This window comes from Bradyrhizobium sp. Mp19, from assembly GCF_029952935.1.
Lineage (GTDB): Bacteria > Pseudomonadota > Alphaproteobacteria > Rhizobiales > Xanthobacteraceae > Bradyrhizobium > Bradyrhizobium elkanii.
In genome coordinates, this window is the sequence record NZ_JASAUT010000027.1 from 1 (window position 1) to 56,183 (window position 56,183).

Genomic DNA, 56,183 nt, shown 5'->3' on the forward strand with positions numbered 1-56,183 from the left:
CTAGTGTGCTTTATGAATGCGAAGTTCGTGAAGGTGGTTGCCGCGAAATCGCACGAACTTCGCATTCAGCACACTAGGTCGCGCCCTTCTCGTACGACGAGATCTCGATCAGGCTGCCGTCGGGGTCGCGGCAATAGACCGAGCGCAGCGTGCCGCGCGCGCCTTGCTTGGCCACCGGGCCTTCCTCGATCCTGACGCCATTGGCCTTCAGATGCGCGACCACTTCCGCGGGCGTGCTCGAGGTGAGGAAGCAGAGATCGTCGCTGCCGGCCGCCTCGTGATCGGCGGTGAACCAGTCCACCTTGTCGGCATCGCGCGGCCGCACATTGATCTTCTGGTTGCCGAACACCAGCGAGGTGCGCGGTGTCTTGCCCTTGCCGGGGTCGAACACCTTCACCTCCATGCCGAGGATCCTGCTGTACCAGGCAACCGAGCGCACGACATCGGTGACGTTGATCACGAGATGGTCGAGCCCATTCACCTTGACGGACATGATCGATCCTCTTCGGTCCAGAGTGCTTTCGAGCGATGTGGTCGCCGGTTCTGGTGCGATCAGAGCCGAAGCTTAGTCTTTCGTCGCGGTCGACGGCGCACGTGTCGCACTGGCCGCTTCAGGCATTGTTTGTTAAAACCGCGCCGCACGCAACGCAACAGAAACGGGCAGGGCGCCAAACCCTGCTGGATTGGGAGAAACTTCATGATTTCACGCCGTACCGCGCTGGGCCTGATCGGGTCGGGGATTTCGACATTCGCGATCGGCCGCGCTTCCGCTGCCGACTATCCGGCGCGGCCGGTGCGCTGGATCGTGGGTTATCCGCCGGGCGGCGCCACCGACATCATCGCGCGCCTGGTCGGGCAGCGGCTGTCGGAGAGGCTCGGGCAGCAATTCGTGATCGAGAACAAGCCGGGCGCCGGCAACAATATCGGCACCGAGGCGGCGATCAACGCCGAGCCGGACGGCTACACCGTGCTGCTGGTCAATCCGGCCAATTACATCAACGCCTCGCTCTACGCCAATCTGAAGTTCAACTTCGTGCGCGATGTCGCGCCGGTTGCTTCATTCAATCGCGTGCCGAACGTGATGACCGTCAACAAGGACGTGCCGGCCAAGACCGTCGCCGAGTTCATCGAATATGTGAAGGCCAATCCCGGCAAGGTGAACATGGCCTCTTCCGGCAATGGCACCTCGGTGCATCTCTCCGGCGAGATGTTCATGGCGATGACCGGCTGCAAGATGCAGCACGTGCCGTATCGCGGCGCCGCGCCCGCGATCACCGACATGCTCGGCGGCCAGGTGCAGGTGATCTTCGACAACATGCCCTCGATCATCCAGCACATTCGCTCCGGCGCGTTGCGCGCGCTGGCAGTGACGTCAACGGAGCGATCCTCGCAACTGCCCGATGTTCCGTCGGTCGCCGAAACTGTGAAGGGCTACGAGGCGAGCGCGCTGTTTGGCATGGGCGCGCCGAAGAACATGCCGAAGGAAGTTATCGCCAAGCTCAACACCGAGATCAACGCCGTGCTCGCCGAACCCGACATGAAGAAGCGCCTGGTCGAGCTCGGCGGCGATCCGCTGATCCAGACGCCGGAAGCCTTCGGCAACGACATCAAGGCCGAGACCGACAAGTGGAAGAAGGTGGTCGAGTTCGCCGGCCTCAAGGTCGAGTAGGCTTCGCAAGAGGTGCGATGCTGGATCGCGCGGGACTAATGTGGCCCGCGCGGTACAGCCGGTCCCTGGCCGAAGCCAAATTCGTCGGCCTTGACGCGGAATAAAATGACGTTCAGGAACCTTACAAAAGATGCCGTATCTTGCTAACTGCGGCATCCGAGGAGCCGGATCATGCGCGCATCGGGATTGGCAATGCTTGTTCTGGGAACGGTGACGCTCGCCGGCGCGGCGAGTATCACGCCCGCTTCCGCCGATCCTTATGACTACCCATGGTGTGCGCAGGGCCCGAGCCTGGGCTATCCCGGCGAATGCGCCTATCGAACCTACGAGCAATGTCTCGCGAGCGTGTCCGGCCGCTATCTCTATTGCGGCGAGAATCCGCGCTTCCTGTTCAGCGAACCGCCGCCGCCACCGCCGGGCCGCTATCAGCGCCGGCACCGGACCGTTTATCCCGACTAGCGTTGCGGCATTACCGCAAGGCGGTCTGTCGCCACCGTTCCTGACGTTCCTCCCCGCGCCGGGCCATCCTGACGCGATCGTGAAGTCGCGCGCTTGACGTCGCGCCGTTTGCGCCTATACTAAACCACATGGTTAAGTATCAGGACGAAACGCTGGACCGCACCTTTGCCGCGCTATCCGATCCCACCCGCCGCGCGCTGCTGGCGCGGCTCGGCGAGCAGGACAGCCTGTCGGTGAGCGAGCTGGCGCAGCCGTTCGCGATGTCGTTACCCGCGATCATGAAGCATCTCGACGTGCTCACCGATGCGGGTCTCGTCGCGCGCGAAAAGACCGGCCGCACGGTGGCGTGCCGGCTCACCGCGCGGCCGATGGAGCAGGCGATGAACTGGCTCAATCGCTATGCGCAATTCTGGTCCGACAACCTCGACCGCCTTGCCGCTTTTGTGGAGGAAGATCCATGGCAAACAAATCCGCAGTCGCCGCCGACGCCGGCCTCGCCGCGCGCCCAAGCCTCACCCTCACGCGGCGGCTCCGCGCGCGGCCGGAAAAAGTCTACGCCGCGTGGACCGAACCGGAAAATCTAGCGCAGTGGTTCGGACCGGGTGGAGTCAAGCCGGCCACGACACGCGCGGAGCTCGATGTCCGCGTCGGTGGACGCTATCGCATCGGATTCATCGGCACGAACGGCGAGTATCACGAGGTCGGCGGCGTCTATCGTGAGGTGGTGCCGAACGAGAAGCTGGTGTTCAGCTGGGCCTGGCATTCGACGCCCGAACGCGAATCCGAGGTGACGATATCGATCAAGCCCGATGCCGGCGGTACGCTGCTCACCTTCCATCACGCGCAGTTCGTCGATGAGACCGCCCGCGACAACCACCAGCGCGGCTGGACCGCATTCCTCGGCAATCTGGAAAGCTTTGTCGACGCCTGATCTGCAAAGGAGCATCCCATGCAACAGCACAAGATCGTCTCGCGCGAGGAATGGATCGCAGCCCGCAAGGCGCTGATGATCGGCGAGAAGGAACTGACCCAGGCCCGCGAAGCGCTCAGCCGGCAGCGCCGCGAATTGCCCTGGGTGAAGGTCGACAAGGACTATGTGTTCGACGGGCCGGGCGGCAAAATGACGCTCGGCGATCTCTTCAGGGGCAGGCCGCAACTCGTGGTGCAGCATGTGATGTTCGCGCCGGAGTGGGACGCAGCGTGCAAGAGCTGCTCGTTCTGGGTCGACGGCTTCGAGCGCATGGTTCCGCATCTGGCCGCGCGCGACACCACGATGATCGCGATCTCGCGGGCGCCGCTCGCCAAGCTCGACGCATTCAAGGCACGGATGGGCTGGACCTTCGACTGGGTTTCCTCGGGAGAGAGCGACTTCAACTACGATTACGGCGTCTCGTTCACGCAAGCGCAGATCGATGCGGGGACCGCGAAGTACAATTATGGAACGACCCCGCTCTACGGTCCCGAACTGCCCGGCATCAGCGTGTTCTGTCGCGACGAGCAGGGAAGCGTGTTCCACACCTACTCTACCTTCGCGCGCGGCCTCGACATGATGAATGCCGCCTATCACTATCTCGACCTGACGCCGCTCGGCCGCCACGAGGAAGGATTGCCCTATCCGATGGATTGGGTGCGGCTACGTGACCAGTACCAACCGGCGCCGGTTCAGGCATCCTGCTGTCACTCCTGATCGTCATTGCGAGCGCAGCGAAGCAATCCATCGCGCCGCAAGTGTCGAGATGGATTGCTTCATAGCTTCGCTCCTCGCAATGACGGGGAACCAAACAGCAGGAAGTCATCCGCATGCCTTACGTCGATGGATTCATCGTCGCCGTGCCGAAGAAGAAACTCAAAGCCTATGCGCAGCTCTCGAAGAAGGCCGGCAAGGTCTGGCGCGAGTATGGCGCGCTGGATTATCGCGAATGGGTTGCCGACGACGTCAAGCCGGGCAAGCTGACCTCATTTCCGCAGAGCGTGAAACTGAAGGCCGGCGAAACCGTCGTGTTCGCCTGGATCACCTACAAGTCGCGCGCCCAGCGCGACAGGATCAACGCCAAGGTGATGGCCGATCCGCGCCTGGCGTCTATGGGCACGGGCGATGTGCCGTTCGACGCCAAGCGGATGATCTATGGCGGCTTTGCCAGCCTCGTGAAGGTCTGACGCGGCGCGGTTTCGCCGCAATCCGCACAGTAACCGGCTGTTAAACATCACGCTCGGCAAGCGACGCGATGCCGCTTGCGTTTACTTGGTGATCCCGTATACTTTGCAATACAAAGTTCGGGCGAATCATGCGTGACCTCGACAAGGCGTTGGCCGATATCCTCGCGATCCGCAGCCAGATTGCGGCCGGAACGGCGTTTCGCGGCTACGGTCCGGCGACCGTCGCCGCCACCAGCGGCATCGCGCTCATCACGGCGCTCGCGCAATATCTTTGGCTCGCCGATCCCACCGCTCATCCGATCGCATTCCTCGCAGGCTGGGCGGCGGCCGCGTTGGTCTCCGCCGTGCTGATCTGGATCGAGATGCAGGCGCGCTCGCGCCGGCATCATTCCGGCCTTGCGGACGCGATGGTCCAGCAGGCGATCGAGCAGTTCGTCCCGGCTGTGATCGCCGGCGTGCTGCTCGCTGTCCTGCAATGGAAGTTCGCGCCCGAGACGCTGTGGATGCTGCCCGGTCTGTGGCAGGTGCTGGTCAGCCTCGGCGTATTCGCCTCGGTCCGCCTGCTGCCGCGCACGATCGCGCTCGGCGGCGCCTGGTATTTCCTGTCGGGCTTCACGGTGCTGCTGATCGCAAGCCAGAGCCACGCGCTGTCGCCCTGGACCATGGGACTGCCATTCGCGATCGGCCAGTTGCTGCTCGCAGCGCTGCTTTATTTCGCTTCCGGAGGCCACGATGCCGAAGACTGACCTGACCACCGCGCCGTTCGCCTATGATGGCCTCGACCGCGTCATCCACGAGAAGGCGCGGCTCGGCCTGCTGACCTCGCTGATGGCGCATCCGAAGGGGCTCGCCTTTGCCGATCTCAAGCAGTTCTGCGGCCTGACCGACGGCAACCTCAGCCGGCACCTGCAGGTGCTGCAGGAGGCCGGTCTCGTCGACGTCATCAAGGGCTATGAAGGCAATCGTCCGCACACCACCTGCCGCCTGACCAAGAGCGGTCGCCGCCGCTTCCTCGACTATCTCGCCGTGCTCGAGCAGCTGGTGCGTGACGCGGCCAAGGCCGCCGGCACGGCCGAGAGGGCTGCCGGCACGGCAGAAAAGGCCGCCGGCAAGGACGACCGCGCAGCTAGCCGCCTCGGTATCCAGCCGGTTTGAATCATCCCATTTTTGTCCGGAGACTTTGTGATGCAAAGTAACGTCGCGCTCAAGCCGGAAGCCGCCATCAGGCTCCATGTCGGCATCATCATGGATGGCAATGGCCGCTGGGCGACGCGGCGTGGCCTGTCGCGCCTGCGCGGACACGAGGCCGGCGTCGAGGCGATCCGCCGCATCGTCGAGGCCGCGCCGGACCAGGGCGTCGGCACGCTGACGCTCTACGCCTTCTCGAGCGACAATTGGCGCCGTCCGAAGGCCGAGGTCGCGGCGCTGATGGGGCTGCTGCGGTTCTATCTCGCCAACGAGATCGCCGCGCTCGTGCGCAACGGCGTTCGCCTCACCGTGATCGGCCGCCGCGACCGGCTGCCCGACGGCATCGCCGCCGCGATCACGCGCGCGGAGGCCGAGACCGCCCGCGGCACCACGCTGCATCTGCGCATCGCGATCGATTATTCGGCGCGCGACGCCATCCTGAACGCCGCCGCACGCGCGGCCGGCGCCGGCGAGCTGAGCCGCGAAACTTTCGCCGATCTCATCACCGGCGAGGCGGGCCTGCGCGACGTCGACCTGATCATCCGCACCTCGGGCGAGAAGCGGCTGTCGGACTTCCTGCTTTGGGAGGGCGCTTATGCCGAGCTGCATTTCACCGAGCGGATGTGGCCCGAATTCGATGCCGACGATCTCGCCGACGCACTCGGCTCCTTCCATCGCCGCGAGCGCCGCTTCGGCGGACTGACCGCGATTGCGCCGGCGGAGGTGCCGAACCTCTAGCGCGTCAAGCCGCGCCAACTGCTCTCTTCCTAAAGCCCGGCCGGGGGGTTGGGCTCTTTCTCTCACAAGATGCGGGGACGAACGATCACGCCAACCAAAGCGGGAGCGATCATCCATGCGCATTCTTCTCATCAACGTGCCACATCCGGCGATCGGCAGCCGGATCCCCGACGACCATCTGCCGCCACTTGGCCTGTTGTCGATCGGCGGCCCCCTGATCGATGACGGCCACGACGTCGGTCTTATCGATGCCGAGTTCGGGCCGATGCCGATCCAAGCCATCGTGGCGGAGGCATCGAGATTTGCACCGGATGCGGTGCTGTTCGGCCATTCCGGCTCGACGTCGGGCCATCCTGTTATCACCGAGGTGGCGCAGGCGATCGTCAAGGCCGTGCCCGGTGTGCGGATCGTCTATGGCGGCGTGTTTCCGACCTATCACTGGCGCGACATCCTGCGCGAGGAGCGCCATGTCACCGCGATCGTGCGCGGCGAGGGCGAAGAAACCGCGCGGCGTTTGATGCGGGCGCTGGAGGCCGGCGAGGATCTCCGCATCATCAACGGCATCGCATTCCGCGACGATTATGGGCCGAGCGTGACGCCGCCTGCGCCTGTTATCCGTGATCTCGATGCCTATCGCATCGGCTGGGAACTGATCGATCACGCGCGCTACAGCTATTGGGGCGGCCTGCGCGCCGTCGTCGTGCAATTCTCGCGCGGCTGTCCGCATCTCTGCAATTACTGCGGCCAGCGCGGCTTTTGGACGCGATGGCGGCACCGCGATCCCGTGCGGTTTGCGAAGGAGCTGGCGCGGCTCCATCGCGAGCACGGCGTCAAAGTGATCAATTTCGCCGACGAGAACCCGACCGTCTCGAAGAAAGCATGGCGGACTTTTCTGGAGACCTTGATCGCGGAGGATGTCGATCTGATCCTGGTCGGCTCGACCCGCGCCGACGACATCGTGCGCGATGCCGACATCCTGCATCTCTACAAGAAAGCGGGGTGGCAGCGCTTTCTGCTCGGCATGGAGAACACCGACGAGAAGACGCTGGAGCTGATCCGCAAGGGCGCGACCACCACGATCGATCGCGAGGCCATCCGTTTGATGCGCCGGCACGGTATCCTGTCGATGGCGACCTGGGTGGTCGGCTTCGAGGAGGAGACCGATCGCGATCACTGGCGCGGCCTCAGGCAGCTGTTGTCCTATGATCCCGACCAGATCCAGATGCTGTACGTCACGCCGCATCGCTGGACGCCGTATTTCCGTCTCGCGGCGGAGCGGCGAGTCATCCAGACCGATCGGAGGCTCTGGGACTACAAGCACCAGGTGCTGGCGACCCGGCACATGCCGCCATGGCGCGTGCTGCTCTGGTTCAAGTTCACCGAGATGGTGCTGCAATGCCGCCCGAAGGCGCTGCTCCGCGTGCTGCTTCACCGCGACGCCGGACTTCGTCACGCGATGCGCTGGTACACGCAAATGGGCCGCCGGGTCTGGCCGCACGAAATTCTCGGCTTCCTGCGCGACAAAAGACTGAAGCACGGGCCGACGGTGCAGGAATTTTGGGGCGCGCCGCAGGATATGGAGGAGGAATCGATGTCGTCGCACCGGCCCGAGCGCCGCGTCGGCACATCACACGCAGCGTAAGTCGATACCGTCTTGTCGGGTTCTGGATAACTGGCGCTGATGACTGGACGCCTGAGTCATCAGCGCGATAATTTCCAGGTCGGCTGCGCAGAACAAAAAGAACCGTGGCGGTCGAGGCGTCGAGTTGAGCATACAGGTTGCGATCTTAAAAATATTGGCCAGTCATTTCGGCGGCAGAGCCACCCTCAATTCACTCAAGCACGACCTCGCAATCCTCTCATCGAGCGGCGACGATTGGCATGCGCGGATCAAACGTCTGGCGTCGCGGGTCCCCGAACTCGACATCTTTAGCCATGGCTATGTGCTCCGTGACGTCGAAGGCTGGGAGATCACATCGGCCGGTCGCGAGTTCCTGCGTGCACTGGAAGCGGTCACGCAAGACAATCTGCCGTCCGCGCCATCGGCCGATACCGTAATCCGCGCCGAGGGCAGGCTGATCGTGGTCGGTCACCGCTTCAAGAATCGGGTGCGGGCACCGAGTGATCCCGAACAGAGCACATTGGCGCGCCGCCGGCCGATCCGCGAGCCGCATTGAACCTCACTGCGCTGCCCGCGACCTACCTTCGGGACGTGGCTCCGGAGGTCGCAAATGACTGCTTTGGCTCAATCGATCGCACGCGCGTTTCCGGCCAATTCGCTTCGGAGCAGCATCGCCCGGCATGTCCTGCTGCTTGCCTCCGCGGTCCTGTTCGTCGCGGCGCTCAGGGCAAGCTACGGCCTCGATCTCAGCGCCGGCTTCTTCTGAAGCACGATCCGGAAAAGTGCGAAGCGGTTTTCCGAAGAGATCTTGCTCAAAAAAGACCGCGCGACAAATTCTCCCGCGGCAGGTCATACTGGGTTAACCGGACCGAGGTAGCTAGGCGCACGCTTTCCTTGCATCTCGAACCCAGGCCGGTTTTCCATGGATAAGCCGATGCGCTGCCAGTGCGGCAGGACGCGAACCATTGTGCTCGACAAGCATTTCCGCACTGCGCTGATATGCCCAAAATGCGATGAGGTTCAGCTGGCCAGCCCGGCGAGGCCAGAAGAACGGGTGTTGACCGCACGCTGAAGCGCGATGAGATCGGGTTGAATCATCATCGCGTCTAGCTCGTTGTTTAAGCATGATCTTTCCGGAAAGCCGCTTCGCACTGTTCCGGATCATGCTCTGCGCGGTCGTTTTCGGCGCCGAAACCCGCTAGGTTCCGTCTGACGAAACGGACCAAAGCGAAACCCGATGCCGCAGCCTGCCTATACCGCCGCCATCACCCTTGCCGACATACGCCGTGCCGCGGATGTGATCCGGGATGCGGTCATGGTCACGGCCTGCAATGAGAGCCGCACGCTGGGCGAGATCTGCGGCTGCCGCCTGTTCCTCAAATTCGAAAACCTGCAATTCACGGCGACCTTCAAGGAGCGCGGCGCGCTGAATCGCCTGCAGGCGCTGTCGCCCGAGGAACGCAAGCGCGGCGTGATCGCGATGTCGGCCGGCAATCACGCCCAGGGCGTGGCCTATCACGCCAAGCGGCTCGGCCTCCCCGCCACCATCGTGATGCCGATCGGCACGCCAATGGTGAAGATCGAGAACACCAGGCGGCACGGCGCCGAGGTCATCATCACCGGGCAGACGCTGGAAGAATGCTTCGCGTTCGTCGGCTCGCATGCCGCGCAGAAGGGCCTGATCCTGATCCATCCCTATGACGATCCGCTGATCATCGCCGGTCAGGGCACGATCGGACTTGAAATGCTCGCGGCGGTGCCGGAGCTCGATATCCTGGTGGTGCCGATCGGCGGCGGCGGGCTGATCTCGGGCATCGCCACCGCCGCGAAGGCGCTGAAGCCGTCGATCCAGGTCGTCGGCGTGCAGGCCCAGCTCTATCCGTCAATGTACAATACGGTCAAAGGCGAGCAGCTGCCGATGCGCGGCGACACGCTCGCCGAGGGCATTGCGGTCAAGGCGCCCGGGCAGATCACCACGAAAATCGTCCGCCAGCTCGTCGACGACATCATCCTGGTCAGCGAGGACCAGATCGAGCGCGCGGTCGCGACCCTGATCTCGATCGAGAAGACGGTGGTCGAGGGTGCCGGCGCCGCCGGCCTCGCCGCCGTGCTCGCGGCACCGGCGCGCTTTGCCGGCCGCAATGTCGGCCTGGTGCTGACAGGCGGCAATATCGACACCAGGCTGATCGCCTCGGTCCTGACCCGCGAGCTCGCCCGCGAGGGACGGCTGACGCAGCTGGCGCTCGACATCGTCGACCGGCCCGGACAGCTCGCGGCGGTGTCGATCCTGCTTGCCGATGCCGGCGCCAATATCATCGAGGTCTCGCATCAGCGCACCTTCTCCGATCTTCCGGCGAAGGCGACGCTGCTCGAACTCGTGATCGAAACCCGCGACCGCGCGCATCTGGAGGAGGTGCTGGCAAGGCTCGGCGCCGCCGGATTTGCGGTGCGGGAGAGTTAGCTGTCAGACTGCTTGACCGTCATCCTGAGGTACGAGCGGAGCGAGCCTCGAAGGATGAATCGGCCACCAGCCGGGCCGTCGATCCTTCGAGACGCGCGCAAGTGCGCGCTCCTCAGGATGACGGATTTCAATGGGCGAACTAACCTTCGTCATCACCCGCCGCCAGCTCGGCGAGCTTCGCGATGGTGTTGATGTTGCGCGCGGTGCCCTTGGCGGCGGCGGCGGGGATCTTCAGCTTCGAGCGGCCCATGCCGCTGCCATAGGCGACATAGATCTCGCGCTTGCCGAGCCGCACCTCTTCGTCCTGCCGGCCCTTGATGTCCTTCAAGGCGTCCTTCGGCGGTGGCTCGTCGAGGAAGATCGCGACAGTATAGTTCGGCGGCGCTTTCGGAAACGGATTGGCCTTCAGCACCGCGGCGATCTCGTCCGCGCTGCGGACGACGACGCCGACCGGCTTGCCGGCATAGGCCTGCAGCCGCCGCTCCAGCGCGGCCTTGACCTTGGCCGCGCCGAGCTTCGAGGAGAACACGACATTGCCGCTGGCGATGTAGGTCTGCGCGTCGGCAAATCCTTCGTCGACGCACATCGCCTTCAACTCGGTCATCGGCAGCTTGCCGGTGCCGCCGACATTGACCGCTCGCAGCAGGGCGACGTAACGCGGCATCGACTAGCCGTCGGCTTTCTTCTTCGCGGGCTTCGTGGCCGGCGGCGGCTCTTCCATCGCCTTCTTCATGGCGCGGGCATAGGCGTCGGCGGCGTTCTCGGCCGAATTCTGCAACCGCTTGGCAGTCGCGGTTGCGTTCAGCATCGTGCTCTTGGCCAGGAAGCGGAAGCGCGCCTTGGCCTCCTTGTCCTTGGCCTTGGCCGCGCGCGCGACCCAGACGGCCTGACGTTTCTTGGCAGCCGCCATCACGGCCTTGGTCTGCGCTCTTGCGGTTTGCCGGATGACGGCGTCGAGGTCGGCTTCGGCCATTCAGATGCACTCATTGACTGGACATGCGCCGGAGCGGGCGCGGAGGGAGGGGAGCTACCCCTAGCGTAACCGGTGCGGTTTGAACATGCGATCGTTTTGCGAATTCCCGGAGGATCGCATCGACCTCTGTACCGAGGCCGTGCGCCGCGTGCGCTAGTCTCCTGACGAACCCGGCGGCACCTTCGCGCCGGCCAGCAGTCCGGCCAGCTCCACCTGCCGGCCGAGTCCGGTCTTGGCCAGCACCGCCTTGAGCTGGTTGCGCACCGTTTCGCGGGAGATGCCGAATGCGCCGGCGATTGCCTCGACGGTGCGTCCTTCGCCAATGCCGCGCGCAACGCGCGCCTCCGCCGGCGTCAGGTCGAACAGGCCCTGCAGCACTTCCGCGGTCGGCACCTCGGCCGGCACCACCGGCGTCACGATCACGATCGCCGCCGCGCGGTCGAACAGGTCACGCGCCGCGCCGTGGATCGGGATCAGATGCACGATCAGCGGCGGCCGATCCTCCTGCGCCGCGATCGGCACCGAGCGCACCTCCACGCCGATCAGTCCCTGATCAAGCGCGGCCAGCGCCTGGGCGAACAGCGTGTCGGCAGTGGTCGCCGCCAGCGTCAGGCGCTCGGCGCGATCCTGCATCACGTCGGGCACCAGGCGGTCGAACAGCGTGTTGGCCGCCATCAGGCGGCCGCCGCGCCGCAGTACTGCCGCGGGCAGGCCGAGCATCGCCAGCGATTCGGTTGCCGCCCTGGCGCGCTCCATCCCGAGCCGCGCCGACAGCAGCGCGGCGCGCGCCAGATGCGGCCGCAGCGCGTCGAGCTGCTCGATTGCTTCCCGCTCGATCGGTCCGTGCTGGTATTCGCGCTCGACGCTGTAGATCAGCACGTCGCCGCTCGGCACCGGGATCGCCGTACCGGCGCCCCATCCGAGCCCGCGCGGGCGGAAGAATTCGCGGATCTGGAAGTCCTGCTGCACCTCCTCGGGCGTATCGAACACGTCGATGTCGCGCAGGAAGCCGGCATGGTTGGCCGCGAGCAGGCGCGGCAATCGCCCGTTGCGCTCGTGCCAGCCGCCTTCGACATAGGCCACCGTGTCGTCGTGCATGTCGGGGGACGCGACCCAGCGGACGTCGTGTGGGGCCGCTGTCAGCAGCACGATACCGCGCGCACGCGCGATCGCACCGACCTGATGCAGGACATTCGGCCACAATTCGGGGACGACCGCGGCCTCATAGGCCAGTTCAATCAGATGCTCGTGCAGGTCGTTCGCCATCGGTCATCCCAAAAACCGTTGTTGCCCAATAGATAAACCCATCGACCCCGGAAATATTGCGTAGAGTAATTCGGCCCAACCCACGAGTCCGGGTTATTCCGGTGCGCGTTCGCGCGCATCAGGGGGAATTACGACGTTTTCGCCGCTCTTCTTCGCGATTTTCGGGCGGGCGCGTGGGGCCTCGCTCGGTCGGCTGCGACCCGGCGCGCGGCCGCCGGCGCCCGGACGACGAATTCGAAGGCCGATGCCAGGTCGGCGGGTCAAGCCCAAGGCTTGATAGAGGCTTGATGAAGACTCGATAATCAAGGCCTGACGATCATCGCCGTGTGTGGCGAAATCGAAGCTGCGTGACAGGCAGAAATATTCCGAAGCATCCCGAAACCTGATTGGCGTGGATCGACGCTGCGCCAGGCCTGCCGGCGTCACACATTTGCAACGCTGCACGCGATCGTTCGAGCATGAACATCCTTTAATTTGTGTCCGCGCGATCCGTAGCGCCAGCTACGGCATGATCCGGAAAAGTGCGAAGCCGTTCTCCGAAAAAGATCATGCCTAGGGAGCGGCCTCAAGCGCGATGACGATTCAAACCTGGCCTCATCGCGCTTTGGGCAACCACCTCTGACATTCATGCGAGCCATCGTCGGCTCGGGGAGAGCCGATGATCAGCCGCAGGGCGCTTTCCGGATTGTTGATGACGCTGGTCGGCCCCTCGTCGCGGGCCGGCAACGACGGGCTGGCGCTGGGCCATTGCCAGGGATCATGCGCGAATGTCGACTTGCCAACCCTCGGCTACGATCAGTTCTGCCGGTCGCTGTTCGATATTGCGGCAAGCGGCAGGCTGCATGCGGTCGCAACCGGTTCGGAGATTCGCGGAGAGATGCGATCTCTGTTCCGGGCGCGGCGGCTCTATCGGCCGTCGCACGACGAGATCCGGGTTCTCTGGCGTGCGCCCGCGGATGGATTCTCGGTCGTGAAGATCGAGTTCGATCTGGAATGCGGCGTGCCGGTGCGCGGATGTCTTGGAATTCCCGACGGAGAATTCAAGGGATTGATCCTGCTCGGCCACGGCATGGCGAGCACGCCGGAGCGCTGCTTCGACGATGCCGACAAGGACTACATGAACGCGCTCGGCAAACGGCTATGTCGCGACGGCTATGTCGTCTGGTGTCCTTACATCGTCCAGATCGGAAATCAGGAGAGCCAGAACAACATCGCCGCAATGCTGGCATCCCACGGTGTCTCCGCCCACAACGTGTCATGCGCATCGCTCGACGCCGGCGAAATCGTCTGCCGGAAGCTCACCGGCGCGTCGGGTTTGAACGTCGGCGTATACGGGGTGTCCTGGGGCGCTTTTCTCGCGCTCCATCTGGAAGCCGCGACGGGGCGGATGCGGCCGACCGTCGTCTCCGGATATATGCGCGACGAGAAGAGGTTTCTGACGTCGCCCGTCATCAGCAAGAATCTCGGCGTCGAACTTGCGGCTTACATTCATTTCAGCAACGGCCGCGCCAAGTACACCGGCGCGGAACTGGCGTACCTGCTCTGCCCGTGCCCGCTGTTCGTCGAGATCGGGAGCCGTGACGGTGCAAACGCCATGGAACTTGGGCGCGATGAAAAGTTTTCGCAAATGCAGTCGATCTACGCATCGTCAGGCCATCCACATTTGATCGACATGGACGTCTTCGATGGCGCGCACGAGGTCAGCGGCAAGCGCGCGCGGCCATGGCTATCCGAACATCTGGCGTCGCCTGCCTATCAAGACACCGCTCGCTTGAAGAACGCCATCGCGCTGTGAGCGGCAGCCTGACCGCGACCGTACCGAGGGTGCGCTCGCGTGGATCACATTGACGGGAGCTTTCGGCGCCGGCGGCATGCACTGAGCCGGCCCGTGCGGCCGCAATGGCTGTGTCATGGTGGCATTGCAGCGCTCTTGAAAGCTGGCTGTCGTCGGGATCGGCGCAACGATCGCGGTCGAGTTGCAGGATTGTCGGATTGGCCGCGTTATGATCTGCTGCAACGCACCTGCCCATCCTGACCTTCGGGTCTGAGGGAACTCGACGTCATATCCGTCTCGTAGCGTCTGTTGGTAGCCGAAGGGTTGGACTGCATGAGTGATACGGAACGCATGCGCGGTCGTTTGGCAGGGCTTCTCGTATCGGCGGGATTGGTAGCGGCGGGAGTATCAGCGGCCCATGCCCAGGCGGGGCCGCCCGGGCCTCCTGCCGTGGGCGTGTTCGAGGCGGTGAAGCGGCCGGTCACCGAAACCAGTGAATTTCTGGGACGCATCGAGGCCCCCAACCGAGTCAACGTGGTGGCGCGCGTCACGGCATTCCTGGACAAGCGGAACTTTGTCGAAGGCTCCGAGGTCAAGGCCGGTGATCTCCTGTATCAACTCGAGCGCGGCCCGTTCGAGGCTGATCTTGCATCGAAGAAGGCACAGGTCGCCCAATTGCAGGCGACGCTGGTCAACGCCAAGCTGACCACCGACCGCGCCAAGGCCCTGATGGGCGGCCCGGCCGGCCAGCAATCCAACGTTGATGCGGCGGTCGCCAACCAGCAGAGCCTCGAGGCGCAGGTGCAGGCCGCGCAGGCGCAGGTCGACCTGTCGCAGATCAATCTCGACTACACCATGATCCACTCGCCGATCGACGGCAGGATCGGACGCACCGCGGTCACCGAGGGCAACGTCGTGACGCCGAGCTCGGGAACCCTGACGACCATCGTCAGTCAGGACCCGATGTATGTCACCTTTCCCGTGCCGGTGCGCGAGGCGCTCGATCTGCGCGACCGCTATGCGACGCGCGGCGGCTTCAAGGCCGTCGTCATCCGCCTTCGGTTGACGGACGGCCGGCTCTACGAGAAGACGGGTGAGCTGAACTTCGTCAACAACACGATCGCGCAGAATACCGACACCATCTCCCTGCGTGGCGTCATCCCCAACCCGTCAACCTACACCTCCGTCGCAGCCGGCGGCTCGGTCCGCGAGCTGACCGACAATGAGTTCGTGACCGTTCTCCTCGAAGGGGTGCAGCCGGTCGAGGTGCTGGCGATCCCGCGTTCGGCGGTGCTGTCGGACCAGCAGGGTGAATATGTCTATGTCGTCGGCGCGGAGAACAAGGCCGAGCAAAGGCGGATCCAACTTGGGCAATCGACCGCAACGATTGCGGCGGTGACGAGCGGCATCTCGCTCGGCGACAAGGTGGTCGTCGAGGGATTGCAGAAGGTCAAGCCGGGCGAGGTGGTGGCGCCGGGGCCTGTTAGCGCGCTGATCCAGTCGAGCATGAAGGTTTCGGCGGACGGCGGCGCCAGCAGCACGCCGAAATCGACGGGCAATAACCCATGATTTCCGCTGTCTTCGTCGATCGTCCGCGGCTTGCGATCGTCATCGCGTTCGTGATCACGATCGCGGGCGCGCTGGCGCTGATGCAGATTCCGGTCGCCCAGTTCCCGGACATCGTGCCGCCGCAGGTCACGGTCTCCGCTGTGTTCCCCGGCGCATCGGCTGAAGTGGTGGAATCGAGCGTCGCCCAGCCGCTGGAAGCGCAGGTCGTGGGCGTCGACAAGATGCTCTACATGAAGTCGACCAGCGGCAATGACGGCAGCTACACGCTGACGGTCTCCTTCGCGCTCGGCACCGATCCCGATATCAACACCGTCAACGTCAACAACCGCGTGCAGAGCGCGCTCGCGCAATTGCCGACCGAGGTGCAGGCGCAGGGCCTGACCGTGCAGAAGAAATCTTCGGCGGTGCTGCAATTCATCGTGCTGTACAGCAAGAGCGGCGAGCAGGACCCGCTGTTCATCACCAACTACGCCATCATCAACGTGCTGGATGCGATCTCGCGCACGCCGGGCGTCGGACAGGCCTCGCTGTTCGCGAAGCTGAACTACTCGATGCGGATCTGGTTCGACACCCAGCGCCTGACCAGCCTCAATCTGGCGCCGTCGGACGTGATCGCCGCGATCCGGGCGCAAAGCGTGCAGGCGCCGGTCGGCCGCATCGGCGCGCGTCCGATCAGCAACGACCAGCAGTTCCAGTTCAATGTGCAGACGCAGGGTCGCCTGACGACATCCAAGCAGTTCGGCGACATCGTGCTGCGGGCCAATCCGGATGGATCGGTGCTGCGGATCAGGGACGTTGCTCGCGTCGAGATCGGCGCGCAGAACATGGATTCGGAGTCGCGGATCGACGGCAATCCCGGCGTGCCGATGGGCATCTATCTTGCGCCCGGTGCCAATGCCGTGACCACGGCCAAGGCGGTGCAGGCCACGCTTGCGCGGCTGTCGGAGCGGTTTCCGCCGGGGCTGACCTATCTCGTGCAGTACGACTCCACCACCTTCGTGTCCGATACGATCAAGGAAGTGATGAAGACGCTCGGCGAGGCCTTCGTGCTCGTCGTGATCGTGGTGTTCTTGTTCCTCGGCAATCTGCGCGCCACGGTGATCCCGGCGGTCGCGGTTCCGGTCAGCCTGATCGGCGCCTTCGCGGTGCTGCTGGCGCTCGGCTATTCCGCCAACACGGTGTCGCTGCTGGCGATGGTGCTTGCGATCGGCATCGTGGTCGACGACGCCATCGTCGTGGTCGAGAACGTTGAGCGCGTCATGGAGGAGGAGCCGGAGCTGTCGCCGGCCGACGCCACCAAGAAGGCGATGGCGCAGATCACCGCGCCGATCATCGCGATCTCGCTGGTGCTGCTCTCGGTGTTCGTGCCGATCGCGTTCATCCCGGGCATTTCCGGCACGCTGTTCCGCCAGTTCGCGGTGACGATCAGCGCCGCGATGGTGATCTCGGCGCTGAATGCGCTGACGTTGTCGCCGGCGCTGTGCGCCGTGTTCCTGCGCCACGGCGGACCGCGCCGCGGCATCATGGGGCGGGTGCTCGGCAGCATCGACTGGGTGCGCGACCGCTACGCCGGCGTGGTGCAACGGCTGGTTCGCGTGGCGGTGCTGTCGCTGGTCGCGGTGCTGGTGTTTGCCGGTGCGGTGTTCGGCGTGTCGAAGATCACGCCGACCGGCTTCCTGCCCGAGGAGGACCAGGGCGCCTTCTTCATCGCGGTGCAATTGCCCGACGGCGCGTCGGTGGCGCGCACCAGCGAGGTCACCAAGCAGGTCGAGGCGCTCTTGAAGAAGAATCCGGCGGTCGATCATGTGCTGTCGATCATCGGTTTCTCGCTGCTCGACGGTGCCAGCGAGCCGAATTCGGCCTTCATGGTGGCGCGCATGAAGGCGTTCGCCGATCGCAAGGCCGTCACCGACTCGGTGCAGGCCGCGATCGGGCAGACCTTCGTCGGGGGATCGCAGATACGCCAGGCCTCGGTGCTACCGTTCAACCTGCCGCCGATCATCGGGCTTTCGACCTCTGGCGGCTTCGAATATCAGCTCGAGGCGCTTGAAGGGCAGGATCCGGCTTCGCTCAGCAGCGTGATGGGCGGGCTGATCGGCGCGGCGAACCGAAATCCAAATCTGGCCCGCGTGTTCTCGACCTTCACTGCGACCAACCCGTCGGTCTATCTCGATATCGATCGCGCCAAGGCGCAGGCGCTCGGCCTCAACATGGCGGACGTCTTCACCGCGCTCCAGGCCACGCTCGGCGGCATCTACGTCAACAACTTCAACCTGTTTGGCCGCACCTGGCAGGTCAATGTGCAGGGCGACGCGGCCAACCGCCGCGACATCCCCGACATATGGCAGATCTATGTGCGCAACAGCGGCGGCGAGATGGTGCCGATCCGCTCGATCGCGTCCTTGCGGATCGTGACCGGTCCGCAGGTGATCACGCGCTACAACAATTATCGTTCGGTCACCGTGAACGGCAGCCCGGCGGCGGGCGTGTCCTCGGGCACCGCGATCGCGACGATGGCCGACCTCTCCAAATCGACGCTGCCTTCCGGCTATTCCTATGAATGGACCGGCACCGCCTATCAGGAGCAGGCCGCCTCCGGCCAGACCGGCATCATCCTCGGGCTCGCGGTGCTGTTCGCCTATCTGTTCCTGGTGGCGCTGTATGAGAGCTGGACGATCCCGATTCCCGTGCTGCTGTCGGTCACGGTCGGCGTGTTCGGTTCCTATCTTGCGATCAAGCTTGCGGGTCTGAATCTCGATCTCTACGGCCAGATCGGCCTCGTGGTGCTGATCGCGCTCGCCGCCAAGAACGGCATCCTGATCGTCGAGTTCGCCAAGGAGCAGCGCGAGGCCGGCAGGCCGATCGCGGAAGCCGCGACGATGGGCGCGCAAATGCGCTTCCGCGCGGTCATGATGACCTCGATCGCCTTCATCCTCGGCCTGGTGCCGCTGGTGGTCGCGACCGGCGCTGCGGAAATCAGCCGCCGTGCGGTCGGCACCGCGGTGTTCGGTGGCATGCTCGCCGCAAGCTCGGTCGGCATCTTCCTGGTGCCGATGCTCTTTGTCACCTTCCAGGGCTGGCGCGAGGGTGTAAAGAACCGCTTTGGCAGACGGAGCAAAGCCGAGCAGCCTGCCTCGCATTAGATTCCGCCTAATCCCTTCGCGCATTAGCGGGGCGCGTGGGGCGGGGCTATGCTGCTGGCCTCATCGATGGAGTTCCGGATTGAGCGTTGCCTTCACCAAGGAAGAAAGTGCCGAGACGGCGGCCGAAACGCTGTTGCCGGACCGTCCCATTTCGCCGCATCCCAACCTGGTGACCGAAGCCGGACGCAAGGCGCTGGAGCGTGAGCTCCAGGCGGCGCGCGAGGCCTTTGAGGCCGCGCAACAGCTGGACGACGTCAACGAACGGCGGCGGCAGTCGGCGGTTCCGCTACGCGACGTGCGCTATCTCACGGAGCGGCTCCGCACCGCGCAGGTCGTGCCTGATCCTGCTTCCACCGAAACCGTTGCCTTCGGCAGCACGGTGACGTTCAGCCGCGCCGATGGGCGGGTGCAGACCTATCGCATTGTCGGCGAGGACGAAGCCGATCCCAAGGCAGGCTCGATTTCCTTTGTCTCGCCGGTGGCGAGGTCGCTGATGGGCAAGGCCGTGGGCGACGTCGCAGGCGCCGGCGATCAGGAGTTGGAGATCGTCGCGATCGCCTAGCGCGTAATGAGATTGGATTGCGGCCGCAAAGGCGGCCTGCTCCCTATCCCGCTTGCGGGGGAGGGCCGGGGTGGGGGTTCTCTCCACGAGTCACATTGTGGAAAGAGCCCCACCCGCATCGCATTTTCAATGCGATGCGACCTCCCCCGCAAGCGGGAGAGGTGCAGGCAGTCTGCGGCATCATCGATTCAACCTGACTCCGTCGCGCTCGCGCAAATGCGACGTGAGTGGATACGGCTGCCTGCGAAGTCCGATCACGCCGCCGGCAGGGCAAGCCGCTCGATGGTTTGAATATGCCGCGCCAGCAGGCTGCAGGCCTGTTCGATGTTGCGCGCGCGCAGCGCCTGCAGGATCACGCGGTGATCCTGGCTCGGCCGCGGCCGCCAGCCGGCGTTGCGCGCCATCGCGAACACCAGTCGTGAATTCGCAAGCTGCAGGCCGTCGAGGCTGGCAAGCAGTCGCGGCATCGCGCACGGCGCCACCAGCGCATGATGAAAGGCGCGATTGGCCATCTCGAAATCCTGCACCGTCTCGGCATTGTCGCCTTCGATCATGGCGAGCTCGATCCGTGCCAGATGCGCCGATGTGAGCCTGGGAGCGGCGTTGCGCAACGCGACCACTTCGAGCGCGGCGCGCATCTCGGCGATTTCCTTCACCGACCTGGTGTCGAGCGGCGCGACCCGCACCCCGCGTCGCGGCACCGCAACAACGAGATGCTGCGCCTCCAATTGCCTGAACGCCTCGCGCACCGGGACGTGGCTCGAATGGAATTCGCGCGCGACATGGTCCTGCCGCAGCGGCGCGTCCGGCAGCAACTCGCCGCTGATGATGCGCTCGCCGATCGCCTCGGCGATGCGTCCCGCGGTGGTCGTGTTCTCACCTTCGTTCGTCATAGATTATCTATCGTAAAAACGGGTGCGCGTTCGTCCAGGCTCGGCTAGCATCGTTCTAAGTCCAAAGATCATAGATAATATATCAGATTATCTATGATCCATAGCAAACGAGAAGGCAAGCTCTATGGTTGATGTCGTGGAGATCGAACGGACCGACAGCCGCACCAGCGCAGCGCCCGGCAAGACCTGGGAGCGTGCCGAGGCTGAAGCACTTTATAACCTGCCGTTCGCGGACCTGATGTTTCAGGCGCAAGGCGTGCATCGCGCCAACTTCAATCCGAACCACGTCGAAACCGCGAGCCTGCTCAGCATCAAGACCGGCGGCTGCCCGGAAGACTGCGGCTACTGCTCGCAGAGCGCGCATTACGACACCGGCCTGAAAGCCACCCGCCTGATGCCTCGGGAGGAAGTGGTCGCGGTCGCGCAGCGCGCCAAGGACGCCGGCGCAACCCGCTTCTGCATGGCCGCGGCCTGGCGCAGCCCGAAGGACCGCGATCTCGATCAGGTCTGCGACATGGTCAGCGCGGTGAAGGGCCTCGGCATGGAAACCTGCGTCACGCTCGGCATGCTGACGCCAAACCAGGCCGAGCGTCTCTCCGACGCCGGGCTCGATTTCTACAACCACAACGTCGACACCTCGCCCGAGTTCTACGACAAGATCATCACCACCCGCACCCTGCAGGACCGCATCGATACGCTCGCGCATGTGCGCGATGCCGGCATCAAGGTCTGCTGCGGCGGCATTATCGGCATGGGTGAACAGGTCGATGATCGGCTCGGCATGCTGATGCTGCTTGCCAATCTCCCCAGCCATCCGGAGAGCGTGCCGATCAATCTGTGGAACGAGGTCAAGGGCGTGCCGGTCAACGACACCGCGGAACGGCCCGATCCGATCGCGTTGGTGCGTCTGGTCGCCACCGCGCGGATCATGATGCCGAAGAGCGTGGTGCGGCTGTCGGCCGGACGACAATACATGACCGACGAGCTGCAGGCGATGTGCTTCCTCGCCGGCGCGAATTCGATCTTCATCGGCGATGTGCTGCTGACCACCAGGAACCCGCAGCGCGATCGCGACGCCAATCTGCTGGACCGGCTCGGCATCAACTCCGCCCTCGCCTGAGCGTACCTCCGGCACGGGCGGCGGGATTCGCCGCGCGACCAACGACAAATCCGAGAGAGAAGCATGAGCGCAATCCATGCGGCCAAGGTCGCTGATTACGCCGCGGCCTTGCACGCCCTGAGCAAGGACGATCGGCTGCGCGGTCTCAAGCCGCGCGCGGGCACCGATTTCGTCTCGAACGACTATCTGGCGCTCGCGAGCGCGCCGCGCATCAAGCAGGCGGTCGCGGCCGCGCTCGAGGCCGGCACACCGATCGGCGCCGGTGGGTCGCGGCTGCTGCGCGGCAATTGCGAGGAGCACGAACGGCTGGAGGCCGAAGCCGCCGCGTTCTTCAAAGCCGAGACCGCATTGTTCTTCGGTGGCGGCTACGTCGCCAATTTCGCCGTGCTGACCACGCTGCCGCAGCGCGGCGACCTCCTGGTGCTCGATTCTCTCGTGCACGCCAGCATCCATGAAGGCGCGCGGGCCGGCCGGGCCGAATTCCGGATCAGCGCGCACAATGATCCCGGGTCGGTCGAAGCCACCATTCGCGGCTGGCGCGCCGAGGGCGGAACGGGCCGGGTCTGGATCGTGGTCGAAAGCGTCTACAGCATGGATGGCGACGTCGCGCCGCTCGACGACCTCGTCGCCATCGCCGACCGGCACGACGCGTTCCTGATGGTGGACGAGGCGCACGGCACCGGCGTCTATGGCGAGCAGGGGCGCGGGCTGACGGCGTCCTATGAGGGGCGCGAGAACCTCCTGATCGTTCATACCTGCGGCAAGGCGCTGGGCGCCGCCGGCGCGCTGGTCACGGCCTCGACGGTGCTGCGCGACTTCATGGTCAATCGCTGCCGCCCGTTCATCTTCGCCACCGCGCCGTCGCCGCTTGTGACCGTTGCCGTGCGTGAGGCGCTGCTGATCCTGCAGCAGGAGCCCGAGCATCAGCAGCGCCTGGCAAAACTGGTCGCGTTCACGCATCGCGAGCTCGACCTGCGCGGTTGGCGCAGCCCGTCGCGCTCGCAGATCGTGCCCTATATCGTCGGCGACAATGCGCGCGCGATGCAGCTGGCGTCTGCGCTGCAGGCGCGCGGCTTTGACATCAGAGGCATCAGGCCGCCGACCGTGCCGGCGGGCACCGCGCGGTTGCGGATTGCGCTGACGCTCAATGTCGGAGAGGACGACGTGCGCGCGCTGCTCGATGCGCTGGTCGAGGAGACGAAGGGCTGGTCGCGATGACGAGCCGGATCGTGGTGACCGGCACCGATACCGGGATCGGGAAGACGGTGTTCTCCGCGGGCCTCGCCGGTTTCGTCGGCGCGCGCTACTGGAAGCCGGTTCAGGCCGGCATCGAGGAGGAAACCGATGCGCAACTGGTCGCACGGCTTGGCGGGCTCCCGGCGGATCGCATCGTGCCGGAGCGTTATCGGCTTCGAACGCCTGCTTCGCCGCATCAGTCCGCCGCACTCGACGGTGTGCGCATCGATCCTGCCGCGCTCGACGTGCCTGACGTCGGGGACCGGTCGCTAGTGATCGAGGGCGCCGGCGGGCTGATGGTGCCGCTCGACGGTAGCATGCTTTATATCGACGTTTTCACGCGATGGCGCCTTCCGGTCGTGCTCTGCGCCCGCACTGCGCTCGGCACCATTAATCACTCGCTATTGTCGGTCGAGGCATTGCGCAAGCGCGGGATCCACATTCTCGGGATCGCATTCATCGGCGAGAGCAATCCCGAGAGCGAGCGCGCGATTTGCGAGATCGGGCAGGTGCGCCGGTTGGGCCGGTTGCCCTGGCTTGCTCCGCTTGCGGCAGACACGCTGCAGGCAGCGTTCAAGGCGTCGTTCCGGCGGGAAGATTTCAATCCATGACATCCGCTCGGAAGTCGCCGATCTGGCACCCGTTCACCCAGCACGCGCTGCACGGCGAGATGACGAGAATCGTGCGTGGCGAGGGGGCCTATCTCTACACCGCGGATGATCGCCGCATCATCGATGCGATCGCATCCTGGTGGGTCGTGACCCACGGCCACTGCCATCCGCACATCGTGCGCGCGATCCAGGACCAGGCGGAGCAGCTCAACCAGATCATCTTCGCGGGCCATACCCACGATCCGGCCGAACAGGTCGCAGCGCAACTCCTGAAGCTGGCGCCTGATGGGCTCGATTACGTGTTCTTCTCCGACTCTGGGTCGACCAGCGTGGAGGTGGCGCTGAAGATGGCGCTCGGCTACTGGCACAATATCGGCGCGACGCGCACCCGCATCATCGTGATGGAGCATTCCTACCATGGCGACACGATCGGGACGATGTCGGTCGGCGCGCGCGGCGTCTTCAACAGGGCTTACGAGCCGCTGCTGTTCGACGTCGCGTCGATCCCGTTTCCGGCGCCCGGCCGTGAACAGGCGACGCTCGACGCGCTCGAAGCCGCGTGCAGGACGGAATCCGCGGCAGCGTTCATTGTCGAACCGCTGATCCTGGGCGCGGGCGGGATGCTGATGTATCCGCCCTGGGTGCTGAAGGAAATGAAACGCATCTGCGCAGCCTCAAACGTGCTCTTCATCGCCGACGAGGTCATGACCGGCTGGGGCCGCACCGGCACATTGTTCGCGTGCGAGCAGGCCGACGTCACGCCGGATATCGCCTGCTATTCGAAGGGCCTCACCGGCGGTTCGCTGCCGCTCGCGGTGACGCTCTGCCGGGCAGATATCTACGACGCGCATTATTCCAGCGATCGTTCCCGCACCTTCTTCCATTCCAGTTCCTACACGGCGAACCCGATCGCCTGCGCCGCCGCAAAAGCAAACCTCGAACTCTGGCAACACGGCGCGGGCGCGCGCGTCGCCGCGGTGGCTGCGATGCAGGAGCGCCTGATCGCACCGTTCCGCGCCGACGCGCGCTTCGAGAACGTCCGTCGCACCGGGACCATCACCGCGCTTGATCTGAAGGCAGTCGATGCGGGCTATCTCGCCGGCATCGGCCCAAAACTTCAGGCCTTCTTTGAACGGCGCGATCTGCTGTTGCGGCCGCTCGGCAACACGATCTACGTCATGCCGCCCTACTGCGTCACGGACGCGGATCTCGAGGAGATCTACGACGGGATCAGGTGTGCGGCCGACGAACTGGCTTGAGGACGCGTTTCGCGCCCGAAAGTCCAGGATTGATGAATGCATCGCGTGCCGTTGTGCCTGCAATGGGGTCTCATACGACATCGGCGTGCCCTTGCAGGCACGCCGATGAACTCGATCATGAGTGTTGTTGTGGCGCCGGATGCGGCCTCGCAGCGGGATGTGGCCGTGGTGCCGGATGAGGCCGCGGCGCCGGTCGTGACACCTGCGGCGGCGCGGGCCGATGCACAACCGCTTGCGCGACGCGCGGTGCCGGCGGATGCGCAGCCGCGCGTGCCTGCGGCGGTGCATGCTGCACGAGCTGCGGTCTTGACGCCGGCGGAGCGGCGTGCGGCGCCGGTGCAGGATGTGCGCCTGCGCCGGGCAAAGCATGCGCAGTCGGCGGGGCGTGTGCCGGCGGCAAAGCGTTCCCGGTCGGTAGAGCGTGTCCGGCCGGCGAAGCATTTGCTGTCGGCAGGGCGTGTCCTGGCGTCGGAGCATTCCCCGTCGGGAGAGCATGTCCCGTTGGCAAGGCGTGCTCGGCCGTGGGCTGCGCATGTCGGGGCGGCGGCGCCGCAATCGGCTTGCCTGGGTGCGCGGCGATCACGCCGGCACCGCTGAACCGTGCTGCGTGCGCGGTCGCGGCGACCGCCGGATGACCATGGTTGTTGGCGAGCGTCAGCGCCGGATTCTTCATCGCTGCTTCCGCGTGTCGCGTCTGCTCGCCGGTCGCAGCCACGTGGTGCTCGCCCTGGGCAGCAAGCTGCTGCGGCGTCGGCTTCACCGCGGTCCCGCCGGTGCCGCCGTTGTAGCTGACGTTGGTCGTGTTGTTGACGACGGTCTTGTTGTAGACGTTGGTGACCGAGACGTTCGAGATGTTGTTGACGGAGCTGTTGTAGAAGAAGCTGCCGCCGCGCCAGTAGCCGCCCTCATAGCCGACGCCGGTGTAGCCGAAGCCATAAGTGATGCCGCCGTAGAAGCCGACGGTCGCGCCCCAATATCCGGCGTGGAAGGCGTAGGCGCCGTCGCTCCAGCCCCAATAGCCGGGTGTCCACAGCAATTCAGGCGCCGGCGGACGCACCCATGTGCCGGGCACCCAGTAGTAACCGGTGTCGTCGTTCCATGCCCAATAGCCCGGAGTCCAGATGTAGCCGGGCTCGGGGATCGGCGGCTGGACATAGACCGGCAATGGCGGCGGCGCCGCATTGACGGTGATGCCGATGGCAAGCTGCGCGCGCGCTGGCGTGGGCGGTGAGAGACAGCAGAGGCTGAGAGCCAAGGCGAAAGGCAGTCCGGCGATGCGGCGCATGGCAGATACTCCAATCTTCTTCCCCCAGCGTTGGAGTCGAATAGTGGCGGCGACATGAACCCGTTGTGAATGTTTGTGCTGACACCGTGATTTCGAGATCGCGCGACGGCGGGATCGTTAACGACGGCGAATGCAAGTCAGCTCGGTGTCAGGATGGAACGCGATCGTGCGGTCTCGTCAGCTTCATCACTGCGCCAAATAGTCGAATTTTCGATTTGAATTGGACGACGACCCCCTGCGCGTCATCAATCGGTGCCCGGAGCATCCGGCTGCCAAAGGCCGGGCAGGGAGGTTTGGCATGGCGCGATCCGCCGACATCGACATCAACGCGGGCGCGCGCCTCGACAGGCTGCCGATCTGCGGATTCCACTGGCGCATCCTGGCCCTGATCGGCGCCGGCATGTTCCTCGATGCGTTCGATATCTATCTGGCCGGCGGCGTGCTGGGCGCCGTGCTCAAGGAAGGCTGGTCGACGCTCGAACTCAACGCCGCGTTCGTCTCCGCGACCTTCGTTGGGATGACGATCGGCGCGTGGTGCTCCGGCATCCTCGGCGATCGGTTCGGTCGCCGCTTCTCCTACCAGATGAACCTCGCGATTTTTGGCCTCGCGTCGATCGCCGCGGCCTTTGCGCCGAACATGATCGTCCTGATCGGCCTGCGTTTCATCATCGGCATTGGCCTCGGCGCGGAGATCGTGGTCGGCTATGCGACCTTGACGGAGTTCGTGCCGGCGTCTTCGCGGGGGCGCTGGATCGGGCTGCTCGCCGTGATCACCAATTTCTCGCTGTTCGTATCCTCCATGGTCGGCCTGTGGGTGATCCCGACGCTTGGATGGCGCTACATGTTCGGCCTTGTCGGTTGCCTTGCGATGGTCGTCTGGTTTCTGCGCAAGTCGATGCCGGAATCACCGCGCTGGCTCGCCGCCAACGGACGTGCCGATGAAGCCGAGAAGATCCTGTCGGCGATCGAAGCCGAGGCCGCACGCAAGGCGGTACTTCCTGCCGTCGCTGCCCGCGCGCCGGCGCAGGAATCTCCCGGCGCGGTCTGGCGTCTGTTCCAGCCGCCCTATCTCGCGCGCACGCTGCTCGGCAGCCTGTTGCACATCGTCGTCGGCTTCAGCCTGTACGGGTTCATCGGCTGGCTGCCGACCTTCATGGTCAAGGGCGGCCATAGCGTGGTTTCCTCGCTGGGCTACACCACGGTGATGGCGCTGGGCGGCCCGGTCGGATCGCTGATCGGGCTCGTGCTGGCGGACCGGCTCGGACGCAGGCTCTCGATCGTCTGTTCGTCGATTGCGGCAGCGGTGCTCGGTATCGCCTATCCATATATGCCGGATGGTGCTGCGCTCGCAGCCGTGGGCTTCCTGCTGATCACGGCGATCTACGTGATGCTGGCGACCGGGTTCGCGATGCACGTCCCGGAACTGTTTCCGACGCGGTATCGGCTTCGCGGCACGGCGATCTGCGCCACGTCCGGACGCATCGCGACCGCGCTGGTTCAATATGTCGTGGTTGCGATCTTCGCCTGGCAGGGGCTGACCGGCGTGCTGACGACCCTGGCCGGCATCCTCGTCTTCCAGGCCGTGGTCTTCCTCGTGTTCGGTTTCGAGACCAAGGGACGATCTCTGGAGGACGCGTCGGCGGTCACGGACGCCGAGGCGGGAGAGCGGTCGTCGATGGCGCGGAGGCCGGCGGACCTCGGCGCCTAGCCCAGATCTGAGCAGGCCGCCCTGATCCGGTCGCGGAGCCAGCCATTGGCATTGCTCTGATCGTATCTGCGGTGCCAGTACAACATCCAGTCGAACGGCGCGGACTCGAACGGCAGTTCCTCCATCCTCAGATCGGCGTCCATCAGCACGGTTGCGAGGTGTCCCGGCATCACCGCGAGCAGATCGGTCTTCTTCAAGACGTGAGGCACGACCAGCCAATGCGGGACGTTCAGGGCGATGCGTCTTCGATGGCCGCGTTCGGCGAGCACGTCGTCGACGAAGCGAAGATCGGTCGGGCTCATCGAGACCTTCATGTGCTCCTGCGCGATGAAGCGCTCGAAGGTCAGCCGTGCGCGCTTGATCTGGTGCCCGCGTCGCATCAGGCAGACCATGCGGTCGCGCAGCAACGTCTCGGAACGGATCGATGCGGAGTGCTCGAGCCCCATGCTCACCGCGACGTCGATCTCGTCCCGCTCCAGCGCATCGATCGTCAGGGCAGGCGGCAGATGGATCGTGTTGTAGGAGATCCGCCCCTCCGGCGGCCGTGCTGCGGCGAGTCGCGGCAGCAGCAGGCACGCGAGAATGTCCGACATCCTGATCGTGAAGGTGCGTTCCGTCCGGTTTGGATCGAAGCCGGCGTCGCTCGCCATCACGCGCTCGACCTGGCGCAGGACCTGGCGCAATGGCTCCGCCAGTTCGGTGGCGCGGGGCGTCGGCTTCATCCCGGTCGTGGTCCGCACCAGGAGTTCGTCCTTGAACATCCCGCGCAACCGGTTGAGCGCATTGCTCATCGCCGGTTGACTGAGGCCGACGCGATCCGCCGCCTTGGTGACGTGACGCTCGGTCAGCAGTGCGTCCAGCGCGACGAGCAGGTTGAGGTCGATGGATCGAAGGTTCATCGATCATTCATATCGTGAATGACGAAAGATCACAAATCCATTTCATCCATGATGACGCAGGGCGTATCAATCGATCCGACCAAGGAGACATCAATGAGCTTTGAGACGATCAAGCACGACGTGAAGATCTGCATGTTCGACCAGTACGGCACGGTCGTCGACATGCAGGGCGGCCTGACCAGGATCGCGGCGCCGTTCCTCGAGAAGAAGGGCTGGAAGGGCGACCCGAATTCCTTCGTCACGTGGTGGCGTCGCACGCATTTCGAGAACTCGATGATCGATGCGCTGCTGCATCGCGAGCACACGCCCTATCGCGAGATCGGGCACCGCGCGGTTGCCCACGTCATGGACCGCGCGAAGATCGACTATACGATGGACGATGTGCGCACCCTCGTGGGCGAGATCGAGAAGCTGGTGCCGTTTCCGGAGGTGCCGGACGCGCTCGCGCGGCTGCAACGCAAGTACAAGCTCGTGGTGCTCTCGAACGGCGATCCGGACATGCTCGAGACCGCGAAGCAGTACCACAAGGTCCCGTTCGATCGCGTGATCTCGGTGACTGAGGCCAATTCGTTCAAGCCGCATGTCGCGACCTATACGAAAGCGGCCGAGATCATGGGCGTGAAGCCGGCGCAGGTGCTGTTCGTGGCCAATCATGCCTTCGATTGCATTGGCGCCAAGTCCGCCGGCATGCGGACGGCCTTCATCGACCGGCGCAGCCGCCCGTTCGGGATCACGCCGCACCAGCCCGATATCCTGGTGCCGTCGATGAAGGACCTCGCCGATGCGATCGTCTGATCGCGAGCCGCTGTCGGGCATCAGGGTCCTGGACCTCTGCCGGGTGGTCTCCGGCCCGTTTGCCACGATGCAGCTCGGCGATCTCGGCGCCGACATCGTCAAGATCGAGGATCCCAGGCACGGCGACGAAAGCCGCCGCTACGGCCCGCCCTTCATCGGCGGCGAGAGTGCGTATTTCCTGTCGGTGAACCGCAACAAGCGAAGTTGCGCCATCGATCTGAAGTCGCCGGCCGGGCGCGAAGCGGTGCTCGATCTTGCATCCGTCGCAGATGTCGTCATCGAGAACTTCCGTCCCGGTACGCTGGACAAATGGGGGCTCGGCTTCGACGCGCTGAGGGCCCACAAGGGCGACATCATCCTGTGCAGCATCTCGGGGTTCGGGCGCACCGGTGCCGACGCCGCGCGCCCCGGCTACGATCTGATCCTGCAGGGCGAATCCGGCGTGATGGACATCACCGGCGATCCGGATGGGCCGCCGACCAAGGTCGGCACGTCGATCGCCGACCTCGTCACGGGCCTCTATGCGTCGCATTCGGTGCTGGCTGCCCTGATGCGGAAGAGCCGCACCGGCGAGGGCGGCCAGGTCGACGTCTCCATGCTCGACGCCATGGCATCGCTGCTGACGTTCAACGCCGGCATGTACTTCGCCTCGGGAGAAAGCCCGAGGCGCCGCGGCAATGTCCATCCGACCATCAGCCCGTATGAACCGTTCGAAACCAGCGATGGCTGGATCAATGTCGGGGTCGCGAACGACAAGTTCTGGGCGGCCTTCTGCGACGTCATCGGCCGTCCGGAGCTGCGCGAGGACGTCCGCTTCGTAACCGCTCCGAAGCGCGCGGCGAGCCGCAACGAGCTCGTCGCGATCCTTTCGCCGATCTTCGCCCGGAGGAGCCGCGCCGACTGGCTGCAGGCGCTCGGCGCGGCGGGCATTCCGTGCGGCGCGATCAAGTCGGTCGGCGAGGTCTGCGAAACGCCGCAACTCACGCAGCGCGGAATGGTCCAGACCATCAACCATCCGGCCGCGGGAGATGTGAAGTTCATCGCGAGGCCGACGCGATTCGGCGATGTCCCGCCGCCACCTTCCACGCCGCCGCCGATGCTCGGCGAACACACGAGCGAAGTGTTTGCGGAATGGCTCGGCTGGAGCGACGATCAGCTCGGGAGATTTGCCGACGCGGGCGCGTTCGGCGACCTCGGACGGACATTCGTGCGACCGCCCGTGTGAGTATCGTTATCCAGGCATCGTCATGAGAGCTATCGCCGGGCAGATGCCGCGTCGCGCCGTCGGTGACGAGCGGCAGGCGTCCGGATCGTTCTTCCTGTCTCTTCGGGCTTGAGATCGCCTACCGGGACGAGACGTGCATCGGACCGCAATCTGGCACTTTGCGCTTGCTGCCAGCGCTCCCTCGGACGGGGCACTGGCATTGCCAGGATCGATATCCGGTTTCATACTCCGGCATAGGCCGGAGCCGGCCAGCTAACCTGTCGGCGCGGCCGACCCGGAGAATGCAAGAGACGATACCGGGTTACTGAGCGGCGGAGAGACGGCGATGTCGTTTCGTCTCGCATTTACCTTTGTGTCGATAGCAGCGCTGCTGTTTGATCCGACTGACGCCGTGTCGCAGGACATGCTGCGGAATGTCGACCTCAACAGTCCGGAAATGACGGCGTCGGAGATGACGCGCGCCGAGGTCGACGCGCTCCTCAAGTCGGTCCCTCAAGGGGACGGACGCACTGCGGATTTGGATGGAAAGCGACTGTCGCACCTCGATCTCTCGGGCCTCGACTTCACCGGCGGCAACCTTCATCTCGTAAAGCTCAACCGGGCCAATCTGAAAGGCGCCCGCTTCGATCGGGCCGTCTTGAACCAGGCCTGGCTGATCGACGCGGACTTGACGGGGGCATCCCTCGTCAAGGCATCGCTGCTCGGCACGCAGATGCAACGCGCCAGGCTTGGCGGCGCCGATTTGAGCGGCGCCCGGATAACCGCCGATCTTTCCGGCGCCAGCCTGATCGGGGCCAGGCTTGCGGGCGCCGATCTGAGCGCCGACATGCGCAACCAATCGATGGGCCTGATGCGTGGCGTGCTCAAATCCGCCGATCTGCGGAATGCGGATCTCAGCGGCGCCAATCTCTCGCGCGCTGATCTCGAATTCGCGCAACTGCAGAACGCCAATCTGGCGAACTGCAGCCTCTACAGAGCTGACCTTGCGGGAGCCGATCTGTCCGACGCCAATGTCGCCGGCGCAGATTTCACCGAGACCGACCTTGCGTCGGCCCTCTTGCCGGGCGCGGCCGCGCTGGCCGAGGCCCGCAATCTGGACAAGGCCCGGAACTTGAACCTGGCGCGGCGCCCCCGTTAGGGATCGAATTGCAGTGTCCTGCGACAAGACCTATGTTCTGTCTTGAGAACCACGCAGCCGCTCATCGTGCGGCGGGCAGGACCACGGTGGATGGTTGCATGTGGCACCGGAGGTGACGCCATGACCATTTCTCCCAAACTGCACAACTATCTCGCTGCAGAAAACATCGAGTACGACGAAATCCCGCACGTACTGACGATGTCGTCCGCCCTTACCGCCCAGGCTTGTCACGTCTCGGGCGATCGCTTGGCCAAGGCCATCGTGCTGCGCCGCAACGACGGGTACCTGCTCGCCGTGCTGCCGGCATCGCATCACCTCAGGCTGGCGGATCTCAGGGCGAGATTCGGTGACGATATCGCTATGGCCGCCGAAAGCGAGATCGATCGGCTGTTCACGGACTGTGCGCACGGAGCGGTTCCCGCCGCCGGCAGCTGCTACGGGCTCGACGTTATCGTTGATGACAGCATCCGGATGCAGCCCGAGATCTATATCGAAGCTGGCGATCATGAGACGTTGCTTCATCTCGGTCGTGCGCAATTCGCACGCCTGACCGCCGGTTCTCTGCATGGCAGCTTCAGTGCGCACGACTGAGGCGACATGACAGCGGGACCATCTGTCGGTGCGCCCCGACCGGAGCATGATCCGGGAGGGTGCGAAGTGTCTCTCTCCCGAGACAAGGGAGGAACGCGTTTGAGCGGAGATCATGCTCAAGCAAGGGGCTCATGCGCGATGACGATCCGACCCGGTTTCATCGCGTCTTAAGGCGCGGCACGCATGCGGTCGCGTCAACTCTGTTGTATATTTGCGAACGAGGGGGCTGCTGCCTTGGACGGGAGGTCCTCCATGAAAGTCAAGGACGTGATGCACAAGGGCGTCGATTGGGTAAGCCCCGACACGCCAATTACCGAAATCGCGAAATTGATGCAAGGCCACGACATCGGCTGCATTCCGATCGGGCAAGACGATCGTCTGATCGGGATGGTGACGGATCGCGACCTCGTCTGCAAAGGTCTTGCGAGCAAGGACTTCAACTCTGCGCGTACCACGGCGCGGGATGTGATGACCGAAGGCATCCACTGCTGCCGCGAAGACGACGATCTGGCGAAAGCGGTGCACCACATGGAAACGCTGAAGGTCCGCAGGCTGCCTGTGATCAACAAGAGTAAACGGATGGTCGGCATGGTCAGCCTGGGGGATATAGGCCAGTTTGCCGGTGCCGATCTCGTGTCCGAATGCATGAAGAGCGTGTCTGCTCATCATTGAAGCGAGGCCGGTCTGCGGGAATCCGGCAGACCGGTCAGTATCATGATCAACTGGGAAGGCAAGCGGTGCCGGCTGTCTCACAGGCATCGGCCCGAAGCTGGACGGCGATCGGCACAGTTCGATCTCCATCCGATCTGTCGAGGGGCAGATCGCACGACGATCCGCCCGCCGTCGCGATATCGCCTGGTCAATCAACCCAGGTGATGAACCTTCTGCAAGCCGTAGACCGGGGTCGGGATGCCCTCCATCCGCGCCTTCAGTTGCAGCGCCAGATATTGGGAGTAATGCCGCGACTGGTGCAGGTTGCCGCCGTGGAACCAAAGCGCTTGCTGCTGAGTCGGCTTCCACATGTTGCGCTGCTCACCCTCCCACGGGCCGGGGTCCTTTGTGGTCTCGGATCCAAGACCCCAGACCTTTCCGACCTTGTCGGCGACGTCCTTCGAGATCAGGTCGGCGGCCCAACCGTTCATTGAGCCATAGCCGGTGGCATAGACGACGAGATCGGCGGGGAGTTCGCTGCCGTCCACGAACCTGACGCCGGTTTCGGTCAGTTCCCGCACCGCCGCGCCCTTGCCGCTCTTGAGCTTGATCGAACCATCGATCACGAGATCGCAGGCGCCGACGTCGATGTAATAGCCCGAGCCGCGGCGCAGGTACTTCATGAACAGGCCGGAGCCGTCGTCGCCCCAATCATGCATGAAGCCGACTTTCTCCAGCGCGGCGTAGAAATCCTTGTCGCGCTCGCGCATCTGTTCATAGAGCGGGATCTGGAATTCGTGCATGATCTTGTAGGGTAGCGAGGCGAAGATCAGGTCGGCCTTGCGTGTGGTCACTCCGCTCGCGACCGCCTGCTCCGAATAGAGCGCGCCGAGCCCGATATCCATCAGCGTGTCGGACTTCACGATGTGCGTGGATGAGCGCTGCACCATGGTGACGTCGGCACCACCTTCCCACAGCGCCGCGCAAATGTCGTGGGCGGAGTTGTTCGAGCCGATCACCACCACCTTCTTGCCGCGATATTTCTCCGGCCCCGGGTGGGTCGAGGAATGCTGCTGCTCACCCTTGAAGATGTCCTGCCCCTTGTAGGTGGGCCAGTTCGCCTTGCCCGACATGCCGGTCGCGAGCACGAGTTGCTTCGGCTTGAGCGTGATCTCCTTGCCGTCGCGCTCGACCACGACAGTCCATTCCCCGGCCTTCTCGTCATACCTGGCCGACTTCGCCGCGGTCGAGCTCCAGTAGTTGAGCTCCATCACCTTCGTGTACATCTCCAGCCAGTCGCCGATCTTGTCCTTCGGCGCGAACACCGGCCAGTTCTTCGGGAAGTCGATATAGGGCAGATGGTCGTACCAGACCGGATCGTGCAGGCAGAGCGACTTGTATCGCTTGCGCCAGGAATCGCCGGCGCGTTCGTTCTTCTCGATGATGATGGTCGGCACATTCAGTTGCCGCAGCCGCGCGCCAAGCGCGATGCCGCCCTGCCCACCGCCGATGATCAGCGCATAGGGTTGTTTTGCATGACCCAGTTCGGTGATTTCCTGGTCACGTTCCTCGCGCCAGCTCTTACGGTCCTTGCCATGGCCGTGCTTGGCGCCGAGCGGACGGGTGAAGCCGGATTTCTCCTCATGTCCCTTGAGCTCGGCCATGGTGGTGAGCAAGGTCCAGATGCGTCCATCCTTCATGCGCAGGTGACCATAGCCGCGCGCGACATCGGTCTCGAACTCGATCCAGCTCTCGATGATGCCCCCGGCCTCGCTCGCAGCTTCGCCATCGGCAATGCGCCATCCCGACGGTTTGCTGTCCGCAAGCCGCGCCTTCAGCATGTCGCGGATCTGATCCTTGCCTTCCATGGTTTTGATGTTCCAGGTGAAGGTGACCAGATCGCGCCAGTAGCAATCGGTCTGGAACAGCGCGATCGCGCGTTCGATGTCACCCGACGACAACGCGGCGTTGAACTCGTCGAGCAGCGCGGTGATCTTTCCGTCCGGGGCCTTCGTGAGCATGTTTCATTCTCCCATATGCCGGCGTCGATCGCCTTTGCGTCGTGGTTCCGGCGCGTTCGTTAGCGAGGTCGAATCTTGCCTCGATCATCATGTCAGCAAGCCTCATGCCATCGCGGCGCATCTCGAAAAACGCTCGGCATTTCCTCGCGTTAACTGCCGGCGCCGGGCCGCCTCACTTGTTGCGCCATGCAACAGGTGTTGCACGCAACAAACTTGATCGGCGGCACAATCCGAGTGACACTCGAAGCAACAACGTGCGGGGAAACATCCAGGAGCATCAGCCGTGACGACGGAGCGGGCTGCGCACATCGACGAGCTGGTTCGCGTTGCGGTCGGCCAGACCAGCGCGCGTGATGCAATCATCCATCAGTCGTGGGTACGATGCGTCTCCGAACACAAGCTCGATCCGTTGGTCCTGCGCGACGCTCGTATCGTGACATCCGGGCGGCTGCGCGAGCATCGCGACGCCATGGACGAGTTCCTCCACACGGCGCGCTTCGGCGTCGAGATGCTGTATCGCCAGATCGCCGGACTCGGCTACGTGCTGCTACTCACCGATGCCAGGGGCATCACGGTGGATTTCATCGGCGACCCGACATTCAACAACACGCTTCGCAAGGCCGGCCTCTATCTCGGCGCCGACTGGAACGAGCCGCATGCCGGCACTTGCGCCGTCGGCACCTGCATCGCGACCGAAGAAGCCCTGACGGTGCATCAATCCGACCATTTCGACGCCACCCATATTCCGCTGACCTGCACGGCCGCGCCGGTCTTCGATCCCAGCGGCAAGCTCGCTGCGGTCCTGGATATCTCCGCGCTGCGCTCGCCGGAACCGAAGGCCAGCCAGTTCCTGGCGCTGCAACTGGTCAAGTCGTTCGCTCACAAGATCGAGAATGCGAACCTGCTGAACCGTTTCCGGCAGGAATGGATCATCAAGCTGTCCGGCTCCGCGGAATTCGCCGATGTCGATCCGGATTATGTGATGGCCGTCGACAGCAGCGGCCGCATCATCGGCTTCAACAATCGCGCAAGGCAGCTGCTCGCCCGCGAACTGGCCAAGCGTCCGGACCTTCGCCTGCGGGCCGACGGCTTCGGCGTGTCCGACATCTTCGAATGCACCATCGACGATCTGCCGCGCTTCGCCCATTCGCGCCCCACCGGCCAGCGCACGCTGCGGCTTGTTAACAGCGGCGCGACGCTGTTCGCACAGACCCTGCCGCCCCCGAACAAGCTGGTGGTGCCGGCCTCCTTCCGCAGCGAGTCGGCGCTTCCGGCGCCGTTGCGCCACCTGTTCCGCGGCGATCCCGCCATGCATCATGTGGTGACGCGCGCCGCCAAGCTCATCAATACCCAGATGGGCTTGCTCATCACCGGCGAAACTGGCACCGGCAAGGAGCACCTGACGAAGGCGCTGCATTCGGTCAGTGCGCGGGCAGGCAGACCTTTCGTCGCGGTCAACTGTGCCGCGCTGCCGGAAAGCCTGATCGAGAGCGAGCTGTTTGGCCACGAGGCGGGCGCCTTCACCGGTGCGGCGGCCAAGGGCAAGAAGGGTCTCGTGCTCGAGGCCGATGGCGGCACCCTGTTCCTCGACGAGATCGGCGACATGCCGATCTCGTCGCAGACGCGCCTGTTGCGCGTGCTCGCCGAACGCGAGGTGACGCCGGTCGGCCGCACCCGGCCGGTCCCGCTCAATGTCCGCGTCATCGCTGCCACCCATCGCGACCTCGTCGCGCTGGTGAAGGCGGGGCAGTTCCGCGAGGATCTCTATTTCCGCCTCAACGGCGCGGTGCTTGCGCTGCCTCCGCTGCGTCAGCGCACCGATATCGAGTGGCTGATCGATCAATCCCTGCATCGGCTTTCGACGGAGCACAAGGCCAACTATGCGCTGACGGCAAGCGCGCGCAGTGCGCTGCTCAAGTACCAATGGCCTGGCAATATCCGCGAGTTGATCAACGCGCTCGATCATGGCTGCGCGCTGTCGACCGACGGCACGATCGATCTTGCCGATCTGCCGGACCGGATCGCTCAGCCCTTGCGTGAGGACAGCTCCGGAAAGCCGGTACGAGGCGGAACGGCAACGTCACGGCAAGCCGATGCGCTACTGACGGCCTTGCGCAACAATCGCTGGAACGTCTCGCGGGTGGCACGCGAACGCGGCGTGGATCGCTCGACCATCCATCGCCAGATTCTCCGCTTCGGCATCACGATGCCGAAAGACCTGACCTGACCGCAGGCGCTGCCCGCCGTCGCTGACCGCCCTGGTCAGATACGATGTCCCTGCCGAACGGTGGCTGGCTGAATGGTGGAAAATCGGCGCACTATTCAGAACAAAACCACGAACCCATACATAATTGAAATTGCACGTGATTTTTCCTGCCCCGAGGCGTTCGACCGCCGTCGCCGCCGACTTCGGCCCAGCCGCTGTCGCAAGCGAAAATTCGGCACGCCTCACGACAGCGTGCGCCGTTCGCTGCGGGATCGTAGTATTGTCGTCGGCAGCCGTCGAAGCTAGGATTTCGCGTAGCATTCGATCGCGACGCACGAAGAGATGCACTCCAGAATCAAGCGGATGGTCGCGGCTGCGATCGGACGGCACGGCAAATGGAGGACATTATGGCGTGGCGTGACGACAAGGCCCGGGCAGCCCTGATCCGCGATGCAGCGGGCAGCGTGCCAGCGGGCAAGAGCCCCCGGGCCTTTGCCGAGCCCTTGTTCGGCTACACCAATATCGAGGATCTCGCCAATTACGATGCCGCCTCGCTTGCCCAACTGGCGGAGCAAGCTTGGGAGCACGTGCAGCGACGCACGGCCGGCAGCGCCGATATCCGCGTCGTCAATCCGACGTTGCCGAACGGGCGCGAGATTTCCGTGCTCGAAATTCTCAACGACAACATGCCTTTCCTGTTCGATTCCACCATGGCGGAGCTCGCCGAGCAAGGCCTCGAGGTCACCCTGGTCGCTCACCCGATCATCGCCGTGGAGCGCGATGAAGGGGGCAAGCTGCTGCGATTCTACGGGGAAGCACTGCCGGAGGGAGCAAAGGGCGCGCGCGAAAGCCTGATTCATCTCCATATCACCCGCCTGGATGCGGATTCCGATCGCCAGAAGCTGATCGACGGCCTGACCAGGACGTTGAACAATGTCCGCGCCTGCGTTGCCGACTGGCGCGTCATGCGTGACAGTGTCGAGGAAGCGATCAAGACGTTCTCTTCCAATCCGCCGCCGCTGCCGATCGACGAACTCGCCGAAGCCAATCAGTTCCTGCAATGGCTCTGCGCGGACAATTTCACTTTCCTCGGCGTGCGCAAATATCGCTTCTCGCCCGACAGCGACGCGTCGGACGACATTACAACCGGCGAAGGCCTCGGCATCCTGCGCGATCCGGACGTGAAGGTCCTGCGCCGAGGCAGCGAAATGGTGGTGATGACGCCGGAAATCCGCGAATTCATGCACGAGCCGACCCTGCTGATCGTCATCAAGGCCAATGTCTCCAGCCGCGTCCATCGCCGCACCCGGATGGATTATGTGGGCATCAAACTCTACTCGCCCGACGGCCGGCTCGAAGGCGAGTTGCGCGTCGTCGGCCTTTTCACCTCGGGCGCCTATACTCGCTCGGTACGGCAGATCCCTTATGTCCGCCACAAGGTTTCGCGGGTGCTGCAGCGCGCGGGCTTCGACCCGAACGGCCATTCCGGCAAGGCGCTGATGCATATTCTCGAAGATTATCCGCGCGACGAGCTGTTCCAGATCGACGTCGACACGCTCTACAACTTCGTCATCGAGATCCTGATCCTCTACGAGCGTCCGCGCGTCCGGGCGCTGCCGCGGGTCGACAAGTTCGATCGCTTCGTCTCCATCCTTACCTTCATTCCGCGCGACAAATACGACACCGACGTCCGCACGCGCGTCGGAGCCTTTTTGGCGCAGGCCTACAAAGGGAAGCTCTCCGCTTCCTACGTATCATTCCCTGAAGGGGCGCTTGCGCGCGTCCACTTCATCATCGGACGCTATGAAGGCAAAACGCCCGTCGTCGACCGCGCCCTGCTCGAAGCCGGGATCAGCGCCATTGCCGCGACCTGGGCCGACAAGCTGAAGGCCGCGCTCACCGCGTCGACCGACGGCATGCGGGCGCGCATGCTCACCAACCGATATGCCCAGGCCTTCAGCGGCGGCTATACCGAGGTGTTCAGCGCGGAACAGGCGATCGCCGATATCACGACCGTCGAAAAGCTGACGCCGGCCCGCCCGGTAACGATTTCGGTTTACCGCATCGAAGGCGACGATCCGAGGCGCTTCGGCCTTAAGGTGTTTTCGGATGCCGTGCCGCTGTCGTTATCCTACCGCGTGCCGGTGATCGAAAATCACGGCCTGCGCGTGGTCAACGAACGCACCTATCAGATCGTGCCCGGTACCAGGCCTGCGCCGGTCTGGCTGCACGACATGACGATCGAGACCAGCGACGGCCAGCCCATCGAGATCAACCCGGAATTCAGCCATCGCCTGGAAGCCTCGATCATGGCGGTGGTGACCGATCGCGCCGAATCCGACGGATATAACGGCCTGATCCTGCGCACCGCCCTAAGTTGGCGGGAAGTCTCGACCATTCGGGCGCTGTCGCGTTATCTCCACCAGATCCGCGCTCCGTTCACCCAGGATTACATGTGGGAGACCGTGCGCAAGAACGCCGCGATCACGGCCAGCCTGGTCGCGATGTTCCAGACCCGCCTCGATCCGCGCCTCGCCTTGACGGACGCCGAGCGCGCGGCGCGCGAGGCGGCTTTGCTTGCCGAGATCGAGGAACAGCTCAAATCCGTCGCCTCGCTCGATGAAGACCGCATCCTGCGCCGCTTCACCAATCTGGTGCAGGCTACCGTTCGCACCAATCTGTGGCAGATCGGCGAGGATGGACATCCGCGTCCGGTGATCTCCTTCAAGTTCGAGGCGCGCAGGATCGACGACTTGCCCGCTCCACGACCGCTCTACGAGATCTTCGTCTATTCCCCTCGCGTCGAAGGTATTCACCTGCGGTTCGGCAAGGTTGCGCGCGGTGGCTTGCGCTGGTCCGACCGGCCGCAGGATTTCCGCACCGAGATCCTCGGCCTGGTGAAAGCGCAGCAGGTCAAGAACGCCGTGATCGTACCGGTCGGTGCCAAGGGCGGCTTCGTGCCCAAGCGCCTGCCGCCGCCTTCCAAGCGCGACGCCTGGCTCGCGGAGGGTACCGAAAGCTATCGCATCTTCGTTCGCTCGCTGCTCGAACTCACCGACAATCTCGACGGCGACATCGTCGTGCCGCCCGAATCCACCGTGCGCCACGACGGCGACGACCCCTACCTCGTCGTTGCCGCCGACAAGGGCACCGCCACCTTCTCCGACGTCGCCAACGCGATTTCGGCCGAGAAGAATCATTGGCTCGGCGATGCCTTCGCATCCGGCGGCAGCCAGGGTTACGACCACAAGAAGATGGGGATCACGGCGCGCGGCGCCTGGGCGGCGGTCAAGCGCCACTTCCGCGAGCTCGGCACCGACATTCAGACCATGCCGTTCACCGCGGTCGGCGTCGGCGACATGTCGGGCGACGTTTTCGGCAATGGCATGCTGCTCTCGCCGGCGACAAGGCTTGTGGCGGCTTTCGATCATCGCGACATCTTCATCGATCCTTCGCCCGATCCATCGACCAGCTTCGCCGAGCGCAAGCGCCTGTTCGATCTGCCGCGATCGAGCTGGCAGGACTACGACAAGTCGCTGATCTCGCAGGGCGGCGGCGTGTTCTCGCGCTCGCTCAAGGCGATCCCGCTTGCGCCGGAAGTGCGCACGCTGCTCGATCTCGACAAGCCGCAAGCCACGCCTTTCGAGGTGATGACGGCGATCCTGAAGGCTCGCGCGGACCTGTTGTGGTTTGGCGGCATCGGCACCTATGTCCGCTCCTCCGGGGAAAGCGACGATCAGGTCGGGGACCGCGCCAACGATCCGATCCGCATCGCGGGTGGCGACGTGCGCGCCCGGGTGATCGGCGAAGGGGCCAACCTCGGCGTTACCCAGCGCGGCCGCATCGAAGCGGCGCAGAAGGGCGTCAAGCTCAACACCGACGCCATCGACAATTCGGCCGGCGTGAACACGTCCGACGTCGAGGTCAACATCAAGATCGCGCTGGCGCGCCCCGAGCGCGAGGGGCGCCTCAGTCCCACTGACCGCAACAGCCTGCTTGCCGCGATGACCGACGAGGTCGGCGCGCTGGTGCTGCGCAACAACTATCTGCAGACGCTGGCGCTCTCGCTGGCCGAGCGCAAGGGTGTGGCCGAGACCGGATTCCTCACCCGCCTGATGCAGTCGCTCGAACGGCGCGGCTTGCTCAGCCGCGCTGTGGAGTTCCTGCCCGACGACGCCGCGCTCACCGAGCGCACACGGCGCGGCCAGTCCCTCGCGCGGCCCGAGCTTGCCGTGCTGCTCGCCTACGCCAAGCTGACCCTCTACGATGACCTGCTCGTCACCAGCGTGCCCGATGACCCCTATCTTGCGCGCGAACTATCCCAGTATTTTCCGCGCGAGGTTCAGGACAAATTCCCGACCGCGGCCGGATTGCATCGCCTGCGGCGGGAGATCATCGCGACCAGTCTCGCCAATGCGGTGATCAATCGCGGCGGCCCGGCCTGCGTCGTGCGCCTGATCGACGAGACCGACGCCGATATCCCGACCATCGTCATGGCCTATGTGGCGGTCGATGAATGCTTCGGCCTGAAGTGGCTCAATGACGCCATCGACGCGCTCGACGCCTGCATCGACGGGCAGCTGCAGCTGTCCCTCTACGCTTCAGTGCAGGACCTCCTGCTCTCCCGCATGGTCTGGTACGTGCGCAATGTCGATTTCAAGGACGGGCTGGAGGCCGTCGTCGCGCGCTTCGGCCCGGCGATCCGCCAGATCGTCGCCGGGCTCGACACTGCCTTGCCGCCGGACTTGCAAGCCGCGCGCGTCAAGCGGCGGCAGGAACTCGCCGATGCCGGTGTCCCGGCCGGCCTCGCCGGCGAACTCGCCGATCTCGACGCTTTGGTCTCGGCTCCCGACATCGTGACGGTTGCCGAGCGCACTGCGCGCCCCCTCGGCGATGCCGCCGCGACCTTCTACGCCGCCGAGGCGAATTTCCGTCTCGACCGCATCGTCGCCGCCGCACGCAGTGTGCCGGCCAACGATTATTTCGAACGCATGGCCATCGATCGCGCCGTCGAGCAGATCGCCGGCGCCGAAAGGAGACTGGCCGCCGATATGCTGGCAACCGGCCAGTCTGGCCAGCAGGCCGTCGAGACCTGGCTCGCGGCTCACCCCGAGGCGACGCGTATCCGCCGCTCGGTCGAGGAGATCGCTGCCAGCGGCCTGACCCTCGCCAAGCTGACGGTGGCGGCGAACCTGCTGGGGGACCTGGTCAAGGCCTGAGGGCGTGCGAGGCCGCGATGTGAGAAGCGCAATGCTGGCGCAGGTAGTTAGCCGGCAGACGGAGGAATCCAATGATCCACGCCACCTGCCATACCGCCGACAATGTTCGCTGCATCGAGTTCGATGCCACACCGTGGTTCAGCGAGGCTGACGCACCGAGCATTATCGATTTGGCCCATCGAGGATGGACCAGCACTGCGATTGCAGATTCCCTCGAGCACAGACAAGGATACGAACGCCTGCACGACCTCGTTGAGTACGCGGCGAAGCGACTGCAACTGGAATCTCTGGAGGACCCAACCTGGGAAACCTTCGAGTGTGTCGTCGATGGACCCGAGGCCGTCGCCTGGCTCGAGAAAAACCGGCCCAACGTTGTGGCAAGAATCCCTTAAAGCCGCGGGAAGCGCGGCAAAGGCCACAATTGATCGGCGGCAAACGAAGCGGAAATGGCGCACCCGACACGATTCGAACGTGTGACCTTTGCCTTCGGAGCAAGATAACGTACTCATCCGAAAAGTACGATAGGGCGCGCTATTATGCGCTATCCAGCTGAAGCGTCTGGATATTCTCAACAACAGAAGCGACGTTCCTATCCGAAACCCCGCGCCGATTTTCTCCCGCCTGCTTACGCGTTGCTTACTTGGGAGATCGCGCCCGGAACGAAGGAACGTTATGGTCAAGATCACAAAGAGGGTTGTCGAAGCGGCGGTTCAGGCAGACCGCCTACGCGCTCGACCGTGATTCACGAAAAGCTGTTGGTAAACGAGCGCGCAATTGCAACAGCTGGATTGGCGAAGGACGTTGAGGCGGTGAACCAGTACGCGGCCGTGACGAGCCAGGGACCCGCGCTCCGTTGAAAGCGAATGCCAGCAAGAATGGTTGCTACCAGCCCAAAAGCTGCGACCTCGAGTTCGGCGCGGTATACGAGCGGCCGAAACGCTTAGCCGCCACCAATCCCGCGCGCGACAGGATCGCCAGATGTGATGACATGGTGTTTTGCGGGACCGACAGGGCCTTGGCGATATCGCCAGCCGCCAGTTCTTCCGGTTCGTTCTTCACCAGCAGGCGAAAAGCATCGAGCCGGGTCGGCTGGGCCAATGCGGCCAGTGCCAAGATGGCTTGCTCTGATTCCATATATCGAGAATTATTGATATATCAGAAAACCGTTTAGGCGATCATTAGTCGTCTTTATTTCGATAATACTAGAAATACGGTTGACATTCTGAAGCTGTTGCGACAGATTATGGACATGAAACTGGATGACGCAGCCATGCACCTTGAAGCTTTGGGCAATCCGACCCGGCTCAAGATCTATCGTGCCCTTGTTCGCGCTGGGCAGGCTGGTCTGGCCGTCGGCCGACTGCAGGATAAACTAAAAATCGCGCCATCAACCCTGTCGCACCACGTCAAGACGCTCGTGACCGCCGGCCTCATCACCCAGGTACGGGAGGCAACGACTCTGACGTGTCACGCCAACTATGACGTGATGCAGGGGCTGGTCGACTTTCTAGTTGCTGAATGCTGCGCCGATGCGACCGAATGCAAGGATACAAGCACTGCGGCCTGACCTTTTCAGGTCGAAAATTTCGATATTTCTAGTTTGATAGGAGAAACAAAATGGAACAGTCGAAGTCGGTTGCGATCATTGGCGCAGGTCCTGTCGGACTTGCCGCCGCTGCTCATGTTCTTGAACGCGGAATGACGCCGGCCGTTTTGGAAGCAGGTCCGGAAATTGGTCATGCGATGCGGCAGTGGAGCCACGTGCAGTTGTTCTCGCCGTGGGAATACAACGTCGACAAAGCGGCTGAGCGCTTGCTGGCGCCAACCGGTTGGAATTCGCCGGATCCAAAGCAATATCCGACCGGCGGTGAGTTGCTGTCGCAGTATCTCGAACCGCTGGCTCACCGCACGGTGCTCAAGGATCACATTCATACATCAAGCCGCGTGATCGACATCAGTCGCGTTGGTTTCGACAAGCTCAAGACCAAAGGCCGCGGCGACGCGCCTTTCGAGCTTCGCTACCAAAACGGGCAGGGCCCGAAAAGCATTCGCGCCGATGCGGTGATCGATACGTCAGGTACTTGGTTCTCGCCGAACCCTGGTGGCGCAAACGGTCTTCCGGCCCTCGGCGAGCGGGAGAACGCTACCAAGATCGCGTACGGGATGCCCGACGTGCTCGGCAAGGATCGCGCCCGGTATGCTGGAAAGGCCATCGCCGTGCTCGGGGCTGGGCATTCTGCGGTTGGCACGCTAATCGAACTCACGAATCTGAAATCTCAGGCTGCGAGCACCGAAGTCATTTGGGTCTTGCGCGGTGGCAATCCTGCCAAAGCTTTTGGCGGGGGCGTCAATGACAAACTCGTGGCGCGTGGCGAACTGGGAATGGCTCTGGCAGGGCTGGTAACCTCTGGGCAAATCCGAGTGGAAGCCAGCTTCCCTGTGACTCGCATCGACCGTGACGGCGAGCGCCTGAAGCTTGCCACTGCCGGATGCTGCGACCGGAGCATTGTGGCTGACGAACTAATCGTCGCGACGGGGTTCCGTTCCGACCTCGAATTCTTGCGGGAACTTCGGATTCAGCTCGATCCGGCCATCGAATGCCCGATCGCGCTGGCGCCGCTGATCGACCCCAATGAACATAGCTGCGGCACAGTACGCCCACATGGCGCGGCCGAACTCGCGCAGGACGAGCCGGGATTCTACTTCGCCGGCATGAAGTCATATGGGCGTGCGCCAACGTTCCTGATGCTCACCGGCTATGAGCAGGTGCGGTCAATTGCGGCCAAAATTGCCGGTGACAATGAAGCGGCAGCGCGGGTTGAACTCGTATTGCCCGAGACAGGCGTGTGCAGCCGCAGCGCGACACCGGGACAGGTCGAATGCTGCGGCGGGCCGGCCACCGAACGGGCGGACGCCTGTTGCGTCGATGATGCTAAGGCGAAGGGTGCAGGAAAAGCTGGCTGTGGCTGCGCAGCTTAGCGCGGAAAGGTGCGAATGCTGACGCTAGAGGGGCGATCCGTCATCGCGGCGATGTGTGTGGGGCAGCTCGGTAGCTTGCTCCCGCATGTCGTCGTGCCGTCGATACTTGCCGCATTCCTGATTCCGGAATGGCACCTGAGCGGTGCGCAGGCTGGCCTTCTCGCCGGCTCGGGCGCAGCTGGCTACATGTTGACGGTGCCGGTGTTGGCCACGCTGACTGACCGGATCGACGCGCGCAAGATCCTGATTGCGGGCTCGGCGGTCAGTGCACTCGGTACATTGCTGTTCGGCCTGTTTGCGACCGGCCTCTGGTCCGGAGCATTGTTCAACGCCATTGCGGGCATCGGCTTCGCGGGCGCTTATATGCCCGGTCTCAAGGCGCTGACTGACCGGCTGGCACCCGGCGATTCATCCCGCGCGATCACGCTGTATACGTCGAGCTTTTCGTTCGGCGTCGGGCTGTCGTTCCTGGTCTCGCAGCTCGTTGCGGAAGCTTTGGGCTGGCGCTCAGCCTTCCTCGTGACAGCGCTGGGCCCGCTGATGATGCTTTCGGTCTGCTTCCTGCTGCGGCCGGTGGCGCCAAAACCCGCGCAGGGCCGCCTCTTGGACTTCGCGCCGGTGTTCCGCAACACCAACGCCATGGGCTTTGTTCTCGGCTATGGCGCCCACTGCTTTGAGCTTTACGGCATCCGCACCTGGCTGGTTGGATTCTGGACTTTCGTGGCGGTGAGGAACTCGGAAGGCTCACTCCTGACGCCCGTCGTCGTCAGCGTGCTTTTCTCCTTGCTCGCGATGCCGGCTAGCATCCTCGGCAACGAATGCGCGATCCGGTTCGGCCGACATCGCGCCATCACCGCCGTGATGTTGAGTTCTGCTTGCGTGGCGCTGCTGATCGGCGCGTTCGCCGACAAATCGCCATGGCTGTTGCTGCCACTGGTGTTGGTCTACGCCATCACGGTGCCCGCCGATTCCGGTGCGTTGACCTCGGGAATGACGATGGCCGCCGATCCTAACTACCGCGGCGCAACGATGGCCGTGCATTCGACCGTTGGCTTTAGTCTGTCGGCTTTGGGCGCGTGGGCTCTTGGCGTCGCGCTGGATGCGGCGGGCGGACCATCGAGTGCCACCGCCTGGGCGGCAGCGTTTGCCGTACTCGCGGCAGGCATTCTGCTCGGCCCCGTCGCGCTCTATTGGTCGAGGGCGAGGACGCCACAGGGATGAGTCAACGTCAGCTTCCAATCATACTGGCGCTTGGCACCAGCCAAACGCTGGCGTGGGCCTCCACCTATTATCTGCCGGCGATTCTTGCCAATCCGATCGCCCGCGACCTTGGGATCTCGTCGACTCTCGTTTTCGGCGCGCTTTCGGTCGGCCTGATCATGGCGGGCCTCCTGGGACCGCGTGTTGGGCATTTCATCGATACGTTCGGCGGCCGGGGGCTGCTTGCCGTTTCGAACGTCGTGTTTGCGGCGGGACTGGTCCTTCTTTCTTTCGCGTCCGGAAGCGTTGTGTTGATCGCGTCGTGGCTCATCCTCGGCGTTGGCATGGGGATGGGGCTCTATGAGGCCGCCTTTGCGACACTGACGCGCATGTATGGATGCGCCGCCCGCAGGCCGATCACCGGCATCACCCTGATTGCAGGCTTCGCAAGCACGATAGGTTGGCCGATCACCACGTATCTCGATGCGCACTTTGGCTGGCGGATTGCGTGCCAGGTTTGGGCGCTTATTCACATTGCGTTGGCGCTGCCGCTGAACCTGTCGCTGCCGCGCGCTAAACCATTCCAGGCGGCTTTGCCCGATGAGGCAAGCCCCGCAGAGTCGGCGCAGCAAAGCGAGACAGTCGCCATGATCCTCGTGGCTTATGTCTTTGCGGCGACCGGGTTTGTGAGTTCGGGACTTTCTGCCTTGATGCCTTCCCTGCTCTTGCAGTTCGGTGCAACACCGGCGGCAGCGCTGCTCGCGGGAACCCTGATCGGCCCGGCACAGGTGGCAGCGCGGATTATCGAAGCGGGCTGGCTTAGCCGCTACCATCCTCTTGCGTCGACTCGGCTTGCGACGGTCATGAATCCACTCGGCATAGTAGTCCTTGCGGCTGGAGGACCGGTGCTCGCCCCCGCCTTCGCCATCTTCTACGGTGCGGGCAATGGCATCTTGACCATAGCGCGCGGCACGCTACCGCTCGCACTGTTTGGGCCGCACGGCTTTGGCCGTCGCGTTGGCGTGCTATCGCTTCCGGCCCGCGCGACCGGTGCAGTCGCGCCGCTCGCCGTTGGCCTGTTTGCTGAATATCTCGGTGCAGGAGCGTTATGGATCACGGCGCTAGCGTCGGTTTCCGCATTCATCGCGCTTTTTTTCCTGCGAGCGAGACAAGCGCCATAACGGAGTGGCAACACCTTAGGCGAGGCGAACTTCTGACCGACACTGTCAGTTAGCAACCTATCGGCTCTCGGCGACGATTTTATCCAGATTGCTTACTCGCTCGCATGAGACAGAACTGGCATTTCGGTTCGGACGCTCATATCGCGTTATAAACAAAGAAAAACTGGCGCACCCGACACGATTCGAACGTGTGACCTTTGCCTTCGGAGGGCAACGCTCTATCCAGCTGAGCTACGGGTGCGTGCAGGGGTTCATTTAGCTGATTGGCTCCCTGTCGGCAACGGCGTTGTCCGGCCGCTTAAGGGCTGTAAACTGCCTCCCGACAATATGACAGGCCGCGGAAAAAGGCCGTCTTTCGAGGGAGTTTGCCCATGCGTCCGCTGGAATTCGGCTGGTATCTGCCCACGCATGGCGACACCACGGCCTATGGGCTGATGGAGGCGCAGATCGCCGGTTCGCCGGAACTCTGCGAGCGCGTGGTCGCGGCCGCCGAGGACGCCGGCTTCGAGTATCTGCTGATCCCGGTCGGCTCGGTGTGCTGGGAGGCCTGGATCACGGGCGCCTTCATGGCGGCGCGCTCTCGCCGGATCAAGCCGCTGATCGCAGCAAGGCCCGGCTATATCAACCCGGTGCTGATGGCAAAGATGATCTCGACCTTCGACCAGATGTCGGGCGGGCGAATCTGCATCAATCTGATCGCCGGCCAGAACGAGAGCGAGGTCGAGGCCGAGGGCGTGCGTCAGCCCAAGGAAGAGCGCTACGCGCTGATGGAGGAGGAGGTCTCGATCCTGAAAGCGCTATGGACGACGCGCGGCCCGGTGCATTTCGAGGGCAAGTTTCACACCATCTCCGGCGCGCATATCCGGCCGCGTCCGTTGCAGCAGCCGTTTCCAAAATTCTATCTCGGCGGCGGCTCGCGGCAGGCCTGGGAGGTGTCGGCGAAGCATTCCGACGTCCATCTGTTCTGGGGCGATCTGCCGGAGCGCATCGCGGAGAATATCGCGGAGATCCGGCGGATGGCGCGGGCGCATGACCGCGAGGATGCGATCGGCTTCGGCATGCGGCTGCAGGTGATCTGCCGCGAGAACGAGGCGGATGCCTGGGAGGCGGCCGACCAGCTGGTGCGCCACGCCACCGAGCGGCAGAAGCAGGAGATGAAGACGCTCTACAATCGCTCGGAGGCCAACCAGCGCGTGCAGCAGCTCGCGCGCGACTACGGCGATCTTCTGATGCCGCATCTGTGGACCGGCATCACCAAGGTGCGGCCCGGCGCCGGCATCGCGGTGGTCGGCGATCCCGCGCAATGCGCCGCCACCTTGCAGCAGTTCATCGACACCGGCTGCCACTCCTTCTGCCTGTCCGGCTATCTGCATGACGAGGAGGCCGAGCGGTTCGGTCGCCTGATCCGCCCGATCCTCGCCGCCAACAATCGCGGGCGGCTCGTCGCCTGAGGCGCGATCCGGAAGCTTTCCGAAAATTCACGGGTGAATCTGCGCCTGACGCGCCATGATCCTGCCGAGCTCGCGGCAGCAACGGAGTCGAACCATGCATCACCGGGCCTGGCTTGCGGCCGCGGCATTGCTCGTCGTGGCGGCGGCGGACGTACCCACAGCGTCCGCGACCCAGGCACAGACCGAGCGCGACCTGAAGCCGGTCAAGGAGATCGCCAATGCGCGGATTGCCGTCGGCAGTGCGAGCTTTCCGCTCTACCTCTCGGCCGACTGGTCCAATCCGCTGCCGGATGTCACGCGCGCCGTGCTTGTGCTGCACGGGGTGCTGCGCAATGCCGATAACTATTTTCGCGCGGCGCTGAGCGCGCAGGCCGCGGCCGGCGATGCCGGCGAGCATGCGCTGATGATCGCGCCGCAATTTTTGATCGAGTCCGATGTCGAGGCATTCAAGCTGCCGCCGGAGACGCTGCGCTGGAGCCTCTATGGCTGGCAGGGCGGCGAGCCTGCGCTCGCACCGAGCCCGGCGAGTTCGTTCGAGGCGCTCGACGCCATCCTGGCGAAGCTCGGCGACCGCAAGCTGTTTCCGAACCTGCAGCAGGTCGTCGTGTTCGGTCATTCCGGCGGCGGCCAGGTGGTGCAGCGCTATGCGATCGCGGTGAAGGGCGACCAGCTGCTGCTGCGCCAGGGCATCGGCGTGCGCTATGTGGTCGCCAATCCGTCCTCCTACGCCTATTTCACCAAGGAGCGGCCGGAGCCCGCGATCGCGGCGAACTGCCATGGCTATAACAGCTGGAAGTTCGGCATGGACAACCGCCCGCCCTATCTTGCCGAGCCTTTGCCGGCTGCGCTGGAGCAGGCCTATGTCGCGCGCCGCGTGATCTATCTGCTCGGAACGCTCGACACCAACCCCAATCATCCCGCGCTCGACAAATCCTGCATGGCGGAGGCCGAGGGGCCGTACCGTTACGCGCGCGGGCATTCCTATGCCGCCGTGATGCAGGCCCGCGACGGCGGCGCGCCGAACCACAGCGTGTGGGATGTGCCCGGCGTCGGTCATGCGGGCGGCAAGATGCTCAACTCGCCCTGCGGCCTGACCGCGGTGTTCGACATCCCCGGCTGCGAAGCGGCGCGCTAGCCCCCCGACACCAGAATTTGTGCGCGGATTCGGTGGCAAGCGGCACCGAGATCGCCTACGCTCGTGTCGCGAATGGAGCATCGCGACCGACAGCTCGATGGAGAACATCATGAGAGCAGGCTTGATCACGCTTCTGACAGCCGGTGCCTTCCTCGGCTTGACCCCGGCCAACGCCGCAGAGGGATGCGGCGACGGCTGCCACAGGACCTCACGAGGTGCCTGCGTGATCGACGGCTGGGGCACCGGCGCGCGGGTCAGGAACGAGTGCCCCGCCACCTCGCGCGCTCGCCCCCCGTGTGGCGGCGGTGGCTTCATCTGGCGGCGCGACCTCCAGGCCTGTTCGCAGACGACGAAGGATTGGCTCTAGCCGTCGACGGCCAGGCCAGCGTCACGCCGGCACGATCACCTTGCCGATCGGCCACAGCGCGATGCCGGCAAGCTTGAGATGCGCCCAGGCGAAGGGGATGCCGATGATGGTCACCGCGAGCAGGATCGCGGTGATCACATGGCCGATCGCGAGCCACCAGCCGGCCAGGATGAACCAGATCAGATTGCCGATCACCCCGAGGGGTCCGGTGCCGATGTCGGGCGTGCCGGTCACCTCATCGCGGCGCACCGCACGCGAGCCGAACGGCAGCAGCGTGTAGACCGCGATGTTGAAGGCGGCGCGCGCCCAGGGCAGCCCGATAATGGTCACAGCCATGATCACGGCGGCGACCAGCCAGCCGAACGCCATCCACGCGCCGCCGATCAGGATCCAGAGGATGTTCAGGAGGATAGACACAGGCTGCATGGCTGACACCTTCGCGCCGCTTGGGACTATTCTTTATATACGCCGCTGCCCGGCGCTGCGGTAGGTGTGGCCTAAGCGCGCGCCTGCCGTGACGAGGCGCTTCACCGGCGGCCGGCGCTGAACGACAGCTCGCACCTCATTGCATCCATCGCGACGGCCACTAATCTCGCGCGACCGGGCAGGGCGCAAAGACGCCTGCACCGAAAAGGGAGAACAACAATGAGAACAATATTCGGAGCAGGGATTCTGGCGGCGCTGGCATTGTCGGTGTCGGCCGTGCGGGCCGAGGATACCGTGCGCTTCGCGCCGCTGAAGGCGGAGGAGCTGTCGCCGGCGCAAAAGGCCTGGGCCGACATGATCAGCGCGCCGCCGCGCAATGCCAAATTCACCGCGCCGCCCTACCGCGCCTATATCCGCAATCCCGATCTGGCGCCAAAGCTGTCGAACCTGTCGGAGTATCTGCGCTGGAATACCTCGCTGCCGGCGCGGCTCAGCGAAATGGCGATTCTGATCACGGCGCGGCACTGGACCGCGCAATATGAATGGTCCGCGCACTATCCGCTGGCGATGAAGGGTGGGCTCGATCCGAAGATCGCGGATGCGATCGCCAAGGGCACGCGGCCCGAGAGCATGAAGGACGACGAGGCCGCGCTGTACGATCTCGGCGTCGCACTCTATCGCGACAGGAAAGTCAGCGACGCGGTCTACAAGGCCGCGCTGGAGAAGTTCGGCGAGCGCGGCATCATGGATATCATCGGCATCATGGGCTACTACGACCTGGTCTCGATGACGTTGATTACAATGCAGGCCGGCCCCGCGAATAACGGCGTGCAGCCATTGGCGGTGCTGGAGAAGTAGGGCGTCTGCATCGATCTCGCTCTCCTACCTCTCCCGCGCGCCGGTGGGGGCTTTCTCTACAGAACGACTCGCGATTAGACCCCGTCCCCAACCCTCCCCCGCAAGCGCAAGGCTATCGCATATGCCCCTTGGCGACCGCGCAAGTGCTTGGCCTCGTGGTTCGAGACGCGCCGCAAGCGGCGCTCCTCACCATGAGGGTCTACTATTGTGCCGCAAAACAAGACCTCATCCTGAGGAGCCCGCCGAAGGCGGGCGTCTCGAAGGATGGCCACGAGAGCACCGCCACGAAATGCGATAGCCCTGCCCGCAAGCGGGAGAGGGAGCGCAGTCACGTCACGCCCCTACCGCCGGAAACCGCTGGCGCGCGAATAGGTCTGGCGGCCTTCCAGGGCCGGGCGCGCGGCCATGCTGGCGCGCGTTTCGCTGGCGACCGGCGTCGCCGGCTTCAAATCCTCAAGGAAGATCGGCTTGGCGAAGTAATAGCCCTGGGCATAGCGGATCTTGGTCGCCGCCTGCAGATAGGTGAGCTCCTCGTAGGACTCGATGCCCTCGGCGATCACGGTCATGCCGAGCGCCTCGCTCAGCGATTCGATCGCGCGCAGAATGCCCTGGCTGCGCGGCCGCTGATGGATGTCGGTGATGAAGGAGCGGTCGATCTTGATCTCGTCGGCGGTGATGTCGGCGAGCGCCGACAGCGACGAATAGCCGATACCGAAATCGTCGATCGAGATGCCGACGCCGATGCCGCGCAGGATCGGCAGGATCCGGTCCTGGAAATGCGACCGCGTCACGAACGCGTCCTCGGTCACCTCGATCATGAAGCGTTTCGGGAAGCCGGTCTCCTCGATCGCGCGCGCGAACCGGCGCATGAATTCGAGGTTCGAGGCCTGCTTGGCGGCGACATTGATGCTGATCGTCGCCATCGGGCCGAACGTATCGTTGATCAGGTCGATCGACTTGACGATCTCCGCCAGCACCAGGAACGTCAGCTCGTCGATCAGGCCGAGCTCGACCGCGAGGTTGATGAAGGTGCCCGGCGCCTGGATCACGCCCTCGTCGTCGCGCAGCCGCACCAGCGCCTCGATGCCCTTCACCTCCTGGGTGCGGATATCGACCTTGGCCTGGAACGCGCAGCAGAAGCGCTTTTCCAGGATCGCCAGTCGCAGCGACTGCTCGATCTTCATCCGCGCCAGCGCCTCGCGCTCCATGCTGTTGTCGAAGAACGCGGTCGAGCCCTTGCCGTTGTTCTTGACGCGGTACATCGCGATGTCGGCGTTCTGGCGCAGCGCCTCGTAGCTCCGGCCATGCATCGGATAGAGGCTGACGCCGATCGAGGTCGACGCGAAGATCTCGGATTCCTCGATGAAGAACGGCGCCTTCAGCCGCTCCTGCATGACCTGGATGAATTCGGCGACTTCGTCATTGCCGCTGATCGGGTTGAGCAGCAGCAGGAATTCGTCGCCGGAGATGCGCGACAGGATATCAGTTTCGCGCAGCGCGTGGCCGAGCCGCTTCGACAGTTCGACGAGCAGCGCATCGCCGATCGCGTGGCCGTAATAGTCGTTGATGTGCTTGAAGTTGTCGACGTCGAGGAAGGCGAGCGCGAAATGGCTTTGCGAATCGTCGCGGATCAGGCCGCTGACGCGGTGCTCGATCACCCGGCGGGTCGGCAGGCCGGTCAGCTCGTCGTAATAGGCCGAGCGGAACAGCTGGTCCTCGAACGCCTTCTGCTCGCTGATGTCGGTCGAGGTCGAGATCAGGAGATTGCGACCGGCGATCCGGACCGGCCGGTGCGAGGTCAGGAACACATATTTGGAGGCGCCGCAGGAGAGCACTTCCTCGAGCACCACCGGACGGCCGCTGCGCAGGAGGTCGAGGTTGGCGGCGTGGCGCTCGTCGACCGGGGACGGCTGGCTCGCGCTGGCTGCCAGCTGCAGCTGGCTCGCTGCTGCTTCATTCACCAGGATGAGCTCGCCCTGCTCGTCCTGAACGGTCACGCCCGCCGGCAGCAGTTGGAGAAGGTCGCGCAGGATACGTAATTCATTGCTGGAAATATCGTCTTGGCCGGTCACTGCCGCGCCCGTCTGAAAATCGTGTCTGGTGAGACTGTGCATGCGCCGACCTTGGCAAAGTCCGTTGTAGTTTTGGTTAAGCGGACCTGCGAAATGCCGTGACAGAATGAGACCGCGACGGCTTTCGCAAGCCGTCGCGGCAATCGTCATTAACAGAGTATCAATGTCGGCTTTGGCCGCTGGTGAAAGCGATTGCGGCGCGCGCGGTTGCACCAACACATGCGGCTGTGCCGGAATGACGACTTATCAACAGCTCGGAAGCTTGCACTGCATGGTGCAGTGAACACCGGTCTTCAGATAACTGATCTCGGTCTTGCCGTCGAACGGCCGCAGCGCCGACTTGAGCAGCTTGGTGCCGAAGCCGGCTTCGCCGATCGCCTCGACCACCGGTCCCTCGGTCTCGTCCCAGATCACGTTGAGACGTCCGTCGTCGACGGTCCATGACACTTGTAAAAATCCGCGCGGCGAGGAGAAGGCGCCGTATTTTCCGGCGTTGGTTGCGAGCTCATGGAAGATCAGCGCCAGCGAGACGGCGAGCTTGGCGGGCAGGAACAGCTGCTCGCCATTAAGGTTGAACCGCACGTGGCCGTAGGGCCCGAGTTCCGAGCGCAGCAAATCCTTGATATCGCAGCCATAGCCGTCGACCCGCGCGATCAGATCGTCGGTCGCCGAGAGCGCGCGGATGCGATGGTCGATGCGCTGCCAGACATCGGGCCGGTCTTGCAGCGCCTGATGCAGCACGGCGTGAATGGTCGAGGACTTGTTCTTCAGCCGGTGCTGCAATTCGTCGACCACGACCTTGCGGTATTGCTCTTCCTCGATCAGCCTTTTGGAAACTTCGCGCTGCTGAGCGACCAGGGAGCGGTAGTGCTCCACGCCCCAGATCGCGATGCCGCACACAACCCAGAAGATCATCAACAGCGCAAAGCGCGCCGGATCGGCGTGCGCGCCGCTGAAATTGAGCACCACGCCGAGCAGCCCGCTCGCCAGCGCGGTTGCGATCCCGATCCGGAAACCGCCAAGGGCGGTGGCAAAGAACACCGCCGGGAAATAGGGCGTGAAGAACACGTCCGGCCGGATCTGGGCGAGCCCGAAGCGCGCGGCCGTGGCCAAAACGAGACAAAGCACCGCGAAGGCGACCGCAAGCCGCACCGACGGCTGGACATCGCCCCGCCAACACGCCCTGAAATCATCGATCCATTTCGCCATTGCTCGTTCCAGTTCACGTGAACAGGCGACCCAAAATAAGGCCGCTGCGACCGAAAAACCGCAGTTGTGGCCTTCTGGCCACAGGCGGACCTCGCGAGCGTGGCGGCGTGCAAGTGCTTGTATTGGCAGCAGGAGCTGGGGAATATCCGCAACATCATACGTAAGTTGAGGGACCGATATGGGACGGCTGGACGGCAAGGTCGCGGTGATCACAGGCGCGACCAGCGGCATCGGGCTACGCACGGCGGAGATCTTTGTCGCGGAGGGCGCGAAGGTCGTGATCGCCGGGCGCCGCGCGCCGGAGGGCGAGGCGCTGGCGCAACAGCTCGGCGAGGCTTGCGTGTTTCGTCAGACCGACGTCACGGTCGAGGAACAGATGCAGGCGCTGATCGCGCTTGCGGTCGAGAAGTTCGGCCGGATCGACTGCCTGTTCAACAATGCCGGCGGCCCGGCGCAGACCGGGGGCATCGAAGGTCTCGACGTCGAGCGGTTCGACGCCGCGATGGCGACGCTGGTGCGCAGCGTCATGCTCGGCATGAAGCATGCCGCGCCCTACATGCGCAAACAGGGCTCCGGCAGCATCATCAACAATGGCAGCATCGCCGGACGGCTCGCCGGCTTCTCCTCGTCGATGGTCTACGGCGCCGCGAAGGCCGCGGTCATCCATTTCACCAAATGCGTGGCGATGGAGCTCGGCGAGTCCGGCATCCGCGTCAACTCGATCTCGCCCGGTGCGATCGCCACCGGCATTTTCGGCAAGGCGCTCGGATTGTCCACGGAAGCGGCGGAGAAGACCGCGGCCGTGATGCGCGAGGTCTACAAGGCGGCACAGCCGATCCCGCGCGCCGGCCTGCCCGACGACATCGCG

General features: G+C 64.2%; 49 protein-coding genes, 2 tRNA genes and 2 pseudogenes (1 of these 53 running past the window's edge). 39 read left to right on the forward strand and 14 right to left on the reverse strand.

Going from position 1 to position 56,183, the window contains the following annotated elements; translation table 11 throughout:
• Positions 1 to 73: 73 nt before the first annotated feature.
• Positions 74 to 493, reverse strand: coding sequence for a VOC family protein (locus QJT82_RS26145; protein ID WP_028341407.1), 420 nt, complete (start codon positions 491 to 493; stop codon positions 74 to 76).
• A 204-nt stretch (positions 494 to 697) separates the two neighbouring features.
• On the opposite strand from QJT82_RS26145, the gene QJT82_RS26150 reads away from it, so the two are divergent.
• From QJT82_RS26150 to QJT82_RS26210, 13 genes and pseudogenes are all read left to right on the forward strand, one after another.
• The gene (locus QJT82_RS26150; RefSeq protein ID WP_016843619.1) at positions 698 to 1,669 is read left to right on the forward strand and encodes a tripartite tricarboxylate transporter substrate binding protein; all 972 of its coding nucleotides are present in this window, start codon (positions 698 to 700) and stop codon (positions 1,667 to 1,669) included.
• A 192-nt stretch (positions 1,670 to 1,861) separates the two neighbouring features.
• Entirely contained in the window at positions 1,862 to 2,128 is a 267-nt protein-coding gene (locus QJT82_RS26155) for a DUF3551 domain-containing protein (RefSeq protein WP_281446663.1), read from the forward strand.
• Between the two features lie 128 nt (positions 2,129 to 2,256).
• Positions 2,257 to 2,712, forward strand: a complete 456-nt coding sequence (locus QJT82_RS26160) for a metalloregulator ArsR/SmtB family transcription factor (protein WP_035631790.1) — start codon at positions 2,257 to 2,259, stop codon at positions 2,710 to 2,712.
• Positions 2,697 to 3,059, forward strand: a pseudogene (locus tag QJT82_RS26165) (SRPBCC domain-containing protein); the annotation flags it as partial. The gene QJT82_RS26160 and the pseudogene QJT82_RS26165, both read left to right, overlap by 16 nt.
• Positions 3,060 to 3,077: 18 nt before the next feature.
• Positions 3,078 to 3,815, forward strand: a complete 738-nt coding sequence (locus tag QJT82_RS26170; protein ID WP_028341410.1) for a thioredoxin family protein — start codon at positions 3,078 to 3,080, stop codon at positions 3,813 to 3,815.
• A 113-nt stretch (positions 3,816 to 3,928) separates the two neighbouring features.
• Positions 3,929 to 4,285: a DUF1428 domain-containing protein gene (locus QJT82_RS26175; protein ID WP_028341411.1), complete on the forward strand. Its 357-nt coding sequence runs from the start codon at positions 3,929 to 3,931 to the stop codon at positions 4,283 to 4,285.
• 128 nt (positions 4,286 to 4,413) lie between these two features.
• Entirely contained in the window at positions 4,414 to 5,031 is a 618-nt protein-coding gene (locus tag QJT82_RS26180; protein WP_028341412.1) for a hypothetical protein, read from the forward strand.
• The gene (locus tag QJT82_RS26185; RefSeq protein ID WP_028341413.1) at positions 5,018 to 5,440 is read left to right on the forward strand and encodes a transcriptional regulator; all 423 of its coding nucleotides are present in this window, start codon (positions 5,018 to 5,020) and stop codon (positions 5,438 to 5,440) included. Before QJT82_RS26180 ends, QJT82_RS26185 begins: the two co-directional genes overlap by 14 nt.
• A 30-nt stretch (positions 5,441 to 5,470) precedes the next feature.
• A complete protein-coding gene (locus tag QJT82_RS26190) occupies positions 5,471 to 6,211 on the forward strand; it encodes a di-trans,poly-cis-decaprenylcistransferase (protein ID WP_028341414.1) in 741 nt (246 codons plus the stop codon).
• Positions 6,212 to 6,326: 115 nt separating this feature from the next.
• A complete protein-coding gene (bchE, locus tag QJT82_RS26195) occupies positions 6,327 to 7,853 on the forward strand; it encodes a magnesium-protoporphyrin IX monomethyl ester anaerobic oxidative cyclase (protein WP_028341415.1) in 1,527 nt (508 codons plus the stop codon).
• Between the two features lie 124 nt (positions 7,854 to 7,977).
• Positions 7,978 to 8,388: an aminoacyl-tRNA deacylase gene (locus tag QJT82_RS26200; protein ID WP_245288745.1), complete on the forward strand. Its 411-nt coding sequence runs from the start codon at positions 7,978 to 7,980 to the stop codon at positions 8,386 to 8,388.
• Positions 8,389 to 8,442: 54 nt separating this feature from the next.
• Entirely contained in the window at positions 8,443 to 8,598 is a 156-nt protein-coding gene (locus QJT82_RS26205; protein ID WP_245288746.1) for a response regulator, read from the forward strand.
• Positions 8,599 to 9,069: 471 nt separating this feature from the next.
• Entirely contained in the window at positions 9,070 to 10,293 is a 1,224-nt protein-coding gene (locus tag QJT82_RS26210; protein WP_028341418.1) for a threonine ammonia-lyase, read from the forward strand.
• 139 nt (positions 10,294 to 10,432) lie between these two features.
• Here QJT82_RS26210 and QJT82_RS26215 read toward each other — a convergent pair whose 3' ends face one another.
• From QJT82_RS26215 to QJT82_RS26225, 3 genes are all read right to left on the reverse strand, one after another.
• Positions 10,433 to 10,957, reverse strand: a complete 525-nt coding sequence (locus QJT82_RS26215; protein WP_028341419.1) for a DUF1697 domain-containing protein — start codon at positions 10,955 to 10,957, stop codon at positions 10,433 to 10,435.
• A 3-nt stretch (positions 10,958 to 10,960) separates the two neighbouring features.
• The gene (locus QJT82_RS26220; protein ID WP_051447916.1) at positions 10,961 to 11,266 is read right to left on the reverse strand and encodes a hypothetical protein; all 306 of its coding nucleotides are present in this window, start codon (positions 11,264 to 11,266) and stop codon (positions 10,961 to 10,963) included.
• Between the two features lie 153 nt (positions 11,267 to 11,419).
• Positions 11,420 to 12,532 carry a helix-turn-helix transcriptional regulator gene (locus QJT82_RS26225; protein ID WP_035631793.1) on the reverse strand — a complete coding sequence of 371 codons (1,113 nt, stop codon included), beginning with the start codon at positions 12,530 to 12,532 and terminating at the stop codon, positions 11,420 to 11,422.
• Positions 12,533 to 13,190: 658 nt separating this feature from the next.
• Between QJT82_RS26225 and QJT82_RS26230 the strand changes: the two genes are divergently transcribed.
• The 4 genes from QJT82_RS26230 (at position 13,191) to greA (ending at position 19,580) form a co-directional block, all read left to right on the forward strand.
• Positions 13,191 to 14,327: a hypothetical protein gene (locus tag QJT82_RS26230; RefSeq protein ID WP_028341421.1), complete on the forward strand. Its 1,137-nt coding sequence runs from the start codon at positions 13,191 to 13,193 to the stop codon at positions 14,325 to 14,327.
• Between the two features lie 312 nt (positions 14,328 to 14,639).
• Positions 14,640 to 15,875 (forward strand): efflux RND transporter periplasmic adaptor subunit, encoded by a 1,236-nt coding sequence (locus QJT82_RS26235; RefSeq protein WP_245288747.1) that lies wholly within the window; start codon positions 14,640 to 14,642, stop codon positions 15,873 to 15,875.
• Entirely contained in the window at positions 15,872 to 19,018 is a 3,147-nt protein-coding gene (locus QJT82_RS26240; protein ID WP_028341423.1) for a multidrug efflux RND transporter permease subunit, read from the forward strand. The genes QJT82_RS26235 and QJT82_RS26240 overlap by 4 nt, the downstream gene beginning before the upstream one ends.
• A gap of 79 nt (positions 19,019 to 19,097) precedes the next feature.
• On the forward strand, positions 19,098 to 19,580 hold the full coding sequence (gene greA / locus QJT82_RS26245; RefSeq protein WP_028341424.1) for a transcription elongation factor GreA: 483 nt from the start codon (positions 19,098 to 19,100) through the stop codon (positions 19,578 to 19,580).
• A gap of 254 nt (positions 19,581 to 19,834) precedes the next feature.
• Here greA and QJT82_RS26250 read toward each other — a convergent pair whose 3' ends face one another.
• Positions 19,835 to 20,473, reverse strand: a complete 639-nt coding sequence (locus tag QJT82_RS26250) for a GntR family transcriptional regulator (RefSeq protein ID WP_028341425.1) — start codon at positions 20,471 to 20,473, stop codon at positions 19,835 to 19,837.
• A 124-nt stretch (positions 20,474 to 20,597) separates the two neighbouring features.
• On the opposite strand from QJT82_RS26250, the gene bioB reads away from it, so the two are divergent.
• From bioB to QJT82_RS26270, 4 genes are all read left to right on the forward strand, one after another.
• Positions 20,598 to 21,593, forward strand: coding sequence for a biotin synthase BioB (bioB, locus tag QJT82_RS26255; protein ID WP_028341426.1), 996 nt, complete (start codon positions 20,598 to 20,600; stop codon positions 21,591 to 21,593).
• A 63-nt stretch (positions 21,594 to 21,656) separates the two neighbouring features.
• On the forward strand, positions 21,657 to 22,811 hold the full coding sequence (locus tag QJT82_RS26260) for an 8-amino-7-oxononanoate synthase (protein ID WP_028341427.1): 1,155 nt from the start codon (positions 21,657 to 21,659) through the stop codon (positions 22,809 to 22,811).
• Positions 22,808 to 23,440: a dethiobiotin synthase gene (gene bioD, locus QJT82_RS26265; protein ID WP_028341428.1), complete on the forward strand. Its 633-nt coding sequence runs from the start codon at positions 22,808 to 22,810 to the stop codon at positions 23,438 to 23,440. Before QJT82_RS26260 ends, bioD begins: the two co-directional genes overlap by 4 nt.
• Complete coding sequence (locus QJT82_RS26270) at positions 23,437 to 24,699, forward strand: adenosylmethionine--8-amino-7-oxononanoate transaminase (protein WP_028341429.1); 1,263 nt, start codon at positions 23,437 to 23,439, stop codon at positions 24,697 to 24,699. Before bioD ends, QJT82_RS26270 begins: the two co-directional genes overlap by 4 nt.
• Positions 24,700 to 24,814: 115 nt before the next feature.
• Here the strand turns inward: QJT82_RS26270 and QJT82_RS26275 are convergent, their stop codons facing one another.
• A complete protein-coding gene (locus QJT82_RS26275; RefSeq protein ID WP_051447917.1) occupies positions 24,815 to 25,984 on the reverse strand; it encodes a YXWGXW repeat-containing protein in 1,170 nt (389 codons plus the stop codon).
• Between the two features lie 298 nt (positions 25,985 to 26,282).
• Here QJT82_RS26275 and QJT82_RS26280 point away from each other — a divergent pair, with 298 nt between their 5' ends.
• Positions 26,283 to 27,692, forward strand: coding sequence for an MFS transporter (locus tag QJT82_RS26280; protein ID WP_028341430.1), 1,410 nt, complete (start codon positions 26,283 to 26,285; stop codon positions 27,690 to 27,692).
• Here the strand turns inward: QJT82_RS26280 and QJT82_RS26285 are convergent.
• Positions 27,689 to 28,591 carry a LysR family transcriptional regulator gene (locus QJT82_RS26285; RefSeq protein WP_028341431.1) on the reverse strand — a complete coding sequence of 301 codons (903 nt, stop codon included), beginning with the start codon at positions 28,589 to 28,591 and terminating at the stop codon, positions 27,689 to 27,691. The two genes, QJT82_RS26280 and QJT82_RS26285, sit on opposite strands and share 4 nt — an antisense overlap.
• A 93-nt stretch (positions 28,592 to 28,684) precedes the next feature.
• Between QJT82_RS26285 and QJT82_RS26290 the strand changes: the two genes are divergently transcribed.
• The 5 genes from QJT82_RS26290 to QJT82_RS26310 all read left to right on the forward strand — a co-directional run bounded on the left by QJT82_RS26290 (position 28,685) and on the right by QJT82_RS26310 (position 33,012).
• The gene (locus tag QJT82_RS26290) at positions 28,685 to 29,386 is read left to right on the forward strand and encodes a haloacid dehalogenase type II (protein WP_028341432.1); all 702 of its coding nucleotides are present in this window, start codon (positions 28,685 to 28,687) and stop codon (positions 29,384 to 29,386) included.
• Positions 29,373 to 30,611: a CoA transferase gene (locus QJT82_RS26295; protein ID WP_028341433.1), complete on the forward strand. Its 1,239-nt coding sequence runs from the start codon at positions 29,373 to 29,375 to the stop codon at positions 30,609 to 30,611. The genes QJT82_RS26290 and QJT82_RS26295 overlap by 14 nt, the downstream gene beginning before the upstream one ends.
• 451 nt (positions 30,612 to 31,062) lie before the next feature.
• A complete protein-coding gene (locus QJT82_RS26300; protein WP_338132185.1) occupies positions 31,063 to 31,749 on the forward strand; it encodes a pentapeptide repeat-containing protein in 687 nt (228 codons plus the stop codon).
• A 120-nt stretch (positions 31,750 to 31,869) separates the two neighbouring features.
• A complete protein-coding gene (locus tag QJT82_RS26305; protein ID WP_028341435.1) occupies positions 31,870 to 32,340 on the forward strand; it encodes a YbaK/EbsC family protein in 471 nt (156 codons plus the stop codon).
• Positions 32,341 to 32,592: 252 nt separating this feature from the next.
• Positions 32,593 to 33,012, forward strand: a complete 420-nt coding sequence (locus tag QJT82_RS26310) for a CBS domain-containing protein (protein ID WP_028341436.1) — start codon at positions 32,593 to 32,595, stop codon at positions 33,010 to 33,012.
• A gap of 191 nt (positions 33,013 to 33,203) precedes the next feature.
• Here QJT82_RS26310 and QJT82_RS26315 read toward each other — a convergent pair whose 3' ends face one another.
• Entirely contained in the window at positions 33,204 to 35,012 is a 1,809-nt protein-coding gene (locus tag QJT82_RS26315) for an NAD(P)/FAD-dependent oxidoreductase (protein ID WP_028341437.1), read from the reverse strand.
• 283 nt (positions 35,013 to 35,295) lie between these two features.
• Here QJT82_RS26315 and QJT82_RS26320 point away from each other — a divergent pair, with 283 nt between their 5' ends.
• From QJT82_RS26320 to QJT82_RS26330, 3 genes are all read left to right on the forward strand, one after another.
• On the forward strand, positions 35,296 to 37,239 hold the full coding sequence (locus QJT82_RS26320) for a sigma-54-dependent Fis family transcriptional regulator (protein WP_028341438.1): 1,944 nt from the start codon (positions 35,296 to 35,298) through the stop codon (positions 37,237 to 37,239).
• A gap of 374 nt (positions 37,240 to 37,613) precedes the next feature.
• Complete coding sequence (locus QJT82_RS26325) at positions 37,614 to 42,437, forward strand: NAD-glutamate dehydrogenase (RefSeq protein ID WP_264641740.1); 4,824 nt, start codon at positions 37,614 to 37,616, stop codon at positions 42,435 to 42,437.
• 71 nt (positions 42,438 to 42,508) lie between these two features.
• Entirely contained in the window at positions 42,509 to 42,829 is a 321-nt protein-coding gene (locus tag QJT82_RS26330; protein WP_028341440.1) for a hypothetical protein, read from the forward strand.
• Positions 42,830 to 42,884: 55 nt separating this feature from the next.
• Here QJT82_RS26330 and QJT82_RS26335 read toward each other — a convergent pair.
• Together QJT82_RS26335 and QJT82_RS26340 are read right to left on the reverse strand one after the other, a co-directional pair.
• Positions 42,885 to 42,967 (reverse strand) — tRNA-OTHER (locus tag QJT82_RS26335).
• 394 nt (positions 42,968 to 43,361) lie between these two features.
• Positions 43,362 to 43,571: pseudogene (locus QJT82_RS26340) on the reverse strand (metalloregulator ArsR/SmtB family transcription factor); the annotation flags it as partial.
• Positions 43,572 to 43,686: 115 nt separating this feature from the next.
• Here QJT82_RS26340 and QJT82_RS26345 point away from each other — a divergent pair.
• Genes QJT82_RS26345 through QJT82_RS26360 form a run of 4 tightly spaced genes read left to right on the forward strand, consistent with a single transcriptional unit; the run spans position 43,687 to position 47,797 of the window.
• Positions 43,687 to 44,004: a metalloregulator ArsR/SmtB family transcription factor gene (locus tag QJT82_RS26345; protein WP_028341441.1), complete on the forward strand. Its 318-nt coding sequence runs from the start codon at positions 43,687 to 43,689 to the stop codon at positions 44,002 to 44,004.
• 50 nt (positions 44,005 to 44,054) lie between these two features.
• Complete coding sequence (locus tag QJT82_RS26350) at positions 44,055 to 45,416, forward strand: NAD(P)-binding domain-containing protein (RefSeq protein ID WP_028341442.1); 1,362 nt, start codon at positions 44,055 to 44,057, stop codon at positions 45,414 to 45,416.
• A gap of 51 nt (positions 45,417 to 45,467) precedes the next feature.
• The gene (locus tag QJT82_RS26355; RefSeq protein ID WP_196238178.1) at positions 45,468 to 46,637 is read left to right on the forward strand and encodes an MFS transporter; all 1,170 of its coding nucleotides are present in this window, start codon (positions 45,468 to 45,470) and stop codon (positions 46,635 to 46,637) included.
• Positions 46,634 to 47,797 carry an MFS transporter gene (locus QJT82_RS26360; RefSeq protein WP_028341444.1) on the forward strand — a complete coding sequence of 388 codons (1,164 nt, stop codon included), beginning with the start codon at positions 46,634 to 46,636 and terminating at the stop codon, positions 47,795 to 47,797. Before QJT82_RS26355 ends, QJT82_RS26360 begins: the two co-directional genes overlap by 4 nt.
• A 164-nt stretch (positions 47,798 to 47,961) precedes the next feature.
• On the opposite strand, the gene QJT82_RS26365 is transcribed toward QJT82_RS26360, so the two are convergent.
• Positions 47,962 to 48,038, reverse strand: a tRNA-Arg gene (locus tag QJT82_RS26365).
• A 130-nt stretch (positions 48,039 to 48,168) separates the two neighbouring features.
• Here QJT82_RS26365 and QJT82_RS26370 point away from each other — a divergent pair.
• The 3 genes from QJT82_RS26370 (at position 48,169) to QJT82_RS26380 (ending at position 50,750) form a co-directional block, all read left to right on the forward strand.
• The gene (locus QJT82_RS26370) at positions 48,169 to 49,248 is read left to right on the forward strand and encodes an LLM class flavin-dependent oxidoreductase (RefSeq protein ID WP_028341445.1); all 1,080 of its coding nucleotides are present in this window, start codon (positions 48,169 to 48,171) and stop codon (positions 49,246 to 49,248) included.
• A gap of 94 nt (positions 49,249 to 49,342) precedes the next feature.
• Positions 49,343 to 50,383: an alpha/beta hydrolase gene (locus QJT82_RS26375; protein WP_028341446.1), complete on the forward strand. Its 1,041-nt coding sequence runs from the start codon at positions 49,343 to 49,345 to the stop codon at positions 50,381 to 50,383.
• A gap of 109 nt (positions 50,384 to 50,492) precedes the next feature.
• Entirely contained in the window at positions 50,493 to 50,750 is a 258-nt protein-coding gene (locus QJT82_RS26380) for a hypothetical protein (RefSeq protein ID WP_240536778.1), read from the forward strand.
• Between the two features lie 21 nt (positions 50,751 to 50,771).
• Here the strand turns inward: QJT82_RS26380 and QJT82_RS26385 are convergent, their stop codons facing one another.
• Positions 50,772 to 51,176: a YccF domain-containing protein gene (locus QJT82_RS26385; RefSeq protein ID WP_028341447.1), complete on the reverse strand. Its 405-nt coding sequence runs from the start codon at positions 51,174 to 51,176 to the stop codon at positions 50,772 to 50,774.
• Positions 51,177 to 51,395: 219 nt separating this feature from the next.
• Between QJT82_RS26385 and QJT82_RS26390 the strand changes: the two genes are divergently transcribed.
• On the forward strand, positions 51,396 to 52,034 hold the full coding sequence (locus QJT82_RS26390; protein ID WP_028341448.1) for a carboxymuconolactone decarboxylase: 639 nt from the start codon (positions 51,396 to 51,398) through the stop codon (positions 52,032 to 52,034).
• 341 nt (positions 52,035 to 52,375) lie between these two features.
• Here QJT82_RS26390 and QJT82_RS26395 read toward each other — a convergent pair whose 3' ends face one another.
• Both QJT82_RS26395 and QJT82_RS26400 read right to left on the reverse strand, forming a co-directional pair.
• On the reverse strand, positions 52,376 to 54,148 hold the full coding sequence (locus QJT82_RS26395; protein WP_028341449.1) for an EAL domain-containing protein: 1,773 nt from the start codon (positions 54,146 to 54,148) through the stop codon (positions 52,376 to 52,378).
• Positions 54,149 to 54,352: 204 nt separating this feature from the next.
• Entirely contained in the window at positions 54,353 to 55,315 is a 963-nt protein-coding gene (locus QJT82_RS26400; protein ID WP_028341450.1) for an HWE histidine kinase domain-containing protein, read from the reverse strand.
• Between the two features lie 178 nt (positions 55,316 to 55,493).
• On the opposite strand from QJT82_RS26400, the gene QJT82_RS26405 reads away from it, so the two are divergent.
• Positions 55,494 to 56,183, forward strand: the 5' portion of a protein-coding gene (locus QJT82_RS26405) for a glucose 1-dehydrogenase (RefSeq protein WP_028341451.1). Its footprint extends 153 nt past the window's final position; 690 of the gene's 843 nt are visible here — the first part of the coding sequence; it begins with the start codon at positions 55,494 to 55,496; the stop codon falls past the right edge of the window.

What these genes read in the sequence shown, in the direction of transcription:
- QJT82_RS26345 (WP_028341441.1), top strand. Translation starts at nt 43,687, where the DNA reads ATGAAACTGGATGACGCAGCCATGCACCTTGAAGCTTTGGGCAATCCG.
- QJT82_RS26310 (WP_028341436.1), top strand. Translation starts at nt 32,593, where the DNA reads ATGAAAGTCAAGGACGTGATGCACAAGGGCGTCGATTGGGTAAGCCCC.
- QJT82_RS26315 (WP_028341437.1), bottom strand. Translation starts at nt 35,012, where the DNA reads ATGCTCACGAAGGCCCCGGACGGAAAGATCACCGCGCTGCTCGACGAG.
- QJT82_RS26250 (WP_028341425.1), bottom strand. Translation starts at nt 20,473, where the DNA reads ATGACGAACGAAGGTGAGAACACGACCACCGCGGGACGCATCGCCGAG.
- QJT82_RS26380 (WP_240536778.1), top strand. Translation starts at nt 50,493, where the DNA reads ATGAGAGCAGGCTTGATCACGCTTCTGACAGCCGGTGCCTTCCTCGGC.
- QJT82_RS26350 (WP_028341442.1), top strand. Translation starts at nt 44,055, where the DNA reads ATGGAACAGTCGAAGTCGGTTGCGATCATTGGCGCAGGTCCTGTCGGA.
- QJT82_RS26395 (WP_028341449.1), bottom strand. Translation starts at nt 54,148, where the DNA reads ATGCACAGTCTCACCAGACACGATTTTCAGACGGGCGCGGCAGTGACC.
- QJT82_RS26275 (WP_051447917.1), bottom strand. Translation starts at nt 25,984, where the DNA reads ATGCGCCGCATCGCCGGACTGCCTTTCGCCTTGGCTCTCAGCCTCTGC.
- QJT82_RS26230 (WP_028341421.1), top strand. Translation starts at nt 13,191, where the DNA reads ATGATCAGCCGCAGGGCGCTTTCCGGATTGTTGATGACGCTGGTCGGC.
- QJT82_RS26220 (WP_051447916.1), bottom strand. Translation starts at nt 11,266, where the DNA reads ATGGCCGAAGCCGACCTCGACGCCGTCATCCGGCAAACCGCAAGAGCG.
- QJT82_RS26260 (WP_028341427.1), top strand. Translation starts at nt 21,657, where the DNA reads ATGAGCGCAATCCATGCGGCCAAGGTCGCTGATTACGCCGCGGCCTTG.
- QJT82_RS26205 (WP_245288746.1), top strand. Translation starts at nt 8,443, where the DNA reads ATGACTGCTTTGGCTCAATCGATCGCACGCGCGTTTCCGGCCAATTCG.
- bchE (WP_028341415.1), top strand. Translation starts at nt 6,327, where the DNA reads ATGCGCATTCTTCTCATCAACGTGCCACATCCGGCGATCGGCAGCCGG.
- bioD (WP_028341428.1), top strand. Translation starts at nt 22,808, where the DNA reads ATGACGAGCCGGATCGTGGTGACCGGCACCGATACCGGGATCGGGAAG.
- QJT82_RS26290 (WP_028341432.1), top strand. Translation starts at nt 28,685, where the DNA reads ATGAGCTTTGAGACGATCAAGCACGACGTGAAGATCTGCATGTTCGAC.
- QJT82_RS26180 (WP_028341412.1), top strand. Translation starts at nt 4,414, where the DNA reads ATGCGTGACCTCGACAAGGCGTTGGCCGATATCCTCGCGATCCGCAGC.
- QJT82_RS26225 (WP_035631793.1), bottom strand. Translation starts at nt 12,532, where the DNA reads ATGGCGAACGACCTGCACGAGCATCTGATTGAACTGGCCTATGAGGCC.
- QJT82_RS26295 (WP_028341433.1), top strand. Translation starts at nt 29,373, where the DNA reads ATGCGATCGTCTGATCGCGAGCCGCTGTCGGGCATCAGGGTCCTGGAC.
- QJT82_RS26355 (WP_196238178.1), top strand. Translation starts at nt 45,468, where the DNA reads ATGTGTGTGGGGCAGCTCGGTAGCTTGCTCCCGCATGTCGTCGTGCCG.
- QJT82_RS26285 (WP_028341431.1), bottom strand. Translation starts at nt 28,591, where the DNA reads ATGAACCTTCGATCCATCGACCTCAACCTGCTCGTCGCGCTGGACGCA.
- QJT82_RS26155 (WP_281446663.1), top strand. Translation starts at nt 1,862, where the DNA reads ATGCTTGTTCTGGGAACGGTGACGCTCGCCGGCGCGGCGAGTATCACG.
- QJT82_RS26305 (WP_028341435.1), top strand. Translation starts at nt 31,870, where the DNA reads ATGACCATTTCTCCCAAACTGCACAACTATCTCGCTGCAGAAAACATC.
- QJT82_RS26170 (WP_028341410.1), top strand. Translation starts at nt 3,078, where the DNA reads ATGCAACAGCACAAGATCGTCTCGCGCGAGGAATGGATCGCAGCCCGC.
- bioB (WP_028341426.1), top strand. Translation starts at nt 20,598, where the DNA reads ATGGTTGATGTCGTGGAGATCGAACGGACCGACAGCCGCACCAGCGCA.
- QJT82_RS26270 (WP_028341429.1), top strand. Translation starts at nt 23,437, where the DNA reads ATGACATCCGCTCGGAAGTCGCCGATCTGGCACCCGTTCACCCAGCAC.
- QJT82_RS26145 (WP_028341407.1), bottom strand. Translation starts at nt 493, where the DNA reads ATGTCCGTCAAGGTGAATGGGCTCGACCATCTCGTGATCAACGTCACC.
- QJT82_RS26360 (WP_028341444.1), top strand. Translation starts at nt 46,634, where the DNA reads ATGAGTCAACGTCAGCTTCCAATCATACTGGCGCTTGGCACCAGCCAA.
- QJT82_RS26190 (WP_028341414.1), top strand. Translation starts at nt 5,471, where the DNA reads ATGCAAAGTAACGTCGCGCTCAAGCCGGAAGCCGCCATCAGGCTCCAT.
- QJT82_RS26325 (WP_264641740.1), top strand. Translation starts at nt 37,614, where the DNA reads ATGGAGGACATTATGGCGTGGCGTGACGACAAGGCCCGGGCAGCCCTG.
- QJT82_RS26280 (WP_028341430.1), top strand. Translation starts at nt 26,283, where the DNA reads ATGGCGCGATCCGCCGACATCGACATCAACGCGGGCGCGCGCCTCGAC.
- QJT82_RS26160 (WP_035631790.1), top strand. Translation starts at nt 2,257, where the DNA reads ATGGTTAAGTATCAGGACGAAACGCTGGACCGCACCTTTGCCGCGCTA.
- QJT82_RS26385 (WP_028341447.1), bottom strand. Translation starts at nt 51,176, where the DNA reads ATGCAGCCTGTGTCTATCCTCCTGAACATCCTCTGGATCCTGATCGGC.
- QJT82_RS26390 (WP_028341448.1), top strand. Translation starts at nt 51,396, where the DNA reads ATGAGAACAATATTCGGAGCAGGGATTCTGGCGGCGCTGGCATTGTCG.
- QJT82_RS26210 (WP_028341418.1), top strand. Translation starts at nt 9,070, where the DNA reads ATGCCGCAGCCTGCCTATACCGCCGCCATCACCCTTGCCGACATACGC.
- QJT82_RS26375 (WP_028341446.1), top strand. Translation starts at nt 49,343, where the DNA reads ATGCATCACCGGGCCTGGCTTGCGGCCGCGGCATTGCTCGTCGTGGCG.
- QJT82_RS26370 (WP_028341445.1), top strand. Translation starts at nt 48,169, where the DNA reads ATGCGTCCGCTGGAATTCGGCTGGTATCTGCCCACGCATGGCGACACC.
- QJT82_RS26185 (WP_028341413.1), top strand. Translation starts at nt 5,018, where the DNA reads ATGCCGAAGACTGACCTGACCACCGCGCCGTTCGCCTATGATGGCCTC.
- QJT82_RS26175 (WP_028341411.1), top strand. Translation starts at nt 3,929, where the DNA reads ATGCCTTACGTCGATGGATTCATCGTCGCCGTGCCGAAGAAGAAACTC.
- QJT82_RS26400 (WP_028341450.1), bottom strand. Translation starts at nt 55,315, where the DNA reads ATGGCGAAATGGATCGATGATTTCAGGGCGTGTTGGCGGGGCGATGTC.
- QJT82_RS26215 (WP_028341419.1), bottom strand. Translation starts at nt 10,957, where the DNA reads ATGCCGCGTTACGTCGCCCTGCTGCGAGCGGTCAATGTCGGCGGCACC.
- QJT82_RS26150 (WP_016843619.1), top strand. Translation starts at nt 698, where the DNA reads ATGATTTCACGCCGTACCGCGCTGGGCCTGATCGGGTCGGGGATTTCG.
- QJT82_RS26330 (WP_028341440.1), top strand. Translation starts at nt 42,509, where the DNA reads ATGATCCACGCCACCTGCCATACCGCCGACAATGTTCGCTGCATCGAG.
- QJT82_RS26300 (WP_338132185.1), top strand. Translation starts at nt 31,063, where the DNA reads ATGACGCGCGCCGAGGTCGACGCGCTCCTCAAGTCGGTCCCTCAAGGG.
- QJT82_RS26240 (WP_028341423.1), top strand. Translation starts at nt 15,872, where the DNA reads ATGATTTCCGCTGTCTTCGTCGATCGTCCGCGGCTTGCGATCGTCATC.
- QJT82_RS26235 (WP_245288747.1), top strand. Translation starts at nt 14,640, where the DNA reads ATGAGTGATACGGAACGCATGCGCGGTCGTTTGGCAGGGCTTCTCGTA.